Source organism: Sinomonas soli, from assembly GCF_054782415.1.
The window spans coordinates 260,921-315,811 of the sequence record NZ_BAAGSN010000015.1; the positions used below are offsets into that span (position 1 = coordinate 260,921).

Sequence of the window (54,891 nt, forward strand, 5' to 3'; positions counted from 1 at the left end):
TCCATGCGCAGCAGCAGCGCGACGACGCCCTCCGCCAACTCGCGCTCGCAGCCGACGCCCCGGGCGCGGTAATGGGCCGGATCCTCGCCGCCCCGGACGCCAAAGTCCAGGAGGTCAGGGTGCCCGGCGGCGGGACCCTGGTCCTCGCCCACTCGCGCCAGGACGCGGTGGCCGGCGTGGTGACGCTGGGCCTGCCTCAGCCGTCACAGGGGCACGTCTACGAGCTGTGGCTTGGGGACTCGTCCGGCAGCATGAAGCCGGCGGGCCTCGTGCAGGGCACCGGGACCACGTGGAACGAACTGGCAGGCGGAATCGGGTCCGCCACGGTGCTCGGCGTGACGGTCGAGCCGGCGGGCGGCTCGAAGCAGCCCACCACCGCGCCGATCGTCGTCCAGCAGTTCTCCTAGCCCCGGCCGCCCCCTTCTGGAGGGCCCGCGCAGATTGGTCCAATCCGTCTGCGCGGGCCCTCCGAACTATAGGTGCGGGAACACCGCACCGGCGCGTCAGACGGCACGCCGGGGACCTTCACAAGGAGACATCATGTCCACCTCAGTCGTCTCGAACCGCCGTACCGCAGTCCAGGTCGCCGCGACCGTCGTCGGCGCCGTCTTCCTCCTCGTCGGAGTGCTCGGCTTCATCCCGGGCATTACCTCCGGCCCCGGCCTCGCCTTCGCGGGCCAGCATTCGGAGGCGTACCTGCTCGGCCTGTTCCAGGTCTCGGTGCTGCACAACGTGGTCCACCTGCTCTTCGGCATCGCGGGCCTCGCGCTCGGCCGTTCCGCGGCCGGCTCGAAGGGCTTCCTCGTCTGGGGCGGCGCGATCTACCTCATCCTCTTCGTCTACGGCCTGGTGTTCGGCGGGGAGTCCGCCGGCAACTTCGTCCCGCTCAACGCCGCGGACAACGGGCTGCACCTCCTGCTCGGCGTGGGCATGCTCGTGATCGGCCTGATCCTCGGACGCACGCTTGCTCCGTCCCGCCAGGCCGCGGCCGGCCGCCGCTGACGCGGGCCGCCACGACCGTGGCGAGCCATCAGGGCCCCAGCCGCCCGCCCCTCCATCTGAAGGTCACCTCCTGAAGGTCATTGTCCTGACTTTGACCTCCTTGGGGTGACCTTCAGGACGTGACTCGCCCTGGGGCGCCCCCTGCTCACCGGCCTGCTGGTCGGGCGGGGCCGCACAACGGCCTTCGAGATCACGGCCGTCGATGCCTACGACGACGAGACCGCCTTGTGAGTAGCGGGCACCCCATGCGAACGGAGAGACATGACCGAGTCCGGGCAGCATCCGGCTCACGCGTGCTGGACGCATTGAGGAGGCCTCCGCCGCTGTGGCGGCGGAGGCCTCCTCAATGGTGGGTTCGGTTACCCGGGGGCTTTATCTGCGACTCGAAGTGACCGTGGAGTCCCGGTGTCAGTGGGAGAAGTTCTCTGAGATTTCGGCGAGGGTTCGCCCCTTCGTCTCAGGGGCGAGCCATTGCGAGAGGACTGCGCCGAGTAATGCGACGGCGGCGGCTGCGACCATGCTTGGGCCCATGCCGATGTTGCTGATCGCCCAGGGCAATGCGAAGGTGCCGAGTGCGGCTCCGATGCGGCTGAAGGCCGCGGCGAAGCCCATGCCGATCCCGCGCAGGTGGCCGGGGAAGACCTCGGCCGGATAGACCTGGGTCAGCGTGGTGTAGCCGGCATTGAAGTAGGAGAAGGCGAGGAACAGGACAAGCACGAGGATTGCCGGTGCGTTCCCCCACACTCCGATGATCAGCAGGATGCCTGCGCAGAGCCACTGCCCGGGCACGGTGAGGATTCGGCGGCCGAGCTTGTCAATCAGAAGCACAGTGGTGACAACGCCCGCGGTCGCAAGTGCGGACAGGCCGACTCCACCGGCCCAGCCGCCGCCGAAGCCGAAATGGGTGAGCACGTCGTCGGCGAAGGTCGCGATCGCGAAGTACGGAGTGACCGCGCAGAACCAGAAACCTGAGGTGAAGAGGGTGGCGCGCCAGTGCTGCCTCGAGAACAGCATTCCGACGGAGGCGCTCTTGATCTTTGTCCTGCCCTGCGCGGCCTGGGCCTCTTGGATCCTCCTCAGATCGATCTCTTCGGTGATGCTGTGGTGCATCTGGGGCGATTCGACGTATCTGCGTGCGATCGCGAGCGCTTCCTCGCGCCGTCCCTTTGTGATGAGCCAGCTCGGCGATTCGGGGAGGCCGAAGCGGGCGAGGAACAGGACCAGGGCGAGGATCGTACTCGTGCCGATGACGAGGCGCCAGGGGGTTCCGGCGTCGTGCAGGAGGGTGCCGATGATGAATGCCATCATGAAGCCGACGTACCAGGCGATCAGAGTCAGCCCGAGCAAGCGCCCGCGGAGCTTTGGAGGGGAGAACTCTGACAGCAGGGGTCCACCGATCGAGTACTCGCCGCCGATCGCGACGCCCATCAAGAACCGGATGACGGCCAGCTGGACCACGGCCCCGTCTCCGGAGGCTACAAAGAACTGGGCCGCTGAGGCGAGCAGGAACAGGCCCATGTCCACGAGGAACATGGGCTTGCGCCCGAACTTGTCAGTGGCCCAGCCAGCCAGCGGCGCGCCGACGAAGATACCTGCCAGCGGGCCTGCAGCGATCATCCCCAGGGACAGCGAGTCGAGCTGGAGATCTGACCGCATGGGTCCGGTGACGGGGCCGATGATTCCGAGGATGTAACCGTCGAGGAACATCCCGCCGATGAACACAGCGACAAGCCGCACCATGAAGCGGCGTTTGAACGTGGAGCTGGTCTCTTTTGAAATGGAGGCGTCGGCGGAGGCCGCCGTCCTGCTCGAATTGATCACTGAGATTCGTTCCCTTCTGGCTTCAGCGCAAAGCGCTGCCGGCACCCGAGCGCCGTTTCCTGGACGCATGGACAGCCGCAGCAGCCCTGAGCGACCGGCGGACGAGGCCGACTGGCTCGCTGCCAGCCGATATGGCCGGGCAGGACCCGGGAGATGACGTCGGCGTCGTCCCCAGGTTCCGGTGCTCCGCACTGCTTTGATCGACGGTGCTGCCACCTTTGATGGTCATAGACAGTTTCCTTTAGTGATTGGAGCTGCCGCATGGACGCTGACAACGCTGTGCGGTCCATGCGCGAGACGGGGCTCCCCTTTGATCGGGCGGAGTCCCGGGAGGGGGCACATCCGAGCAAGCTTCGTTCCGCCATGATCAACAACGTTCGCTCTGTGCAACAGATCGTGCGCTAGCTCACACTCGATGTCAAGGGTGTCGCTTGTGAAAGACGGAGTATGTACGCGTTCTTGCTTCTAGTTCCGGGGCATGCCGAAGCCCCACGTCAGGTGAAGCTCGGAATCGACGACGTCGAACGCCTGCCCGCCGTCCGGCCACCATGCCGATGGGAGGGCCCCGTCTTCCGAAAGCGGTGCTTCGATGGGGAATGCCTCCCCAGGTCTAAGTCCCACCGAAGCACCTTTCACGGAAGACGGGACGCCCGCTGCGAACGCTGAGCCCTAGAACATCGGCTCCTGGAACGCAGGCCTGCAGCGGCAGGTGGCTATGGCAGCTTGCCGATGGTCCCGGTGCCGACCGACCCGGCGTCGGACGGCGCCGCCCCGTTCGCGTGCTGTTCCGTCATGCTCAGCCGCGCAGCCGGGACATGGTGGGGTCGTACAGGGGATCCTGGGCCACTGTGGCCACGATGCGGCGGCCGAAGTACTCGATCTCCACCGAATCGCCGACTGAAACTTCGGCGGGCAGGTAGGAGTAGGCAATGGGCTTGCGGACGGAGTAGCCGTAGGCGGCGCTGGTGACGTAACCCACCGCCTGGCCCTTGTAGAACACCGGTTCCTTGCCCAGCACGAGGCTGCGGCCGTCGTCGACAGTGAGGCAGCGCAGGCGCCGCGCGGAGTTCTCCTCGGTGCGGCCCTCCAAGGCTGCTTTGCCCACGAAGTCGGCCTTGGCCATCTTCACTGCGAAACCGAGGCCAGCCTCGAAGGGGTCGTGCTCGGTGGTCATGTCGGAGCCCCAGGAACGGTAGCCCTTCTCCAGGCGGAGCGAGCTGAAAGCTGCGCGGCCTGCAGCGATGATGCCGAAGGGCTGGCCGGCCTTCCACAGCGCATCCCAGAGACGCTGGCCGTTGTCGGCGCTGGTGTACAGCTCCCAGCCCAGTTCACCGACGTAGGACAGGCGCATGGCTGTGACCGGGATGCCGCCGATGACAGCCCTCTTGGACCGGAAGTACTTCAGGCCGTCGTTGGAGAAGTCGTCGCTGCTGACCGCGCCGACCACCTCCCGGGCGAGCGGACCCCAGAGGCCGATGCAGCAGGTGCCGCCGGTGGTATCGCGCACCTGGACCCAGTCCCCGGCGCTGCCGCTTTCGGTCTGGTGGCGGGCTGCCCGCTCGAAGTAGGCGGTGTCGATGTTGCCGTTGGCGCCGAGCTGGAAGGTCTGCTCATCCAGACGGGCCACGGTGATGTCGCTTCGGACGCCGCCCTGGTCATCCAGCAGGAGCGTGTAGGTGACGGCTCCGGGCTTCTTGTTCAGGTCCCCCGTAGTCAGTTCCTGCAGCAGCTTCAGTGCGCCGGGTCCGGAGATCTCCAGGCGCTTGAGCGGGGTCATGTCGTACATGGCGACGGCAGTTCGCGTCTTCCATGCCTCGGCCGCGGCAATGGGGGAGCTGAACATGCCGGACCAAGAATCGCGAGCCGGCGGCTGCCAGTCCGCGGGCAGTTCCTTGAGCAGTTCGGCATTGGCCTCGAACCAGTAGGGCCGCTCCCAGCCGCCGCCTTCGAGGAAGAAGCCGCCCAGCTGCTGGTGGCGGGCGTGGAAGGGGCTGACGCGCAGGTTGCGCGGGGAAAGCTTGGGCTGCAGCGGGTGCAGGACGTCGTAGATTTCCACGAAGTTCTGCTGCGAGGTTTCGCTGACGTACTCGGGGGTCAGCTGCACTTCCTCGAAGCGGTGGATGTCGCAGTCGCCCAGGTCGATGGAGGACTTGCCGTCCACCAGCAGTTCGGCCACGGCCCGGGCGATACCGGCGGAGTGGGTGACCCAGACCGCCTCGGCCACGAAGAAGCCGTCCAATTCCTTGGACTCGCCCACCAGCGAGCCGCCGTCGGGGGTGAAGGAGAAGATGCCGTTGAAGCCGTCCTCGATCTCGCTCTCGCACAGGGCGGGCAGGATCTGCTTGGTGGCTTCCCAGGCCGGGAGGAAGTCCTCGAGGGTGAAGTCCAGACGGGAGGGCATGTTGTGTTCGCTGATTTCGGTCGGGTTGAAGCTGCCGAGCTCGTCCAGGTCCACGGGCATGGGTTTGTGGGCGTAGGAGCCGATGCCGTAGCGGTCGCCGTGTTCGCGGTAGTAGAGGTCCTGGTCTTGGTGGCGGAGGATGGGCAGCCGCGCGCCGTTGGGCAGCTCGTTCTTGCCCTGCTGTGCCGGAACCGGGGTGGTCTTGACGTACTGGTGGGCCAGGGGCAGCAGCGGCACCGACATGCCGATCAGCTCGCCGACCTTTGCGCCCCAGAAGCCGGCGCAGGAGACGACGATGTCAGCCGGGATCACGCCGTCGGGCGTCCGGACACCGGTGACGCGGCGGCCGGACTGCTCGATGCCAGTCACTTCGGTGTTGCCGACGTACTTTACGCCGGCCGCCTCGGTGCGCTTGATCAGCAGTTGGACCGCGCGGGCGGCGCTGGCCAGGCCGTCGCTGGGAACGTGGAGGCCGCCGAGGATCGCGTCCTCATTGATCAGGGGGTAGAGCTCCTTGCATTCAGCGGGGGAGAGGATGGAGCCCTCAATGCCCCATGAGGAGGCGTAGCCAAGCTTGCGCTTCAGGTCCGCGAGGCGGGTTTCGGTGGTGGCGACTTCCAGCCCTCCCACCTGGTTGAAGCAGCTGACGCCGTCCTCGGTGAGGGACAGGAGTTTCTGCACGGTGTACTTGGCGAACAGTGCCATGGACTTGGAGGGGTTGGTCTGGAAGACCAGGCCGGGGGCGTGGGACGTTGAACCGCCCGGCATGTTGAGGGGGCCTTGGTCCAGGACCGTGATGTTGGTCCACCCCTTCGTGACGAGTTCGTCCGCGAGGTTGGTGCCGACGATGCCGGCTCCGATGATGACAATGCGGGGCGTCGATTCCATAAGGTTCTCCTGCTGCTCTACGAATTAATGGGCGTGCCGGCGGTGCCCGCTACCGGAACACCACGGTGCTGGTCTCGTCCAGCAGGACGCGGTGCTGGCAGTGCCAGCGGACGGCGCGGGACAGGGCGAGTGCCTCGGCGTCCTGCCCGACGGTGGACAGGGCGGAGGGGCCGTAGCTGTGGTCTACCCGGATGACTTCCTGCTCAATGATCGGCCCCTCGTCCAGGTCGGCGGTGACGTAGTGCGCGGTGGCACCGATGAGCTTCACGCCGCGTGCGTGGGCCTGGTGGTAGGGCTTGGCACCCTTGAAGCCGGGGAGGAAGGAGTGGTGGATGTTGATCGCACGGCCTTCCAGCGAACGGCAGAGATCGTTTGAGAGCACCTGCATGTATCGGGCAAGGACAACCAGATCGACGTCGTATTCATCCACGAGCTCCAGAAGGCGGCGTTCGGCGTCAGCCTTGGTGTCCGGGGTGACCGGGATGTGGATGAATGGCAGGCCCGCAGCCTCGGCCATGGCACGGTGGGTCTCGTGGTTGGAGACCACGAGGACCAGCTCGCCGCCCAGGCTGCCGCCGCGCCAGCGGAAGATGAGGTCGTTGAGGCAGTGTCCGAACTTGGAGACCATGACCAGGACACGCTGCTGGGTCTGGTCGTGGAAGCTGAACTTCATGTCGAACCGCCGCGCGATGCCGCCGAACTCTTCTTCGAGCATGGCGGGGGTGTAGCTGGGGGATCCGGAGAAGGCGGTGCGCAGATGCAGCGTCTCGCGCAGGCTGTCGTCGAACTGCTGGTGTTCGTCGATGTTGAAGCCGCGCTCGAAGAGGAACGTGGTCACTGCCTGCACGATTCCGGCCTGCTCCCGGCACGACAGGGTCAGCACGAACTTCTGGGCGTGCTCGTCCTTGAGCTCCGGCCGGACAGCCGTGGCAGGTGCTGTTTCCATGAGGGGCATGTCCCTCCTCCTTCTAGACATATTCAAAGTCGAAGACTGATATATCAGATTGATGGCCAGCCATACTCGTCCGCAGGCAAGGCCTCCCTCAGGCCTTCTGCGTGCGGGGCGGAGGCACCGCTCCAGGGGAGCGTCTAGGCGTCGATGACCATGTCGGTGTGCGCTGTGGAACAGCAGGGGAGGAATTTGCCTGCGTCGATCTCCCGTTTGCGGATCCCGCCTTGGTGGTTCATCTCGACCTCCCCGGAAAGCTTGACGACCTTGCAGGAGCCGCACATGCCCTCCTTGCAGTTGGCGCCGATCCTGACGCCCGCCCGCTGCGCCACCTCGAGGATGTGCTGGTCGGGATCGATCCGCACATTGATGCCGGTGCGCATGAAGGACAGGGTGAGACTTCCCGTTCCGACCGTGTCGAAGCTCGAGGCATCGGGGGTTCCCGCCTCGGGCTCCGCGTCCGAACTGCCTTCGGGGGTTCGCCCGTCCGGGTCGGCGGTCTCGAGCGGCAGCCCCGTGGCCGGCAGGGTTCCATCCTCGTCGTAACCGGGCTCATAGAGCCCGAACGGGCTGGGCTGGCTTTCGTAGTAGTCCTCAGCGGAAGTGGCGATCTCCTCCGCGATCTCCTCCGCGATGTCCGCCGCGAGGGCGAGCTCAGCCTGGTACTCGAGGATGGTCTGGCGATCACCCGAGAAGAACTCCATGTAGATGGAGGTGTCGTCGACGCCCACCTTCTTGAGGAGTTCGGTGGCCCTGTTCAGGTAACCCTCGGGGCCGCAGGCATAGACCTGGCGGCCGTTTGCGTCCGGAGCAACCTGATCGATCATGGCGGCCGTCAGCCTTCCGCTGAGCCCTTCCCACCCGTCGGGTCTGCTGCGGTCGCCCAGGGAGTAGAAGACCTTGACGCGCGAGTCCACGGACGCGATGTAGGCCAGCTCCTGGTGGAAGGCGAAGCCGCCGGCTTCCGCGCCGTGGTAGAGCACCACGACATCGGCATGACCCGGCAGGGAGTGGATGGTCCGCACCATGGACATGATGGGGGTGATGCCCGCGCCGGCGGCCAGGAACAGATACCGTGCCCGCCGATCGGCGTCCGGCAGATGGAACGCCCCGACCGGGCCGAGCATGTCCAGGACGGTGCCGGGCCTGACGTTCTCATGCACCCACGGTGAAACGAGTCCCGTATTGTCGCGTTTCACGCTGATGCTGAAGGTCCACGGCTGGGTGGGCGAACTGGACAGCGAGTAGCTGCGGTCTACCGGCTCCTCGTCCTGGCCGTTGACGGGAAACGCGACGTTTACGTACTGGCCCGCACGGAATGCCAGGGGCGCACCGTCGCGGCGGCGGAACACGAAGGTCATCATGCCGCCTGCCTCGGGAACGGTCTCCACACATTCGGCCATGAACTCCTGCGGATGCCACGGGCCTAGGGCCCGCGCAGCGCTGGCAGGTCCTTCGATGCTGCCCATCACCCTGTTCCACGGCATTTCAAGGCCGCGGATGCGCTGTGGCTCCTGGATGTGTGTCTCAGCGAGGACGTCCGTCATGCCAAGTGCTCCTGCACACGCTGGACGTACCAGTTGATGAATGCCTCTACCTGGTATTCGCTCTTCATGTAGGGGCCGGGCTCGTACGCGGGGCTGGTAGCACCCTGCTGGCACAGCTCCACGAACGCCTTGTCCTGCAGGTTGGTCTGCTTCCAGGTGTAGGTGAGCTTGTCGAGGTCGTAGTCCACGCCCTCCTCGGCGTCGTCGGCCACCAGCCAGGTGGTGCGGACCAGCGACTGGTGTTCGTTGATGGGGAAGACGCCGAACGTGATGACGTGGTCGCCAAGGAAGTGGAACCAGCTGTTGGGCTGAAGGTGCATGGAGCAGCGGCCCAGGCGGAAGTCCGGGAGGTCACCGAGCAGCTTCTTGGAAAGCCGGCGCCCATCGGCCGAGAACGACTCGCCTTCGCCGTCCAGGGATTCGCGTGAGATGCGGATGCCGGCTATGCGGGTGTCAAGCTCCTCGACCACCCCGTAGGGCAGGCCGTAGCGGCGGCACCGCTCCTCGAGGGACGACTGGGCCTCCTTGTTGCGTTCCCACACTTCCTCGAGGTGGGCCGGGATAAGGCCCTCGGTCAGGCCCCAGGTGGGGAAGAGCGAGCATGCGAGTTCCGGGTGCCCGTCGCAGTGGTAGCACTCACGGTTGTTCTCCATGACGAGCTTCCAGTTGCCCTCTTCGATGATGTTCTGCTGGTAGGCGATCTTCGTCTTGGACAGGTCGTGGGGTGCGAGGTACGGCTCGAAGATCTTCGCGGTCTCGTCGAAGTCTGCGGGCGGCTCGTCAGCAATGCAGACGAAGATGAGTCCGGCAACCTCGCGGCTGTGGGCACGCTTGAGGGCGAAGCAGTTCTTGTCGAACTTCGCTTCACCGGGAGCGGAGGCGTGGATCAGGTTGCCCTCGGGGGAGTAGGTCCATGAGTGATAGCCGCAGACGAGGTTTCCGGTGGAACCGGCAGCCTCGGTCAGGACTCGGGCACCGCGGTGGCGGCATACGTTGTGCAGGACGTTGACGTCGCCGTCGTCATTGCGCAGGACGATCAGGGAGTAGGGGCCGTAGTCGACCGTGATGTAGTCGCCAGGCTCCGGCAGTTCGGCAATGCTGCCGGCAAAGATCCAGTGCTGGCCGAAAATTGCCTCCATGTCGATCTTGAAGAGCGTCGGATCGGTGTAGAAGGGGGCATCGAGTGAATATCCCTTACGCCGGAACTCAAACAGTGCAGCGATTTCCGCCAGCTTCTCTTCAGGCAAGGTCGAAGCGAGTTTTCCGCGTGAATTGAGGGGCGCGTTCACTGGAGCAGTCATTTATTCCTCCCGGGAGGGCTGGGTAAGTGTGGCTTCTGGGCGACTACGGCGGTGGGTGGAGGCAGCCGGCATCGTCGGGGAATGAAGTTGCGCGTTCAGGAGGAACGGCGAGGCGCGAGAAGGGGTCCCGCGGGCGGTGCTTGGAGCGAATCCATATCTGGCCCTTCGACGAACGTGCGTCCTACGCAACAACAATCAGCATGTGCAACAGCGTGACGTAGGCCACCCTCGCTGTCAAGGTATGACGGATGCGTTCTGAGACTCCGCAGGCGGGAGGCGACGGCCGGGCTCCGCCGGGGGGCGCCGAATTCTGGTCGTGCCTGCAATCGGCGGTTGACAGCGGCAAGGACGTCTCTGCGTCCTTGCCGCCGTTCCACCGGGTCAGCATGCAGGACCTCGACGCGTCCAGCGCTCCCCGCTGGGCATGGCCTCCAAGAACTAGGACACGAGCGGTGTCCTGGTTCCCACAGAGCACCAGGCCGGTGCGTTCCAGGGCTGGTAGAGGAAAAGGTTGGCGATGTCCCGCGCGCGGTAGAGTCCGGCTGGGCGACAGCGCCGACACCCCGAAGCTGGGCAGCGCCCACTGACCATCGAACGCAAGGAACCGGTCCCGGCCCCAGGGACACCCAAGGGCAACTGCAGACAGCTGATGGCCTTCGAAAACAGGCAATGGGCCCGAGTCATTGTGGCTTTGGGGCGATTGATGGTCCTAGCGCCGGGTGTAGCCCATGTTGGCGCTGACCTTGAGTCCGGCTTCCGTGAGCGTTTCCAGCAGGCCGGGGATCTTCTCGGGGTCGAACCGGAACGCGGGCCCCGAAATGCTGATGGCGCCCGTTACTTCGCCCTGGTGGTTGTAGACGGGCACCGCCACTGCATTCAGGCCGATCTCGAACTCCTCCCGCACTACCGCGTACCCTTTGGCGCCCACCTCGAGCAGCTGTGCATCCAGTTCTTTCCGGCTGGTGATGGTCTTGGCCGTGCGGGCTTTCAGTCCGGTCTCTTTCAGGATGCGGTCCCGGTCATCAGCACCCAGGGCAGCCAGGAGCACCTTCCCGCTGGAGGTGGCGTGCAGCGGCGTCAGGCTTCCCACCCAGTCATACGTTGCCAGTGTTGAGGGGCCCATGGCCTGGTCCACGTTGACGGCATAGTTGGACCGCAAGACGGCGAGGTTGACCGTTTCCTTGAACTCTTCGGCGAGGCTCTCCAGCACAGGCCGTGCCTCGTGGACCAGACTCAGCCGCCCCGGAATGGAGCTGGCCAGGCGGAGGATCCCAAACCCGAGCTCGTACTTGCCGCGGTCGCTGTTCTGGTGGACCATCCCACGGCTTACCAGCGACCCCATCAGCCGAGAGACGGTGGACTTGTGGATGCCCATCTCCTCGGCGATCTCACTGACGCCCGCGTGCCCTTCCCGCGCCAGGATCTCCAGGACAGTCAGCGCACGCTCCACGGACTGCACGCCGCCGGACTGGCCGCCCTCGACGTCGGTGTCTGATTCCGGTTCATTTTTAGGAGCCATACTTGATGATCCTATGCGGGGAATCGTGACGGCGGTGACAGCGCGCATAGGACTAGGCCGCAGAGGCGACCGGAACACTCGCTACCGCATTACTGCGGCCACCCAACAGTAAAACCTAGTTCAATACGAGCCTCTAAATCACGGTCCTCGTTGTGGCCCAAAGCCGGCCAGCCCCGGAGGTTTCCGGCGGACGCGTCAACTTCTTGACGGTGCCGGAATGCCCTTTGCCTGATCGAGCTCGCGCGCGATCGCTGAGCCGCGTCTCGGTTCAGCTCATCGTCGTTGGCGCCAAGCCAGGAGCGGCGCCCGGGGCGCCGCGGGAGGCCCGGCGCTAGAGGACGGTGCGGGCGGCCTGGATGAAGGCGCGGATGAGGCCGAGGTCCTTCACGCCGCGCGAGGACTCCACCCCGCTCGAGACGTCCACGCCGCCGGGTCGCAGCGCGGCGACCGCGTCGCCCACGTTGTGCGGGGACAGGCCGCCGGCCAGGGCCCAGAACCCGGCAGGCGCGGCGCCCAGCTCTTCCTCGGAGAACCGCTCGCCGGATCCCGGGACGGCGGCGTCGAGCAGGAGCCGGTCCGGTGAGGACCAGCCTGCGGCGGTGCGCCGCGTGTACTCGCCTGCGGAGAGGGCGCGGATCACGCGGAAGCCGGCCTCGCGGAGGGCATCGGCGGTCGCGTCGGGCTCGTCCCCGTGGAGCTGGACGGTGTCGACGCCGGCCTCCTGGGCGAGTGCGGCGACCTCCTCGAGCGTCTGGTCCCGGACCACCGCCACGGTCTCGACCTCGCGTCCCGCGCGGGCGGCGGCGTCCCGGGCGGCGGCCACGAGCCCGGCGGCCAGCCCGGCCCCGACCGTCCGGGGGCTCCCCGGCGCGAGGACGAACCCCACCGCGTCGGCCCCGGACTCGACCGCAGCCTCGACGGCCTCGGGCGTGGACAGCCCGCAGATCTTCACCCAGAGCATCAGGCGGCGCCCCCGCCCGCCGGGGCGCCCTCGGCGTGCTCGGCCTCGTAGCGGACCTTGATGGCCCCGCGCTTGACCTTCACCTCGAGGATGCGCACCCCTGCCAAGTCGGACAGCGACCGCACGTGCGTGCCGCCGCACGGCTCCGCGTTGACGCCCTCGATCGTCACCGTGCGGTGCCCGGTGGCGTCCACCGACGCCGAGACCGCCCCGCCCCGGGCGAGCACGGCGTCCATCTGCGCCTGGAGCTCGGTGCGCACTGCCTCCCGCAGCTCCGGGGTCGAGAGCTCGTCCTCGTGGCCCGCGGGATCGAAGTCCAGCCTCGCCTGCCCGGGGAAGTGCGAATGCCCCGAATGCTGCCAGCCGCGCGCCTCACCGAGATGGCCGAGGATGTGGCCGGCCGTGTGCAGCGCGGCGTGCCGGCGGCGCAGCCCCGCATCGATGCGGCAGACGACGGCGGCCCCCACCTCGGGCGCGGACGGCACGCCCGTGAGGACCACGAGTCCAGCATCGTCGCGCGCCGGGGCGACCGCCGCGCCGTCGAGCGTCCCCTCGTCCGAGGGCTGGCCGCCGCCCTTCGGGTGGAAGATGTTGGGGGACACGGCCGCCCACGCGCCGTCTTCGCCCGCCCCCGCGGCGATCACGGTCGCCGTCGCCTCGGTGAGGTAGGTGTCGTCGAAGTACGCGTTGGTCTGCTGGTCTACCGCCGTGCTCATCCTTCCAGTCTAGGCGGGGCCGTCCGGCGCGGGCCGGGGCCTCTGTCTCACCGGGAGCGCGGATGGGTAGTGTCGGGGCATGGGAGATCCGCACAGGACCGATCCGTGCCCGGCCGTGCCCGGCGGCGGCACGGCGACCGCCACCGCCTACTGGACCACCGGCCCTCGCCGCGGCGAACTGCGGCCCGAGCCCGTCCCGGAGCGGGGCGAGGGGGAGGCCCTGGTCCGCACCCTGTACTCGGGCCATTCGCGCGGTACCGAGAACCTCGTCCACGCGTGCAAGGTGCCGGAACGGGTCGCGGACCTCATGGAGGCCCCCCATCAGGAAGGCAGCTTCCCGGCCCCCGTGAAGTACGGCTACCTCTCGGTGGGCATCGTCGAGCGCGGCCCGGCCGACCTCGAGGGCCGCACCGTCTTCTGCCTGTACCCGCACCAGGACCGCTACGTGGTTCCGGTCGCGGACCTGACACCGGTGCCCGAAGGTGTGCCGCCGCGGCGCGCGCTCCTCGCCGGGGCCGTGGAGACGGCGGTCAATGCCCTCTGGGAGGCCGGTCCCCGCATCGGCGATCGGATCGCGGTGGTCGGCTGCGGGCTCATCGGGTCCTCCGCGGCCGCGCTCCTGCGCCGCTTCCCGCTGGACCGGCTCGAGGCCGTGGATCCCGATCCTGCCCGGGAAGGGCTCATGGACGCGCTCGGGGTCCGGCTCGTCGCACCCGAGGACGCCGCCGAGGACTGCGACATCGTCTTCCACGCCTCCGCGACGCCGGAGGGGCTCGCCCGCTGCCTCGAGATCGTGGGCGACGACGGCGAGGTGATCGAGCTGTCCTGGTACGGCGACCGCAGCGTGCAGGTCCCGCTCGGCGCCGACTTCCACGCCCGCCGCCTCTCGCTGCGCGCGAGCCAGGTGGGCCAGGTCGCCCAGCCCCGCCGCGTCCGGCGCACGACGGCGGAGCGCCTCGCCCTCGCGCTGCGCCTCCTCGAGGACCCGGCGTTCGACGCGTTCCTCGGCGAGCCCTCCGACTTCGCCGACCTGCCCGCCACCATGGACCGGCTCGCCCGGGGCGGCGACGTGGGCGGCGCCTGGCCCGGGCTGTGCCACGTGATCCGCTACCCGGGCGCCCCGTGACGCCGCCCGGTGGCCGAGACCAGCCGAAACCCAGCCCGTGACCGAAGGAGAGCCATGTTCAGCCTCACCGTCCGCGACCATGTGATGATCGCCCACAGCCTCCCGCGCCCCGCCTTCGGGCCCGCGCAGGGGCTGCACGGCGCCACCTTCGTGGTCGAGCTGACCGTGCGCGCCGAGGCGCTCGACGCGAACTCGACCGTGATGGACATCGGGGAGGCCTCCGAGCTCCTCTCGGCGGTCCTCGACGGACTGCGCTACCGCAACCTCGACGAGCACCCCGACTTCGCCGGCCGCCTCACCACCACCGAGGTCCTCGCCCAGCACATCGCCGTGGGCTCCGCAGAGCATCTGCGCCGCCTCGGGCACCTCACGGAGACCGAGGTCACCCTGCGCGAGAACCCGGACGCCTGGGCCTCGTACACCCTCGCGCTCGCCGGGGCGCCGGGCTCGGACCGCTGAGATGGGACGCCCCGGCGTCCCGGCGCCTTCCCCGGTCCGGATCCGACTCGTGGTGCCCGACGGCCTCGGCTACACCTCGGGCGGCACGGTCTACAACACCCGCCTCGCCGAGGCGCTGTCCGCGCTCGACGCCGACCTCGAGGTCGTCGCCGTGCCGGGAGCGTGGCCGGTGGGCTCCGCCGAGGACCGCCGCCGGCTCGCCGCCGCGCTCGTTCCCGGCAGCGGACCGGCCCATGTGCTGGTCGACGGGCTCCTCGCGCTGGGCGCCCCGGACGAGGTCGCCCCGGCCGCGGCCGCCGTGCGGGACGGCGGCGGCCGCCTCGGCATCCTCGTGCACCTGCTCCTCGCCGACGCCGCGGGGCTGTCCCGGGAGGAGGCCGAACGGCTCGCCGACCTGGAACGGCGCGCGCTCGCCGCGGCGGACGTGGCGATGGTCCCGAGCGACTTCTCCGCCCGGCGCCTCGCCGAACGCTACGGGATGGTGCCGCGGGTGGTGAGGCCCGGCGTCGTGGGCTCCCCGCCGTCGCCGGGCAGCCTCGCCCGCGGCGGGGCCCCGCACGTGCTGTGCCTCGCCGCGCTGCTGCCGGGGAAGGGGCAGCTGCGGCTCGTGCGCGCGCTCGCCGCGCTCCGGGACCGGCCCTGGACGCTGACGCTCGCCGGGTACGACGCCGCCGACCCCACCTACGCGCGCGCGGTGCGGGACGCGGCGGCGGACCTCGGCATCGCCGAGCGGGTGCTGGTCCCCGGCGAGCTGCGCGGCGACGCGCTCGAGGCCGAGTGGTCCGGCACGGACCTCACGGTGCTGGCATCACACCCGGAGACCTACGGGCTCGCGGTGGTGGAGTCGCTCGCGCGCGGCGTCCCCGCCATCGTCGCAGCGGGCACCGGGGCGGTCGAGGCGCTAGGGCTCTCCCTCGAGGGGGGCCTGGGAACGGCCGGGGCCGCGGTGGAGCCGCCCGGAGACGGGGACGCCGACGCCGACCCGCTCACCCGTGAGCTCGCGGGATGGCTCGACGACGCCTCGGTGCGGGCACGCTGGCGGGCCGCCGCGCTCGCGGCGAGGCCGCTGCTGCCCGGGTGGGAATCGACGGGGCGCGCGGTGCTCCGGGCGCTCAGCCCCGCCAGCGCAGGGTCATGAGGAACCCCACGATCGCGAGGCCGAAGCCGGCGAGGATGTTCCAGTTGCCGAGCTCGGGGAAGGGGAACAGGCCCTGGGTCACGTAGAACGTGATGATCCAGAGCAGGCCCACCACCATGAGGCCGAACATGACGTACTTGTACCACTGCGGCGTCGGGCCGGTCCCGCGCTGGGCGCGGCGCTGCCGCTTGGCCTTCTTCGCCGCCCTGCGCTCGGCCGCCTTGCGGTCGGCCGACCGGCGGTCAGCGGCCTTGGGCTCCGCTGCCTTCTTCGGCGCGGCCGCAGCCGGGTCCTGCTGGGGCTTGTCCGTCGACTCGGGCACTCGTCCTCCTCGGGGCCCGCCCGCCACGCAGCGGGGCCCGCTTGATATTCTGCTAAGCACCAACACGCTGCACCGCGGGTGCGGGCCGTGCGCTTCTGAGGCTCCAGTCTAGCCGCAGGGGGCGGCCGTTCCCGCGCCGGCCCGGACGGAACGGCTTCTTCACGCATGACCACCCGCATCCTCGTCATCGACAACTACGATTCGTTCGTCTACACGCTCGTCGGCTACCTCCAGCAGCTCGGTGCCGAGACGACCGTGGTGAGGAACGACGACGTCTCCCTCGCCGAGGCGATCGAGCTCGCCGCGGCCCGCGACGGCGTCCTCGTCTCGCCCGGGCCCGGCAACCCTGCCGAGGCCGGGGTGTGCATCGAGCTGATCAGGTGGTGCGGGGAGAGCAGCAAGCCGATGCTCGGGGTGTGCCTGGGCCACCAGGCCCTCGCCGAGGCCTATGGCGGCACGGTGACGCACGCGCCGGAGCTCATGCACGGGAAGACCTCTCTCGTCGAGCATGAGGGCAGGAGCGTGTTCGCCGGCCTTCCCTCGCCGTTCACCGCGACCCGCTACCACTCCCTCGCCGCGGTCGCGGACACCATCCCCGAGGTCCTCGAGGTCACCGCCCACACGCACTCCGGCGTGGTCATGGGCCTCGCGCACCGGACGGCGCCCCTGTGCGGCGTGCAGTTCCACCCCGAGAGCGTGCTCACCGAGGGCGGCTACCAGATGCTCGGCACGTGGCTCGAGTCCCTCGGCCTGGCCGGGGCCGCCGAGAAGGCCTCGCACCTGAGCCCCCTCATCACCGCCGGCTGACGGCGCCCGGATGATGCCGGACGGCTGAGCCGAGCCGGGGCTCAGCCGTTCCCGCCGCCCCGATGGCCCGGCGGGTTGCCGCTGTTGCCCGGGTTCGTGTCCGTCGGCGTCGGGCTCGGGGTGTCGCTGGGCGACGGCGAGGGGCTCGGCGCCGGGGGCGGCGGCGGGGCCTTCGCCACGATCAGGGTGACGGTCCCGCCCTGGTCCACGCTGCCGTCCGCGGCCGGGTCCTGGTACGTGACCGTCCCCGGCGCGGCGTTCGCGTTCTCCTGCTCCTGCACGGCGGCCTTGAGGCCGCGGTCCGCCAGGGCCTTCTGGGCGTCGGCGACGGCCATGCCGCGCAGGTTCGGCACGCTGACCTTGCCCGTGGAGACGGTCAGCTCCACCTCGGTGCCCAGGCCCACGGTCTGGCCGGCACCCGGGTTGGTGGCGATGACGGTACCGTACGGGGCCTTGGGATCGTTCGCGAGGATCGAGCGCGGCTTGATCTGGAGCCCCAGCGCCTGGAGCGTCGAGCGGGCGCCCGATTCGGTGGCGCCGATGATCGAGGTGGGGATCGTCGCGTTGGCCGGCCCGTCCGAGACCTCGAGCGAGATCGAGGCGCCCTTCGCGAGCTGGGTGCCCGCGTCGGGCACCGTGCGGATCGCTGTGCCCTTGGGCACCTTCGGGTCCTTGGGGTGGGAGATGTTCGGCTGCAGGCCCAGCGACTGGAGCTTGAGCGCGGCCTCGGTCTCGGACATGTTGGACACGGACGGTACGGTGATCATCTGCACCGCCGAGGGCTGGTTCATGTACTGGTACAGGAGCAGGCCACCGCCGGTCGCCACGAGCAGCGCCATGACCAGCAGCACCACGATCCACGTGCGCCGGCGGCCGCGTCCGCGGCGGGCGCGCTCCTCGTCGCGGGCGTCGTCGAACTCGATGAGGTCGGCTGCCGTCGGTGCGAACGCCGGGAACTCGCCCGTGTCCCCGAGGTGGGCCGAGGACTCGTCGGCGGCGCCGTCGGTGCCGCGGCTGTCGCGGCCTGCGCCCTCCTGGCCGTCCTCCGCGCCGACGAGGCCGACGGCGGCGGTCGGGATCCCGGCGTCGTCCGCCGGCCTGCGCACAGCGGCGGCAGCGGCGGCGGCCCCCGCCGCGGCCGCGGCCCCAGCGGTGCCCCGGCCGGGACGGCCCGGCACCACGACGCCTGCGCGCGCGCCCCGGAGCGCGCGCTGGAAGGCGGCGGCGCTCTGGAAGCGGTCGTCGGGGTCCTTCTCGAGGGCGCGGTCCAGCACGCTCTGCAGCGCGGGAGAGACGTCCGGGTTGAAGTCGGCGGCGGGCCGGGGCGCGGACTGGACGTGCTGGTAGGCCACGGACACGGCGGACTCGCCCACGAAGGGAGGCCGGCCGGTCAGGAGCTCGTAGAGGAGGCAGCCGGCGGAGTAGAGGTCGCTGCGGGCGTCCACGACCTTGCCCTGCGCCTGCTCGGGGGAGAGGTACTGCGCGGTGCCCACCACAGCCTGGGTCTGCGTGACGGTCGCGGAGGTGTCCGCGGTGGCCCTGGCGATCCCGAAGTCCATGACCTTCACGGTCCCGGGCTCGTTGCAGGCCATGACGTTGGCGGGCTTGATGTCCCGGTGGATGATGCCGTGCCGGTGGCTGTACTCGAGGGCGGAGAGCACGCCGAGCAGGGCATCGATGGAGTCGTCGACACTCGGGGTGCCCTCGCGGATCACGTCGCGCAGGGTCCGGCCCTCGACGTACTCCATGACGATGTACGGCACCGCGACGCTGTGCGGCGAGAGGGGGTCCGCGTTGTGCTCGCCGGTGTCGTACACGCCCACGATCGAGGGGTGGTTGAGCCCGGCGACCGCGCGCGCCTCCCGTTCGAAGCGGGCCCGGAACTGGCCGTCGCGGGCCATGTCCGGGCGCAGCATCTTCACCGCGACCCGGCGCCCCAGCCGCAGGTCGAGGCCCTCGTAGACGTCCGCCATCCCGCCCCGGCCGATCAGCTCGCCGAGCTCGTATCTGCCCGAGAGGACGACGGGAGCGGGCATGGGCTCGTCCTCTCGTTCCAGGGGCGGGTGGGCGGAATGGGTCACAGGGTCAGCTGCTCGGGGTGATCGGCAGCGTGGACGGCAGCGCGCCCGAGGTCTGCGACGGCGCCTGCGACTGCGCCGGGCTGCTCTTGGGCGGCGCGGAGGACTTCGGCGGCGCGGACGGAACCGTGACCGGCGGCTGGACGGAGAGGTAGGTGACGGTGACGGTCGAGCCGACCGTGACCTGCCCCGCGGGCGTGACGTCGGTGACCTGGCCCATCGTTCCAGTCTGCGACTGGACGGCGTTGAGTGCCACGTTCATGCCGAGCTCCTCGAGCTGTGACTTCACCTGAGTGTAGTTCTGCCCGATGTAGTTCGACGGGACGATCGTGACCGTGGCGGGCGCCGGCGGCGCCGTCGAGCTCGGTGGCTCGCTCGTGGGCGGGGCCGAGGTCGTGCTCGGGGCGGCGCTCGAACTGCTCGGTGCGCTCGAGGGCAGCGGGGACGGGCTGAACAGCCCCGCGTTCGAGAGCCACACGCCGATCACCACGAACAGGAGCAGGAGCAGCAGGGCCACGAGCGGCCAGGTGAGCGGGCTGCGCTTGCGCTGCTTGCGGGCGGCGGGGGGCTCGGGCTGCTCGTCGTCGTCCGGGGCGTAGAGCGGCTGGTGGGCGTCCTCGCTCGCCGAGACGCCGGCATCCGCGCCGCGGCCGCCCTCGCCCATGAGGGGCAGGGCCGACGTCGCGGGCGCGCCGCGCGAGGCCGAGGCACCCGCCGCTGCGGCGGCGGCGGCGGCCCCGGCGGCCAGGCCGGCGCCGCCGACCACGGCGGTCGGGGCCGTCTGGCGCTGCAGCTTCCCGGTCGAGACGGCGTTCATCGCCTCGGTCGAGTCGTCCTGGAGGAGCATGCCCGGCACGGCGGCCTGCGCGGCCCGGATATCGCCCCGGCGGATGGCCTCGGCCGCCTCCGCGAGCTTGATCGCGTTCGCGGGCCGGTTCCGCGGATCCTTGGACAGCATCGACATCAGCAGGGCGCGGACGGGCGCCGGGAGGTGCTCGGGCAGCGGCGGCGGGGCGTCGTTGACCTGGGCGAGCGCGATCGCGATCTGGCTCTCGCCCGAGAACGGGCGGTGGCCGGTCAGGCACTCGTAGCCGATCACGCCGAGAGAGTAGATGTCGCTCGAGCCGGTGGCCTGCTGGCCGGTGGCCTGCTCGGGCGCGAGGTACTGCGCCGTGCCCATGACCTGGCCGGTCTGCGTCAGCGGGACCTGGTCGGCGAGGCGGGCGATGCCGAAGTCCGTGACCTTGACCCGGTGGTCCGGGGTGATGAGCAGGTTTCCGGGCTTGACGTCCCGGTGCACGAGGCCCTGCCCGTGCGCGACGGCGAGGGCGCGGGCGGTCTGCGCGATGATGTTCAGGGTCCGGTCGGGGGACAGGACGCGCTCGCGCTCGAGGATGGCGCTGAGCGGCTCGCCCGGGACGAGCTCCATGACGAGGTATGCGGAGCCCTCGGCCTCGCCGTAGTCGAAGACATTGGCGATCCCGCTGTGGTTCAGCAGCGCGGTGTGGCGGGCCTCGGCACGGAACCGCTCGAGGAAGCTCGGGTCGCCGGCGTACTCCTCCTTGAGGATCTTGATCGCGACGACGCGTCCGAGCACCTCGTCCCGGGCACGCCACACCTCGCCCATGCCGCCGATGGCGATCCGGCTCTGCAGCTGGTACCTGCCGCCCAAGGTGATGCCTGACGTCGGTCTCACTTATTCAACACCGCCTCAAAGATCTTTCTCGCTGTCGGACTGGTCAGCGCGGCGCCCTGGTAGATGTCCACACCTTCCATCACCACGGTCACCTGAACCTGGGGGTTGTCTGCCGGGGCGAAGCCGGTGAACCAGGAGTTGTTCAGCATCTGGCCCTTGCTGTCGGTCACACCGAGCTCAGCCGTGCCGGTCTTGCCGGCCACCTTGACACCGGGGACCGCGGCCGCGCCGGCGATGCCCTGCGAGACCACGTCGGTCATCCACTCGGTGATCTGGCGGGCGATGTCCGGCGTCGTGGACGTGCGCAGCACCTCGGGCTTGGGCTCCGAGACGACATGGAGGTCCGGGGCCGTGATGCTCTTGACGAGCGAGGGCTTCATCTGGACGCCGCCGTTCGCGATCGCGCTCGTCACGAGGGCGATCTGCAGCGGGGAGGCCTTCACATCGAACTGGCCGATCGCGGACTGGGCGAGCTGCGCCTGGTTGAGCTTCTGCGGCCAGACCCCGGGGGAGTAGTCGAGATGCAGCTGGTCCCCGGCGTCCTGCCCGTAGCCGAATGCCGCCGCCTGCTTGCCGATCGCGTCCTGGCCCAGGTCGAGGGCGATCGACGCGAACGGCGTGTTGCAGGACTGCTCGAGCGCGAAGGCGAAGTCCGCCTTGTCCCGCGTGTAGCAGTTGCCGCCGGCGTAGTTGGGCAGCTGCGTGCTGGTCCCCGGCAGCGTCATCTGGGCCGGGTTGGGCAGGACCGAGTCCTTGTTGTACTTCCCCGAGGCCAGCGCCGCGGCCGTGTCCACGAGCTTGAACACCGAGCCCGGGGCCAGCAGCGCGCCGGTGGGCCCGCTGACGCCCTGGTTGAGGTTGATGCCCTGCTCGGACTGGATCTTCTGCATCGCCGCCGACGCCGCCGCCTGGTCCTGCGTGGCGATGAGGTTCGGGTCGTAGCTGGGCTTGGAGACCATGGCGATGATCGCCCCGGTCTTCGGGTTCGTCACCACGATCGAGCCGCGCTGGCCGTCGGGGATGAGATCGTAGGCGAGCTTCTGGATGGCCGGGTCGATCGTGAGCTCGACCGAGGCCCCCTGCGGCTGCTCGCCGAGGAAGAGCTGCCGGATCCGGTCCATGAGCAGCTCGTCGGAGCGGCCGGTGAGGGTCGAGTTCATCGTGTTCTCGAGGCCCGAGGAGCCGTACACGTTCGAGTAGAAGCCCGTGATGCCCGCGTAGAGGTCCTTGCCCGGGAAGGTGCGCTGGAACTTGCAGGTGTCGTTGCCGCTGGCCACGGACTGTGCGATCGGCTTTCCGGCCACGAGGATCGGCCCGCGTTCCTGGCAGAACGTCTGCAGGATCGCCCGGTTGTTCCAGGAGTTCTTGTTGAGGTCGTCCGCCCCGATCACCTGCACGTAGCTGATGGCACCGAGGATGAGGGCGAACATGACCGCGATCGCGATCCACGCATTCCTGATCGCCTGGTTCATCGGGTCCTCACCGCCTGCGTCGTCATGGTGTCTCCGGGCTGGGCCGGCTCGGTGTGCCGCGGGCCGCCGTCGGCCATCAGAGGTCCTTGGGCCACCGGCCTGCGGGCCGCGTTCGAGATCACGAGCAGCAGGGCCACGATGATCCAGTTCGCGAGCAGCGACGAGCCGCCCGCGGCGAGGAACGGCGTCGTCAGGCCCGTCAGCGGGATGAGCCGGGTGACGCCGCCGATGATCACGAAGACCTGCAGCCCGACCGCGGCCGAGAGCGCCGAGGCGAGGAGCTTGCCGAAGGAGTCGCGGGCGCCGAGGGCGGCGCGGAAGCCCCTCGTGACGAGCATGGCGTACAGCAGGACGATCGCGAACAGGCCCACGAGGCCCAGCTCCTCGCCGAACGAGGCCACGATCATGTCCGAGTGGGAGAACGGCACGAGGTCCGGGCGCCCCTGGCCGAGGCCGGTGCCGAGCAGGCCGCCGTTGGCCATGCCGAAGAGGCCCTGGACGATCTGGTAGCTGCTGCCCGAGGTGCGCCCGTAGACGTCAGGGGAGAATGCGTTGAGCCAGCCGTCGATGCGCAGACGGATGTGCGGCAGCGCGAGGCTCGCGGCCATCGCGCCCGCGAACATGAGCAGCACGCCCAGGATCGCCCAGCTCACGCGGCTCGTGGCGATGTAGATCGTCGAGATGAAGATGCCGAAGAACAGGATCGACATGCCGAGGTCGTGCTGGAAGATCAGGATGCCGATCGCGGCGAGCCAGGCCACCACCATCGGGCCGAGGTCCTTGAAGCGCGGCAGCTGGAGCTTCCCGATCCGGCGTCCCGCGAGCAGGATGAGGTCCCGGTTCGTGGAGAGGTAGCCGGCGAAGAACACGGCGATGGTGATCTTCGCGACCTCGCCGGGCTGGAACGTGGAGCCGGCCACGCGGATCCACACCTGGGCGCCGTTGATCTCGCCGGCGGTGATGCCGGGGACGAGGGGCAGCAGCAGCAGGACCGCGCTGACGATCAGGGAGATATAGGTGAACCGGCGCAGGACGCGGTGGTCGCGCAGGAACCACACGACGGCGATGGCCAGGACCATGCCCACCACCGTCCAGCGCGCCTGCGTGTTGCCGTAGTCGGTCTGCGGGGTGTCGAGCCGGTGGATCATCGCGAGGCCGAGCCCGTTGAGGGTGACCACGATCGGAAGGATGAGCGGATCGGCATACTTCGCGCGGAAGCGCAGCACCGCATGGATCGCCAGGGCCGGCCCGGCCAGGAGGGCCTCCTGGAGCCAGAAGTCACTGCCGAAGGCCGTGCCGTCCTGCAGGCCCTTCATGGTGTTCGCGCCGATGGACACGGCGAAGGCCAGGAGCAGGAGCAGGAGCTCCACGTTGCGCCGCGGCTTCTCCACGGTCTCGACGCCGCTCATCGGGTGCCTCCCAGGCAGGGGTCGGGGGTGGTGGTCGGGCTCGCGCTCGGGCTGCCGCTGGGCGCGGCGGAGCCGGACGCCGAGGGTTTCGCGCTGGCCGACGGCGACGCGCCGTGCGCCGCCGTGCTGGACGGCGCCGCGCTCGCGGTGGCACCCGAGCCGGGCAGGCAGCCCCTCGGGTCGGCCTGGATCGCATGCACGATGTCCTCGGCCGCCTCGAGGCCGTCCGCCGGCACGCCGGAATGGAGCCGCTGCTGCGTGTACGGGCTCAGCGAGTCGAGCGGGATGTTCGTGGCCGAGTGGACGTGCGAGAGGGAGATCGGGCCCAGCTGCTGCGAGACGCCGTTGTAGATGGCCACGCGGTTGTCGTACGCGCCGACGTAGTAGCGGGTCTGCGTCCAGGCGTACCCGAACCAGACGCCGAGGATGAGGGCCAGGGCGGCGATCGCGCCGAGGCCGATCCGGAACCAGCGCCGCACCGGGCGGGCCGGCGGGGTGGGCTCGTCCGCGTCCTCCTCGGGCTCCGGGCTGCGGTGTGTCAGGATCGCGGCGGCGCGGCGCGCGGCCGTGCGGCTCGCGACCGAGGGCAGCGAGCCCGTCTCGGCCGCCGAGGCGGCGGCGCCCACGAGTTCGTGCGGGCGGGAGTCGAGCTCCCGGCGCAGGACCTCCGCGGAGAGGTGGGCGCCGAGGTTGGGGTCCGTCTCCGGCTCCTCGCGGCCGGCGTCCTCGCCGCCGCCCTCGGGGGCGGGCGCCGCTCCGGCCTCTGCGGCGGCAGGCTCGGGGGACGCGGCCGGGGCCGGCTCCGTGGCGGGTGCCTCCTCGGCGGCGGGCTGCTCGCTTGCCTTGGCCCGGGGCGGGTTCGCGGCGGCCGCCGAGGTCACCGGGGTGCGGGCCGCGGCTGCTGCGGTGAGGCTCGCCGCGGCCGGCGCCTGCGCGGGAGGGGCGGCCTCGCCGTCGTCCTCGCCGGCGACGACGTCGGCGACGATGACGGTCACGTTGTCCGGCGCGCCCGCGGCGAGCGTGAGCTCGACGAGGCGGTCGGCGCACTCGGCCGGGTCCTCGATCTCCCGCAGGGTGCGGTGCACGAGTGGCAGGGGGACGTAGTTGAGCCCGTCGGAGCACAGGAGCCAGCGCTCGCCCTCGACCGCGGGGAACGTGGCGAGGTCCAGCTCGGGGCTCGCGTCCACGTCGCCGAGGACCCGCATGAGCACGTTCTTGTGCGGGTGGGTCTCCGCCTCCTCGGGCCGGAGGCGGCCCTCGTTGATGAGGCGCTGGACGAAGGTGTGGTCGGTGGAGACCTGCTCGATGTCGTTGCCGCGCAGCCGGTAGGCGCGCGAATCGCCGATGTGGGCGAACGCGAACGTCCCCTCGGACAGTAGGAGCGCCGTCACTGTGGTCCCCATCCCGGCCAGGAGCGGGTTGGCGCTGACGAGCTCGGACAGGAGCGAGTTCGCGGTCTGGATCTCGTCCGCGAGCTGGGTCGCCGCCTCGCCCTCCTCGTACCCGCCGTGGTCGAGGTGGATGAGGTCCAGGACCGTCGAGGCGCTGGCCACGTCGCCGCCGGCGTGGCCGCCCATGCCGTCGGCGACCACCATGAGATGACGACCCGCGTAGGCGGAGTCGTCGTTCTTGGAGCGCAGCCGGCCCACGTCGGAGCGGGCCGCGTAGCGCAGGATCAGCGGGGCCTCTGGCAAGGTCAGGGCCTCAGCTCGATCACAGTCTTGCCGATGCGGATCGGCACGTTCAGCTCGACGGGCTGGGCGCGGGTGAGCTGCTGGTCGGCGAGGTAGGTGCCGTTCGTGGACCCGAGGTCCTCGATGAACCAGCGGCTGCCCTGCGGGAACAGGCGCGCATGGCGGCCGGAGGCGTAGTCGTCCTCGAGGACGAGCGTGGCCTCCTGGGCGCGCCCGAGCAGCACGGGGCTGCCCTCGAGCGGAAGGCTCGTCCCGGCGAGGGGCCCCTCGACGACGACGAGGCGGTGGGCCTGCTGGCGCGCGGGCGGCTCGGCGAGCTCGGGGTTCCGCCGCACCTGGCGGGCCGTGGGTGCGCCGGTCTTGTTCCGCCGGCCGACGGCGAGGTCACGGCGCATGGCGCCCACGACGCTGAAGACGAGCAGCCACAGCAGCAGGAGGAACCCGAGCCGCAGCGCGGTGAGCGTCAGCTCGTTCACGCGTTCCCTCCCCGGGGTGCCGGAAGCATGCGGAAGACGATCTTGGTGCGTCCCATGGTGATGGTGGTCCCGTCGTGGAGAACGGCGCTGCCCTCGATGCGGTGGCCGTTGATGTAGCTGCCGTTGGTCGAGCCGAGGTCCACCGCGTAGGCCGTGCCGCCGTCGGTGCGGATCTCGAGGTGCCGGCGGGACACCCCCGTGTCGTCGACGACGATGTCCGCCTCGTTCGAGCGGCCCAGCACCACCGAGTCCGCGTTGACGGAGTACCGCTGACCGTCGATCTCCAGCACGGGCGAGAGCCGCACGGGCTGGCGGGTCGGGGCGGCGGGGAGGTTCGGCCGGGAGTCGTTCCGCTCGGTGCGGGAGTCGACCTCGAACTGGCCGGGCTTGAGCGCCGCATCGTGCCGGAACGTGAAGCGGACCGGGCCCTGCAGCGTGTAGCCCTGCGAGCGGGCGTGCCTGACGGCCACGTCGCACAGCTCCTCCGCGAGCGGCTGGCCCCAGCCGCGGGCCCGCTCGAAGTCCGCGTCCGAGAGGTGCGCCTCGAAGACGTTGGGAGCGAGCGTGCGCCCCTGGTCGATCGAGAAGGCCTGGCGGTCCATCTCGCGGCGCAGCCTGCTGGCGATCTCCACCGGCTGCACCTGGCCCTTCGAACCCGTCGAGAAGACGCCGTGGACGGCCTTCTCAATGCCGCGCTCAAGCCTGTCGAGCAGTCCCATGGCCCCTCCTTCCAGGTCCAGGGCCCGCGGGTGCGGGCGCAGTGCCACAGCTTCACGGAGCTGCGCACGCTGCGTGCACAGTCCTCATCCGATACTACTGGGCGCCTCTGGGTGCCGTCTGAACCGCGGTGTACCGACCGCGTAACGGCGCTTCCCCCGGCGCGCCGTCCCCTATCCTCGCCCATGCCGACGGCCTCCGCGGGCAATTTCGCAATCCGCGGACCGCTCGGCTATGCTGGTTCTCGCTGCTTTCGCAGGGTCGGGTGTGACGCCCGGACGGCGGGAGTGCTGCGCGCGAGTGGCGGAACGGCAGACGCGCTGGCTTCAGGTGCCAGTGTCCGAAAGGGCGTGCGGGTTCAAATCCCGCCTCGCGCACACAAGAAGAAGGCCCCGGTCGGTGACCGGGGCCTTCTGCGTTGCTCCCCGCCCGCTGGCGGCCGCCTCCAGGGGGAGCGGGCCGATCAGTGCCCGGCCTCCTCACCCTCGCGCAGGGTGAGCGGGCGGATGAGGACCCGCAGCGGCGTGATGACCCAGCGCTCGTGGGTCTCGCGGAACTCGGCGTGCGTCGAGAACTCGTACAGCGCCGACCGCGCCCGCACCCAGCGCGGCCGCTCGCCGTGGAACGGGTCCTCGCGCAGGAGCCGGAGCGTGGCCGGGTCCGCCGCGAGGAGCTTGACGAGGAACGCATAGAACCAGTCCTCGTGCACGGTGCGCAGCGGCAGGAACCACATGAGCCAGTCGAGCCGCAGGTGGTACGGCGCCCACTGCCGCGGGATGCGCTCGGGCTCGCCGGGCTTGCCGCGGAACCTGTACTCGCGCCAGTCGGCGTCCTCGGCGGGCACCGTGTCCAGCGTGCCCTCGACCACGATCTCGACCCGGTTCCTCGTCACCGACCCGAACGCGCCGTACGCGTTGGCGAGCTGCCACCGGTTGAAGGCCGCGTTCATGAGCTGGCGGCTGGAGACGAGGTTCTTCGCCGGCCACCACGAGAGCCCGAGCAGCAGCAGGGATGCGGTGAGCACGACGCCGACCCACACCCAGGCGACCCAGTCGCCCGAGGCGGGCCACGCCGTCGTGCGCCCGGCGCCCGCGGTGACGTTCCAAGAGGCGGAGGAGAGCCGCTCAGGGACGGCCGGGAGCAGCCAGTGCACCGCCCCGTCGCCCACGGCGGCGAACGCGAGGACGATCGCGGACCAGTTCAGCCACGCGAAGTTCCCTGAGAGCACGAGCCAGAGCTGCGTCACGACCACCACCGCCGCGGCGGCGGTGCCCACCGGCTGCGGGAAGAACAGGAAGAACGGCACCACGAGCTGCGCGGCATGGTTCCCGAGCACCTCGGAGCGGTGCATCCACTTCGGCAGGAGGTGGAACTGCCGGCTCAGGGGCCCGGGCATCGGCTGGGTCTCGTGGTGGTAGTACAGCGCGGTGAGGTCGCGCCACTCCGGGCCCCCGCGGATCTTGATCATGCCCGCCCCGAACTCGAGCCGGAACACGAGCCAGACCACCAGGAGGAGGATCGGGCGCGGCGGCGGGACCTGGTCCGAGCCGAGGAACGCGACCGTGAACCCCGCCTCGAGCAGGAGCATCTCCCAGCCGAACCCGTAGAACGTCTGCCCCACGTTCACGATCGACATGTACAGCCCCCACAGCACCAGGAACGCGGCCAGCGGAACCCACCACGGCCCCGCCTGCGGGACGCCCAGCACGAGCAGCGCCGAGACCACGAGCCCCACGGCGGCCGCCCAGCGGAACAGCCGGTCCGAGTACCGGTACCGGAACAGGCTGGGGCGGCGCAGGCGGTGGAAGCCTTCGAGGTACTGCGGGACCGGCAGGAGGCCCCGCTCGCCCACGAGCGCGGGGAACTGGTTGAGGCTCGAGAGGAACGCCACGAAGAACAGGGCCGCTACGCCGCGCTGCAGCACCCAGCGGGCCACCTCGGAATCGGTGGCCGCGAACCACGCCATGACGCCCGATGCCGCGTCCACGCCTCCACGCTACGCCCGGCCCCGCGGGCACAGGGAGGGGCGGTAGGCTCTACCCGCCGTGACTTCTGACCCCCGCCTCCCCGTCCCGGGCCCCGCGCGCGACGCCGGCCCCGCGCCGCTCGCTGCGCACGCCCCGTCCCGCCTGCCCGCCCCGGCCCGGCTCGCACACCCGTTCTCCCCGGGGGTGCTCGCCCTCGTGTTCGTCGGCGGCGTGCTCGGCGCGCTGTCCCGGTGGGCGCTCGGCGCCGCGATCCCCGCCCCGGGCGGCTGGCCCCTCGGGACCCTGGCCATCAACCTCGTGGGGGCGCTGGGCCTCGGGGCGCTCCTCGAATCGCTCGCGCGGCGCGGCCCGGACAGGGGCGCCCGCCGCCTCGTCCGCCTCACCGTGGGCACGGGCTTCCTCGGGGCCTTCACCACCTATTCGACCCTCGCCGTGGACGCCTCCCGCCTCCTCACTGCCGGCCGCGCGGCCGACGGCGTGTGGTACCTCGCGCTGAGCCTGCTCGGCGGCGCGGCGGCGACCCTCCTCGGGGTCGGCGGGTCGGCGTGGCTGCACCGCGAGGACCGGCGCGGGCTGGCCGCGGAGGCGCACGTCGCGGCGCACCCCCACGGCGGCCGCCCCCACCCCGCCGGCCGTGAAAACACCCCCGCTTTCGGTCAGGACCACGGTCTCCAGCGCGGGGCAATGACCGAAACCGGGGGCGAATCCGGTGACGGCGGCGCGGCCTCCGCTCAGGACAGCCCGGGGGAGCCCCGATGAGCCCGCTCGTGGCCCTGCTGCTGGGGGCGGCCGGCGGCCTGGGCGCGGTGGCCCGCTACGTGCTCGACACCGCCGTGAGCCGCCGCATCAAGGGCCGGCTGCCCTTCGCGACCATCGGCATCAACGTCACCGGGTCCTTCGCGCTGGGCCTGGTCACAGGCGCGGTGCTCGCCGGGGCCGACCCGGCGCTGCAGGCCGTCCTCGGCACCGGCTTCCTCGGCGGGTACACGACCTTCTCCACCGCGAGCTACCAGAGCGTGAGCCTCGCCCTCAGCGGCCGGTGGGCCGCCGCAATCGTCAACGGGGTGGGCACGATGGCGCTGTGCCTGGCCGCCGCGCTGCTGGGGCTCGCGGCGGCCGCGGCGCTCGCCGGCTGAGGCCCCGGACGCCGCGCGGCCGCGGCCGCCGGGTTGCCCCGGGCAGACGCGGCCGCCACCGCACCGCAGCCGGCTCCTGGGTGACTAGTCGATCTTCCCCGTGACGACCAGGCCCGCCCGCCCGAGCGTGTGGAAGAAGATGTTGAAGCCGAGGAAGGCCGGCGACGAGTCCCCGTTGACGCCGATGTCCTCGACGTCGAGCGCGTGGACCGTGATGAAGTACCGGTGCGTCCCGTGCCCCGCCGGCGGGGCGGCGCCGACGAACTGGGCCGTGCCGCCGTCGTTCTTCAGCTGGATCGCGCCGTCCGGCATGTCCTCGCCGGTGGCGGTCCCCGCGCCCTCGGCCAGCTCGGTCACCGAGGCCGGGATGTTCGCCACGGCCCAGTGCCAGAAGCCCGACTGGGTCGGAGCATCCGGATCGTAGACCGTGACCGCGTAGCTCTTGGTGCCCTCGGGCGCGCCGGACCAGGACAGCTGGGGCGAGACATCCTCGCCGCCCGGTACGCCGAACGCGCCCGAATACTGCCGGGCCGGCCACGGCTGGCCGTCCGCGACGGTCGTGCTCGTGACGGTGAAGCTCGCCGTCTCCGGGATCCGGTCAAAGGGATCGTTGCCACTCATGTGCAGCTCCTCTCTCGCGGGGAGCGGGGCGTGCGCCCACGCGCTTTCGATCCTAGGGCGCGCAGTGCCGAGATGAGCAGGGTGCACGGCGCGCCGGTGGGCCCGGCTCAGCCCTTCCGCCGCGGCTGCGGCGCCCGGAGGACCGCCAGGACGACGACGGCGGCCCCGGCCATGAGCACGGCGCCGATCGCTGCCGTGTACGCCACCCCGGAGTCGAAGGCCCGGTGCGCCGAGGCCAGGAGCGCCGCCGCCGCGTCGGCGGGCAGGAGCCCGGCAGCCTCCACCGCCCCGCCGAGCGTCTCGCGCGCCCGGGCAGCCTCCTCGGCGGGCAGCCCGGTCGGCACCTGCACCCCGGCCCGGTACGCCGCGCCGAGGATGCTCCCGAGGACCGCCGTGCCCAGGACCGCCCCGAGCTCGTACGCGGTCTCGGAGATGGCCGACGCCGCACCGGCCTTGGCGGGCGGGACCGCGCTGAGGATGAGGTCGTTGGAGAGCGTCTCGGCCAGGCCGACCCCCGCGCCGGTCACCGCGAAGCCCGTCAGCAGCCCCGCGAGCGAGCCGTCGCGCCCGAAGCCGAGCACCACCGCGTACCCGAGGCCGTTCACCAGCAGCCCGGCCGCCATGACCGACCTGACCGAGAACCGGGCGGCGAGCCGCACCGCCGCCAGCCCGGCGACCACGGAGAGGGCCATGCCCGGGAGCATGAGCAGCCCGGCCACGAAGGGTTGCTTCCCGGCCACGAGCTGGAGGTGCTGGGAGAGGAAGAACATGAACCCGACGAGCGAGAAGATGCTCAGCAGGTTGGCCGCGAGGCCCGCGCTGAACGCCGGGCGGGCGAAGAGGCGGACATCGAGCATGGGGCCCCTGCCGCTCGCGGCGCGGTCGAGCTGGCGCCGGACGAAGGCTGCGCCCAGCCCGAGCCCGAGGAGGACCGCCGCGGCGGGGGCCGGGCCGGCGTCGTGCGCGAGCTCCTTGATGCCGCCCACGAGGGCGACGGCGGCGCCCATCACGAGCGCGATGCCCACCGGGTCGACGGGCGACGGCGAGGGGTCGCGGGAGTCGGGCACGAGGACCGGGGCGAGGGCCAGGGCAGGGACGAGCATGGGCACGGCGAGGAGGAAGACGGCGCCCCAGCCGAAGTGCTCGAGCAGCGCCCCGCCCACGAGGGGTCCCAAGGCCGCCCCGCCGGAGAAGACCGAGGCCCAGATGGCCACGGCGAGCCGGCGCTCGCGGGCGTCGTCGAAGATGTTGCGGATCAGGGAGAGCGTCGCGGGCATGATCATCGAGCCGAACACGCCGATGAGCGCCCGCGCCGCGATGAGCTGGCCCGGGGTGGCGGCGAAGGCGGCGGCGGCCGAGACGGCGGCGAATCCGGTGGCCCCGGCCAGGAGGATCCGGCGCCGGCCGATCCTGTCCCCGATCGAGCCCATGGGCACGAGCAGGCCCGCGAGGACGAGGGAGTAGACGTCGACGATCCAGAGCATCTCGGTGCCGGTGGGCGTGAGCGCGAGCGAGATCGCGGGGACGGCGAAGCTGAGCACCGTGTTGTCCACGGCGATGAGCAGCACGGGGAACATGAGCGCGGCGAGGGCGAGCCAGCGGCGCGCGGGGGTGAGGGCGGCGAGGCGGGGTGATGCCTGGGCCTGGACAGCCTGGTTCATCGGGGGCTCCTGAGATGGGGGACGCAATAACTGTACCGTCTGGACGGTATGGCTGCAATCCCACGTACAGTGTCCGTATGCCCAGACCCCCCAAGGCGCGCGCGGCGATCCTCGACGCCTACCGCGACCTCCTTGTCTCCGACGGCGAGCGGGCGGCGACCATGGACGCCGTCGCCGCGGCGGCCGGCGTCTCCAAGGGCGGGCTGCTGTACCACTTCCGGAGCAAGGACGCGCTCGCCGAGGGCCTGCTCGGACGGCTGTCCGAGGCCGCCGCCGAGGACCGCGAGCAGATGGCCTCGGCCGCCGAGGGGCCGTCGCGGTACTTCGTGCGCACCTCGGTGAGCACGGGCTCTGACCTGGACCTGCTCTTCGTAGCCACCGTGCGGCTGGCCCAGGCGGGGCACGGCGGGGCGCTGGCGGCGCTCGAGGACCTCGACGCCGCGTGGCTCGAGATCATCCGGCGCGAGGTGCCGGACCCGGACGCTTCGGCGGCGATCATGCTCGTGGGGGAGGGGCTTTACCACTACTCCACGCTCGCCGGGGGCTGGCCCGAGGCGGCGTTCGGGACCAGCCTCGACGGGCTGCTGGCCGTGGTGGACCGCCTGCGCGGGCCGGCGCCGGAGTCCGACCGGCTTTAGGGCCCGGTGCCCGCGTGTCCGGCGCGGCACGCCGCTGCCGCGCCGGCGCGCTGCGGGAAAGCCGGTCGGAATCGCCCGGCTGCAGCCCCGCACCACCCCAGCACCGGGCCCCTTGACCTTGACGCAGCGTCAACTCCTACCGTGGAACCACGAAAGGAGGACGCGCATGGACTGGGGTATCCAGGAGGTCGCCCGGCTTGCCGGGACCACGAGCCGCACGCTGCGGCACTACGGCAGCATCGGGCTGCTCGAGCCGAGCCGGGTGGGCCCCAACGGCTACCGCTACTACGACCGCGACGCCCTCGTCCGGCTCCAGCGCATCCTCCTGCTCCGCCAGCTCGGCCTCGGGCTCGGGGACATCGCGGACGCCCTCGCGCACGACGGCGACGCGGCCCCCGCGCTGCGCCGCCACCTCGCGTGGCTCGGCGCCGAGCAGGACCGGCTCGCGCGCCAGGCACGGGCGGTGGAGCAGACCATCACCGCATTGGAGACAGGAGGGCCACTCATGGCCGAGGACATGCTCGACGGGTTCGACCACACGCAGTACAAGGACGAGGTCGAGGCCCGCTGGGGCGCGAAGGCCTACGCGGACTCGGACGCCTGGTGGCGCGGGCTCGGCACCGCGGGCCAGGACGAGTGGCGGGGGCGCGTGGCCCAGCTGAACGCGGACTGGCAGCAGGCAGCCGCCTCCGGCGACGGGCCCGGCGGCGAGGCCGCCCAGGCGCTCGCGGGCCGCCACGTGCGGTGGCTCGCCGGCATCCCGGGCACGCCCGGCCATCCCGACGGACCCGCGAAGGAGTACGTGCTCGGTCTGGCCGAGATGTACGTGTCCGATCCGCGCTTCGCCGAGAACTATGGCGGCCCGGAGGGGGCGGCCTTCGTCCGCGACGCCCTGCGCGCCTACGCGGAGCGGGAGCTGTAGCAGACAGCCGGCGGCTCAGGCGGTGGCCGGAGGCCGCCGACTGGTCAGGCGCTGCGGCCGGCCGCGAAGGAGCGCGCCGCCCGGGCCTGCTCGCGCGTGAGCTCCTCGATCCGGCCGCAGGCCAGGCAGAAGAGGGTGAACGTCCGGTGGCGCAGGGCCGCGCCGAAGGGGTGAGCACCGCCGGCCGAGGGGGCGATGGCGTGGTCCGCCAGCGTGTCGCAGGCCGGGCAGTGCAGGGCCGCGATGGTCAGGGCGTCCCGATGCGGGGCCCCCGATGGGTTGTGGAGCATGTGTCCCCCTGCCGGTCCGCCGCCCGGGGCCTCGGGCGGAGTCGTCCGGGCTGAGCAAGGCGTCGAAATTGACAGAATTTTACTCGCCTTGTCATGCCCTCCGCAAGAGGTCTTTGGGCACGCCGCCGAGGCGGGCGCGGCGCCGGCCACGCACCCGCCGTGGCCCCCCGCCTGCCCGCTGGCCGCGGCCCCGGCTACCTGTTCCGCCCCCGCGCGGCGACCCGCCACCGGTCCACGACCTCCCCGCCGCTGACCACGGCGACCTCGTCGACGAGGTTCACCGCCACGCAGACGTGGTTCGGTATCACCCGCAGGCGCTCGCCGAGCGCGGGCAGCTCGGCGCCGTCGGGGAAGACCACCGTGGCGTGGTGCTCGGAGAGCCCGGTGATCCGCGCGTCGGCGACGTCCGCGAGCCGGCCGAACCCCGTGGCCCAGCCCGGGCGGTCCCCGCCCAGGACCTTGCTGCCGGCGTCGAGCACCACCCGGCGCGGAACGCCGCCCGAGCCGTCGTGGCGGCTCACGACGGTCGCGGCGACCGTGAGGGCCACGTCCTCGGGCGCGCAGCGGCCCAGCTCGAGCTGCTGCGCGTCGCCGAACACGTAGACGCCGGGACGGACCTCGGTGGTGGGCCCCGCCTCGGTGAGGAGGGCGCTCGGGGTGGACCCGCCGCTCACCCGGGTGACCTCGAATCCCGCGTCGGTGAGCAGCCGCGCGGCCTCGGCGAGGGCGCGCCGCTCCTCCTCGGCCGCCTCGGCCGGCATGCCGGGAGCATACGAGTGGCCCGGGAACGTGAAGACGCCGGCCACGCGCAGTCCGGAGTCCGCCGCGGCGCGCGCCACCTCGACGGCCTGCTGGGGCGCGACCCCGCTGCGGTGGTGTCCGCTGTCGATCTCCACGAGGACCTCGACGTCTGCCCCGGCAAGGTGGGCGCCCATGGCCCGGGCCGCCTCAACCGAGTCCGTGCCCACCGCGATCCTCGCCCGGCGCGCGAGCCGTCCGAGCCGCTGCCCGCTCCGCTCCGTGACCCACAGCGGGTACGCGATGAACAGGTCTGCCGCGCCGTGCTCGGCGAACACCTCGGCCTCGCCGATGGTGGCCACGGTGAGCCCCACGGCCCCAGCGGCGAGCTGCAGGGCGGCGATCTGCGGGATCTTGTGGGTCTTGGCATGCGGACGCAGCGCGAGGCCCTTCGCCGCGACGCCCGCGGCCATCCGCTCGACGTTCCGCCGCAGGACGTCGGCGTCCACCATGATCTCGGGGGTGTCGATCTCGGGGGGAACAGGGTTCACGGGTGCTCCTGGGCTCGGGGGCAGGTGGAAGCCCCAGCTTAGGCGGGCCGGCGGCGCGCGGCGTCCCGCCCGGCGTCGTGCGCGCTGGCCGGGCCCTAGGCCGGCGTCGCGGGGCGTGCCTAGGCTGTGCCCATGAGGATCAAGATGTGCTCCATCCACGTGACCGACCCCGCCTCGGCCTTCGACTTCTACACCACGGTCCTCGGCTTCGAGTCCCTGCTCGCGATGCCGGAGGCGAACCTGTTCATCGTCACCACCCCGGACTCGGGGGGCGTGGGCCTGCTGCTGGAGCCGAGCGACAACCCGGTCGCGGAGGCGTACCGCCGGGGCGTGTACGACGCCGGGCTGCCGGCGATCGTCTTCGGCTCGCCGGACGTCGTGGCGGACTACGAGCGGCTCCGCGACGCCGGCCTCGAGTTCCGCGGCGAGCCGGCAGAGGACCCCTCGGGCATCTCCGCCGTGTTCGACGACCGGCACGGCAACTGGATCCAGCTCCACCAGGACTGACCCGGCCGCAGGACCGGGTCCGCACATCCCCAGCACAGCTTGGCGCTGGCGGCCTCACAGCGCGGCGGCCGAGGCTGGAGGGCATGGAATCCTCGCACGGCCGGCTCAGTCCCCGCCGCGGCGCGCGCCTCGCCTCCGCGCTCCTCGCTGCTCTGGGCGTGGCCGTGTTCGGCCTGGGCGCGCTCCCGGCCCAGGAGGCGCGGGCCGCGGGCATCGCCGCGGGGGTCCGGCACGTCTCCGCGGTGGGCGGCCAGCACGGCCAGGAGGGCGAGGCCTCGACCGGCGAGGCTGTGGTCGGCCAGACCGCAGCCGGCAGCGCCCCGGCGGCACGCCGCGACGGCCGGCAGGCCTAGGAGGGCGCCGGCATGGTCACCAGCAGGGGCAGGGCCCCGGCTGCGCGCGCCTCAGCCGTGGCGTCCGCCGCGCAGCGAGCGCTCCGCCGCCGCGCCGTGGGCGCCGGACGCCGCCCGCGCGGCCTTTTCCTCGGCCGCGGCCTTGACGCGGCGCGCCTCCTCGCGGACCGCGGCCATGTTGGCGCGCTCCTCCTGGAGCCACTGCGGCCGGTTGTTGAGCAGTTCGGTGATCTCCACGGTCGTGAGCGGCTCGGTGATGCCGCCGCGCGCGAGGCCCGAGATGGTCACGTTGAGCTTCTGCGCCACGATCGGGCGCGGGTGCGGGCCGTGCTCGCGCAGCTCGGTGAGCCACGCGGGCGGGTTTTCGCGCAGCTGGTCGAACTCTTCGCGGGAGATGGTGCCCTCCTGGAACTCCGCGGGCGCGGCGGGCAGGAAGATCCCGAGCTTCTTGGCGGCGGTGGCAGGCTTCATGGACTGGGACGCGCTGCCCTGGGGGTTCGAGCTCATGGATCAAGGCTACCGTTGACGCATGCAGTCGGAGAGTGCCCAGCCCCTGAAGGTTGCCTTCGTCGCGGGCGTCGCGCCGGGAAAGTGGTTCCACCGATGGGAGGAGCGCTTCCCGGACGTCCCGCTGGCCTCGCAGATGGTCGACGACGCCGACCAGCTCGCCGTGCTCCGGGACGGCCGGGCGGACGTGGCCTTCGTCCGGCTCCCGGTCGACCGGGACCGCGAGCAGCTCCACGTGATCCCGCTCTACGAGGAGCTGCCGGTGGTGGTGGCGCCGAAGGGCCACGAGATCGCGGCCTTCGAGGAGATCCCCCTCGCCGAGGTCGAGGGCGAGCTCTTCGAGTACGACGGCGGCCCCTCCGAACTCCTCGACCTCGTCGAGGGCGGGGCTGGCCTCGCGATCATGCCCATGTCCGTGGTGCGGCACTTCAACCGCAAGGAGCTGCGCTACCGCCCGGTGACCGGAGTGGAGCCCTATGGGGTGGGGGTGGCGTGGCGGCGCGAGGACGAGTCCGAGCACATCCAGGAGTTCATCGGGGTGGTCCGGGGACGGGGCGCGAACAGCTCGCGGCAGGCATCGGTGCAGCGGGACCAGGCCGAGGCCGCCAAGAAGCGCCGCGAGGACCGGGCCGCGTCCCAGTCCAAGGAGGCCAGGGCCCGGAACGAGGCGAGCCGAACGGCGAAGGCCGCCCGTGCCGGCGGACGCGGGCGCCCCGGGGGCAAGCGCGGGCCGGCGGCGGGCGGGCGGCCGGGCACAGGGAAGCGCCGGGGCCGCTGACGGGGCGAGGGCCCTCCCGGCGCGGTGCAGGCACGGCTAGCCTGAGCAGGATGGAACACTCTGCGGCGGCGACCGGCCACGGCCCGGCCTGCACGGTGGGTGCCCGGCGCGGGCCCCTCCGTGCCGGGGGGCTGTAGGGGTGGCCGCCATGGAGCAGGCCGACCGCACCAACCCGTTCGAGGGGCTGCCGTCCTTCAGGCTCGGATCCGGGCCACCGCTCCTGGTGATCCCGGGGCTGACCCCCCGCCACGAGGTGCCGCGGGGGCCGGCCTTCCTCGCCGAGTCCCAGCCGCTGGGGCCCCTCGCCCGGCACCGCGAGGTCTGGTGGGTCAACCGGCGCTCGGGCCTCGGCCCGGAGACCACCATGGCGGACATCGCCGCGGATTACGCAGAACGGCTGCCGCGGCTGGGCGCGCCGGTGGACGTCCTCGGCATCTCCACCGGGGCGGCCGTGGCGCTCCAGCTCGCGCACGACAGGCCCGAGCTCGTCCGCCGCCTCGTCCTCGTGGCCGGCGGCTGCCGGCTCGGGCCGGTGGGCAAGGCGGGGCAGCGGGCGCTCCTGCACCGGCTCGAGGCCGGCGACCTCCGCGGCGCCGGCGTGGAGATGGTCCGGCTCGGGGGGCTCCGCCCCGCCGCGCGCAGCCTCGAGAGCTGGGCCGGGTGGGTCATGGGCCCACTCATGTACCGCGGCTCGACCGCGGACGTCATGGCAGTGCTGCGTGCCGAGGACCGCTTCGACCTCACCTCGCGGCTCGCCGCCATCGACGTGCCGACCCTCGTGCTCGGCGGCGACGAGGACGCCCCGTACGGCGCCGCCGTGTTCCGGGAGACGGCCCGTGGGCTGCCCCGGGGGCGCCTGATCATCTACTACGGCCGCGGCCACGTCGGGGTCCCGCTCGTGCCCAGCTTCGCCGGCGACGTCCTCAGGTTCCTCGACGTGCCCTGAGCCGGACGCACAGGAGCCTGTCCCCCCCCAGGGGGGGGCTCAGTCGAGGCGCGCCAGGAGCGCGTCGAGGATGGGGATCTGGCCCTTGACGAGCTTGAGTCGGGCGGCGCGCTCGCTGACCCACTCGGCCCGGTCCACCTCGGGGTACTCCTGGATCCGGCCCGAGCCCTTGGGCCACTCAAGGGCGAACGTGTTGCTGACCACCTCGGCTGGCTCGAACTCCGCCTCGGCGGCGAACGCCGTGATCACCTTGCCGGAAGGCTGCCGGAACTCGCCCAGGTGCACATAGTCTGCGGCCGGCGGCGGGCTGCCCATCTCCTCGGCGAACTCGCGCCACGCAGCGGCCAGCGGATCCTCGTCCCCCTCGCAGAGTCCCTTGGGCAGGGACCAGCCGTGCTCGTCCTTGCGGGCCCAGAACGGGCCGCCCATGTGCGCGATCCAGACCTCGAGCCCGTCCGGGGACCCGGCGGGGCGGCGGTACAGCAGGATGCCGGCGCTCTTCATCGGCATGGCAGCTCCATGGGCCCAGCCTACGAGACGCCCAGCCTACGAGACGCCCAGCCTACGAGACGCCCAGCCTACGAGACGCTCAGCCACGAGACGCCGCCGGGGGCCGAGGAAGTCCTCGGCCCCCGGCGGCGCGCGGTGCTGCGGCCCTCAGCGGGGCTCAGTGGCCGCGGTGGGACGTGCTGTGCTCGCCCGAACCCTGCTGGCCCTGCTCGGACTCGTGCTGCTGGGACGTGCTGCGGCTGCCGGAGCCCTGCTCGTCCTGGCCCTGCTGGTCCTGCTCCGACTCGTGCTGCGACGAACCCGGCACGTACTGGTGCACCCACTGGGACACCCAGCGCGGAGCCGGGGACGCGGGCCGAGAGTGGGCCGCGATGTAGGCCTGCTTGCCCACCTCCGAAGCGTGCTCTGCAGGGCCACTCCCGTCCTCGCTGGGCGCGGCAGCGGGCTGGGTAGGCTCGGCTGTCTCGCTGGGCTCGGCGGTCTCGCTCGGCTCCGGAGCGTCGGTCTTCGTCGGCTCAGCGGACTCGCTGGGCTCAGGGGTCTCGGTCGGCGCGGCGGTCTGGGTCGGCTCGGCGCTCTCGGTGGGCTCGGCGGTCTCGCTCGGCTCCGGCGAATCGGTCTCCGTCGGCTGTGCCGTCGACGTCGCGGTGGGCTGGTCGGCCGCCGGCTGGACACCGGGGGCGGCGATGGCGGCCGCTGCGGCGCCGCCGAGGCTGATAGCCCCGGCGGCCACGGCTGCGACCACCAGCTTGTGTGAGGCGAGCATGGTGAATCTGGACATGAAGTCTCTCCTGTTCGGGTGAGGTTCCCCGGGTGGATGTGAGATGGCATGTCTATGATTCGTGACTGAACCTGTTCATGTCACTACTTCACATGACTATTTCAGAAAAGTTCATGTCGAACACGTGGCTGCCGGCTCCCTCGCAGGCGCGAGGACCCTAGGTGGTGCTCACAGGTGGAGTCGGAGGACGAAGAGGAAGTAGCACCAGACGGGCAGCGTCACCACCGACACGACGGCCATGCCGGTCCGTACCAGGGATTGCTCCCGCAGGGTCGCGGAAAGCAGCCTGAACGTGAAGACTCCCAGCATTCCTCCGACGCAGTTCAGGATCACGTCGTCGATGTCCGATGCTCCGACCGCAAGAACACCCTGGATGACCTCCGCAGCGGCGCTGACCACGGCGACCACGAGCATCGTCGTCCATGCCCCCGCCCGCTGTCGCAACCACGATACGTAGAACCCGAGCGGGATGAAGATCAGGATGTTCCCGACGATGTTGGCGAACGCCAATCTTCCGGTTCCGGAAGAGTGGCGGGACAAGAATTCCGCGATACTCGCGAACGGAATGAGATTGATCGATCTCTCCGAACCCGGTGCGCGGGAAAAGAGGAGCAGCCTCAAGAGGAAGGCCGTGTAGAGAGCGAAGACGGCGAAGATGATCCCGGTCTCCGCTTTCGCCCGTTGCGTGGCGGATCGCCACCTCGGGTCATCCTCCCCAGCGGAAGCGGGTTGCGGTCGCACGTCCATCGAGTGGGACGTTACCGAGGGAACCTGTCGTGCTCCTGTGAGATATGGGCTCGACAACCGCCGAAACGCCACCAGGTCACGAAGGCCTCCCGGGGCGCGCAGGCCTCCGCCTGCGAGCCCCGGGAGGCCGCCCGATGCACCGCTGTCGAGTCAGAGCTTCACGGCCATTGACGTCGGGTTCGGATTCCCGAAGCGATGCGCCGTCACCGAGACGGCCTGCTCGTGCAGGAACGGCAGGAGCTCCACCCGGCCGGCCGACACGACCGGGTGCGCGTACACCGCCACGTCCGGGGTGCCGCCGACGGCCTCGGCGAGGGCGCGCGCGGAGGAGGCCGCGTCGTCGTCCGTGCCGGCGACGAGCCGCACGCGTCCCGCCCCGAGCGCCGCCGCGCGCCCCAGCCACGCGGCGGAGTCCTCGACCGCCACCGTCACGCCGTGGCGGCGCAGGACGTCCGCGGCGGAGCCGGGAAGGCCGACGGAGGTGCTCACCGTCACGGCAGACCCGGCCACGAGCCCGGCCCCCGCAACCCGCAGCACTTCGGCGAGTCCGTGTCCAGAGGTCGGCGCCTCGAATCGGACCGTCACCGGGACGGGGCGGTAGCGGAACACGTTGCGCTCGCAGGCCAGGGCCGAGACGTCCTTCGAGACGCCGAACTCCTCGGTCCATGCCGCAGCGTCCGAGCCGAGGGCAGCGGTCAGCCACGCGGCGTCGTCCGCGGTGAGCGCGCCCCGGGCGGACGCGAGCAGGTCCGCGGCAGCCCGGCCGAGGCTCCGCTCTGCCGCTGGCGCGGTCCCGCCGGGTGCGTCCGCCCAGGAACCGAGCCCCACGAGGTAGTTGGGACCGCCCGCCTTGGCGCCGGCGCCGACGGCGGACTTCTTCCAGCCGCCGAACGGCTGCCGCTGGACGATCGCGCCGGTGATGCCGCGGTTGACGTACAGGTTGCCGGCGGCGATGTGCTCGGCCCAGTAGTCGATCTCACCGGCGTCGAGGGAATGGAGCCCGGAGGTCAGGCCGTAGTCCACCCGGTTGACGAGTTCCACGGCCGCCTCGAGCGTCCGCGCGGTCATGACCCCGAGGACCGGTCCGAAGTACTCGGTCAGGTGGTACTCGCTGCCGGGCCGCACGCCCGCGCGCACCCCGGGGCTCCAGAGCTTGCCGGAGTCGTCGAGCTGGCGCGGTTCGAGCACCCAGTGCTCGCCGGGACCGAGCTCGGTGAGGCCGCGGCGCAGCTTGTCCCCCGGGGGCTCGACCACGGGCCCCATCTGGCTGCGCGGGTCCCAGGGGTAGCCGACATGGAGCGACTCGACCGCGTCGACGAGCTGGTTGCGGAACCGCCGGGACCGGGCGACCGAGCCCACGAGGACCACGAGCGAGGCCGCCGAGCACTTCTGGCCGGCGTGCCCGAACGCGGAGTAGGCCACGTCCTTCGCTGCGAGGTCCAGGTCCGCGCTCGGGGTCACAATGATGGCGTTCTTGCCGCTGGTCTCGGCGAGCAGGGGGAGGTCGGGCCGGAATGAGCGGAACAGCTGCGCCGTCTCGTAGCCGCCGGTGAGGATCACGCGGTCCACCTCGGGGTGCGCGATGAGGCGCTGGCCGAGCCCGCGCTCGGGCAGCTGCACGAGCTGGAGCACCTCGGGGCCGACCCCGGTCTGCGCGCGGGTCGCCTCGAGCGCCTCCCACAGCGCCGTGACCATCACCGCGCCGCTGCGGCGCGCCTGCTGGGCCGGCTTGATCACCACGCCGGAGCCGGCAGCGAGCGCCGCCAGCGTGGACCCCGCGGGGATCGCCACCGGGAAGTTCCACGGCGGCGTCACGACGGTGAGACGGCTGGGCACGAACCGGGCGCCCTGCACAGCGTCGAGCTCGCGGGCGAGGGTCGCGTAGTAGTGGGCGAAGTCGACGGCCTCGGAAACCTCGGGGTCACCCTGGTCGAGCGTCTTGCCCGTCTCCGAGGCCATGGCCTCCAGGAGGTCCGCGCGGTGCCGCTCGAGCGAGCGGCCCATCTCGTCCAGGACCGCGGCGCGCTGCACGCCCGTGAGCGCCCCCCAGGCCTCGCCGGCTGACGCCGCCGCGCGGACGACGCCGTCCAGCTCGCCTTCCGTGCCGACCGTCGCCTTCTCGACCGCGTCCATGCCGATCCGGCTATATTCCGATCTGGCGATGATCTCTCGGCCCCACGCCCGATTGGCGGGAAGGTCCGGGTCGGTGTCCGGCGTGTTGGCGAACCCGGCTCCCGCCCTCCATCTGGGAGTCACTTCCTGGGAGCCAGCTGAGGTGACCTCCAGAAGGTCACTCCCAGAAGGGGCGGCCAGGTCGGTGGTTCGATCCTGGATCCGGTTCGGGGCCGGGACGGCCGGGGCGCCGTCGGGCCCCACGAAGGGAGCGGAGCCGAGGGCCGCGAGGGAGGCGAGGAAGCGCTCCTTCTCGCGCTCGAAGAGGGCAGCACCACGGGGGTCGTCCGAGCCCAGTTCGAAGACTGCGGACATGAAGTTGTCCTGGCTCGCGCCCTCCTCGAGGCGGCGGATCAGATAGGCGATCGCGACGTCGAACTCGTCCGGGTGAACCACGGGCGTGTACAGCAGCAGGTGGCCCACGTCGGCCAGGACGGCCTGCGCCTGCGCGGACGCCATGCCGAGGAGCATCTCGAACTCGATGAGCCCGGAGCCTCCGCTTACCCCGGTGTCCACCCCGCGGGCCTTCGCGAGCAGCCATGCGAGGGCGATGTCGAACAGGTTGTGCCCGGCGACGCCCACGCGCACGTTGGCCAGGCGCTCGGGCGTGAGCGCGTAGTCGAGGATCGCCTTGTAGGACGTGTCCGTCTCCCGCTTGGAGCCCCACGTCGCCGCAGGCCAGCCGTGGATCTCCGCGTCCACGTGCTCCATCGGCAGGTTGGCGCCCTTGACCACGCGGACCTTGATCGGCGCGCCGCCCCCGGCCACGCGCTGCGCGGCCCACTCCTGGAGGTGGACCATGGCGCCGAGCGCATCCGGCAGGTAGGCCTGCAGGACGATCCCGGCCTCGAGCCCGCGGAACTCCTCGAGCTCGAGCATCCGCGTGAACACGGCGATCGTCAGGTCGAGGTCCTTGTACTCCTCCATGTCGAGGTTGATGAACTTGCGGGTGGGGGCCGAGGCCGCCAGGCGGTACAGCGGCGTGAGCGACTCGACGATGTGCGCCACGGCCTCCTCGAAGGCCCAGTGGTTGTGCGGCGCCACGGTCGCGGAGACCTTGATGGAGGCGTAGTCCACGTCGTCCCTGGCGAGCAGCCGGCGCGTGCCCTCGAGCCGCCGGGCGGCTTCGCCCCGGCCGAGGATCGCCTCGCCCAGCAGGTTCATGTTCAGTCGGATCCCGGGCTTGCGGATCTTGGCGATGGCAGGGCCCAGTCGGGAGTCCGAGGCATCGACGATCAGGTGGCCCACCATCTCGCGCAGGACCCGCCGGGCCACCGGCACCACCACGCCCGGGGCCGCCGGGGCGAGCGCGCCGCCCGCGGCGAGCGCTGCCCTCAGCGGCCAGGGGAGGAAGCGGGGGGCCTTGGCCGAGAGCGCCTTGAGGTTCTGCGCGGCGACGCCGAAATCTTCCGGGCGCACCACGCCGTCCACGAACCCCACGGTGAAGGGCAGGCCGTCCGGGTCCTGGAGGACGCCCGCCAGCTGCGCTGCGGCTGCGTCGACCGGCAGCGCGGCGGCGGCGTCGAGCCAGGTGCGGACCTGCGCGACGGCGTCGTCGGCGAGGTCCTGGGGACGGATCGGATGCGGCGCGCCCACGGCGCGCGGGCCGGCTGCCGGAGCCGACGGGGCGGGGATGCTGCCCGCGGAGCTCGGGGCATCGATGTGCGTGGTCATGGAGCCAGTATGTGACGCACAATACGAAAGGAGAAGCGATGATTTCCGATGGATACCCATGAGGAAATCCGATGAATTAAGGAGTCGCCGTGCTGGAGATCCGCCGCCTCAGGCTACTGCGCGAGCTGAGCATCCGGGGGACGCTGGCAGGGGTCGCCGAGGCCCTCGCGTACAGCCCCTCCTCCGTGTCGCAGCAGCTGGCCCTGCTCGAGGGAGAGGCAGGGGTGCCGCTGACGCGGAAGTCCGGCCGCGGCGTCGTCCTCACCCCCGAGGCGGAGGTGCTCGTGGCGCACACCGAGAACCTCCTCGCCGAGCTCGAGCGCACCGAGGCGGCCCTCGCAGCTAGTGCGAGCGAGGTGCAGGGCACCGTGCGGCTCGCGGTCTTCCAGACCGCAGCGCTCGCGCTCATGCCCGCGGCCCTGCGCGCCCTCGGCGAGAGGCACCCGCTCCTGCGCGTGGAGATGGTCCAGCACGAGCCCGAGACGGCGCTGCGCGAGACCTGGGCGCGCAGCTTCGACATCGTCGTGGCGGAGCAGTACCCGCACCACGCGGCGCCCCACTACCCCGGACTCGACCGGCAGCGGCTCACCCAGGACGCGATCCGGCTGGCCCTCCCGCCCGCGGGCTCCGGAGGCGCGTTCGACGCCGTGGACGGCCTCCCCGCGGCGGCGGCCCTGCCCTGGGTCATGGAGCCCCGCGGCGCGGCCTCCCGGCACTGGGCCGAGCAGAGCTGCCGGGCCGCCGGCTTCGAGCCGGATGTCCGCTACGAGACCGCGGACCTGCAGGCGCACGTCCGGCTCGTCGAGTCTGGCAACGCCGTGGCCTTCCTGCCGGACCTCGTGTGGGTGGGGCGGACCCCGTCGGCGCGGCTCGTGGAGCTCGAGGCCGCCCCCCACCGGACCGTCTTCACCTCGATGCGCTCTGCCGCGGCGCAGAACCCGGTCATGCTGGCCGTGCGGGGGGCACTCGAGCAGGCCGCGCAGGCTGTCCTGCCGGCCTAGCCAGGCGCCCTACGGCGCGGTGGGCTTGGCGATGGTGGCGGTCCGGCCGTGCGGCACCAGTTCGGGCTCCTGCACCGGGCGGCGCGCGAGCCAGGCCGCGACCACCGCGCCGGAGACGTTGTGCCACACCGAGAACACGGCCGAGGGCAGGGCCGCGAGGGGCGTGAAGTGCGCGGCGGCAAGGGTCGCGGCGAGCCCGGAGTTCTGCATCCCCACCTCGAAGGCGAGCGCGCGCCGGGCCCCGCGGTCGAGGCGCCCGGCCTTGCCGGCGAGGTAGCCGAGGCCCAGCCCGAAGCCGTTGTGGAGCACCACCGCGAGCAGCACGATCCCGCCCGCCGCCACGAGCTTGCTGGCCGAGCCGGCCACGACGATCGCCACGATCGCCGCGATGACGACGGCCGAGATCCACGGCAGCGCCGGGAGGAGCCCCGCCACGGCCTTCTTCAGGAACACGCGGACCACGAGGCCGAGGACCACCGGGATGAGGACGGTCTTGACGATGTCCAGGATCATGCCGCCGGCGTCCACGTGCAGGAACGAGCCGGCGAGGAAGAGGGTGAGGGCCGGGGTCACGAGGGGCGCCACGAGGGTGGAGACGGTCGCGACGGCGACGGACAGCGCCACGTCGCCCTTGGCGAGGTAGGCCATGACGTTCGACGCCGTGCCCGAGGGCGCGCAGCCCACGAGGATCACGCCGACGGCCAGCTCGGGGGGCAGCTGCAGGGCCGTCGCGATGGCCCACCCTGCCCCCGGCATGATCACGTAGTGGGCCACGAGCCCGAGGGCCACCGCCGACGGGCGCCTAGCCACGGACGCGAAGTCCGGGGGCGTGAGCGTGAGCCCCATGCAGAACATGATGACGCCGAGGAGGTACGGCACGGCCGGGGCGCCGGCCTTGATCGGTCCTGGGACCAGGAAGCCGATGAGGCCTGCGACGAGCACGAGGACGGGGAAGACGGTGACAGCGAGCTTCGCGTCGCGGTCGGCCTTCGAGGGCGCGGGGGCAGGGGCAGTCTGCTGCGGGGGAGCGGGGGTCACCCCCCTATCGTTGCATCGGGCACCTAAATGGGCGAGCCGCGCCCGTCATCCGGACCGCGAATCGCCGACGCCGGGCATGGCCCGCGTGCCGCCGGGGTCGTATCGTCGCCCGTACCGGATCGCACCCTCCTCAGCAACGGGCCCCGGCTGGGCCCACGAATGGAGAACGCCATGACCGACCAGCCCACACCCGGGCCCTCCGCCGAGGAGCCCAGCGTCACCCTCGAGGGGTCGGAGCGCGCCCCCGCCCCCGGCCTCGCGGCACGCGAAGCCGCCGACCCCGCCGAGCGCATCCAGGTCACCGTGGTGCTGCGCCGCAAGGCCCCGCTCCCCGAGGAGCCCGGGCAGGCCCCGCTCTCCCCGGAGGAGCTGGCCGCGCGCCACGGCGCCTCGGACGAGGACCTCCGGCTCGCCACCGAGACCTTCACCCGCCTCGGGGCCGAGGTAGTCGAGGCCGACGCCGCCTCGCGCAGGATCCGCCTGGCCGGCACGGTCGAACAGCTCAGCCGGATCTTCGGCACGAGCCTCGAGAGGGTCACGAGCTCCGGGCCGCACGGTCAGTCCGTCGCGCACCGCCACCGCACCGGGACCCTGCAGATTCCCGCCTCGCTGGACGGCGTGGTCACGGCCGTGCTGGGCCTGGACGACCGCCCCCAGGCGCGGGCCCAGTTCCGGGCCATCCCCCGCGCCGCCGCGGGCACGAGCTACAGCCCGCCGGACCTCGGACGCATCTACGGTTTCCCGGCCGGGACCGACGGCGCGGGCCAGACCGTGGCGATCCTCGAGCTCGGCGGCGGGTTCGGCCAGGCGGATCTCGACGCCTACTTCGGCGGCCTCGGACTGGCCACGCCCACGGTCACGGCGGTCGGCGTCGACGGCGCCCAGAACCAGCCGGGCCAGGACCCCCAGGGCGCGGACGGGGAGGTGCTGCTCGACGTCGAGGTGGTCGGCGCCCTCGCCCCCGGGGCCGACATCGTGGTCTACTTCGGGCCCAACACCGACGCGGGCTTCCTCGACGCCCTCGTCCAGGCCTCGCACGCCAGCCCGGCCCCGTGTGCCCTGAGCATCAGCTGGGGCCAGAGCGAAGACGCCTGGACCGCCCAGGCCCGCAACGCCATGGACCAGGCGCTCGCCGACGCGGCGGCCCTCGGCGTCACCGTCACCGCCGCGGCCGGCGACCGCGGCAGCACCGACGGCGTGGGCGACGGCAAGGACCACGCCGACTTCCCCGCCTCGAGCCCGCACGCCCTCGCGTGCGGCGGCACCCGCCTGGTCGCCGACGCGGCGTCGGGCACCATCACCTCCGAGACCGTCTGGAACGACTCGCCCACCACGTCCGCGACCGGCGGCGGGTACAGCGACGTCTTCCCCACCCCGCCCTGGCAGAACTCGTCGGCGGCCGCCCAGCACAGGAAGCCCGCACCCCACCCGGCCAAGCACGGCCGCGGCGTCCCCGACGTGAGCGCGGTCGCCGACCCGCAGACCGGCTACCGGGTCCGGGTGGACGGCACCGACATGGTGATCGGCGGGACGAGCGCGGTGGCACCTCTCTGGGCGGCGCTCGTCGCCCGGCTGGCCCAGGCCGCGGGCCGGCGCTTCGGCCTGCTCCAGCCCGCGCTGTATGCGCAGGCGTCCGCGTTCCGGGACATCACCTCGGGCACCAACGGCACCTACCGCGCCGGCCCGGGGTGGGACCCGTGCACGGGCCTGGGCTCCCCGAACGGCGCAGCGCTCCTGGCGGCCCTGGGCGGCCAGTCCTCCTCAGGCGGCCAGACCTCCTCAGGCAGCCAGACCTCCTGAGCCGCGCGGGTGCGGCACCGCGGACGACGCCGGGCGTCCCCCTTCGTGCGGGCGGGGGGCCCGGCGCCGTGGTCGCGGCCTACCGGCCCGTGAGCCGGTAGCGCTCGATCTGCTTGAGCCGCCGCTGGAGCGAGTCCCGCCGCGGGTGCGGCTCGACGTCGGCCGGTTCGGCGGTGAGCTCGATGTGCTCGCGGCCGTAGCGCCACAGCAGGAGGTCGTCGAGGAGCCGGTCGGGGCCGGGCGAGTACCGGTGGTCGAGGGCCTTGCGGACGTCGGTGACCCGCTCGGCGTCGAGCAGCTCGACGAGCTGGCGCGTTTCGGCGAGCCCGTGTGCGGCCACGAGCTCGGCGGCCCAGCCCCAGTCGTCGTCGATCTTGCGGTCCACGTGCGGCAGGAGGGTCTGCCAGACCTCGCGGATGCGCTCGGGGGTCAGGGGGGCGGCGCCCTCGCCGGCCTCGTTCCAGAAGCTCACCACGGTCTCGTAGCGCTCGTGGAGCTCGGCGAACTCCTTCTCCACGACCTCGAGCATGGCCGCGGTGGCGGTGAACTGGCGGTCGAACTGGGGGCTCCAGGCCCTCGGATCCTCGCCCTTGAAGCGGATGTCGTGCTCGATCTCGCTCCACGCGTGGGCGAAGACGGTGCGGATCTGGCACTCGAAGAAGTAGGAGCCGTTGGCCGGCAGCTCCGGGTTGAAGACGGCCTGGTAGGCGCGCACGGTGTCGTTCTGGAGGGTCCGCAGGATCAGGTGCCGGCTCGAGTAGCCGTACGTGCCCGACTCGATCGAGCCGATGGCCTTCTCCCGGTCCCCGCGGCAGTCGAAGATCTGCCGCTGGCGCTTGATGAGGTTGGCCACCACCGCGTTCTCCGCCGGCAGCTTGGTGATGACCCGGACCCCGACCATGTCGTTCAGCGTCCGGAACGGGTCGGGGAACTTGAGGGTGGGCTCCCCTCCCGGCACGGCCGGCGGGTCGAGGCGGGAGATCTTCTCCCGGAAGGACTCGACCGTCTTGGTGCGCCCCGTGACGAACAGCGGCGTCACCTCGGCGTCCTTGAACATGGAGATGAGGGTCTGGATCATGTCCCTCGTGACGCTCTTGAGCATGGGCCGGACGCGCTCGTACGTCGCGACGGACGCGTCCACGATGGCGCGCTGCCCGGCGTCGAGGTGGTCATAGGTGGAGGCCATGCAAGAACCGTAGCAACCGGCGCCGACACCCGGCCCGGGCGGGAGCGGACTCCCGCCCGGGCCGGCCGGGGCTACTTCTTGTGCACGAGGTAGATCGCGCCGGTGGTGACGTCCTCCTCGAGGGCCTCGAGGGTCCGCCCGCGGCTCTCGGGCACCTGGGTGACGACGAAGACCAGGGCGAGGGCGCCGACCACGGCGAACAGGAAGAACGTCCCGGTGATCCCCATCGCGGCCACCATCGAGGGGAAGTAGAGCGAGAGGAACCCGTTGACGACCCAGAGGGCGAACACCGCGACGCCGATGCCGAAGCCGCGCATGTGCAGCGGGAAGATCTCCGAGAGGTAGACCCAGACGGCGATGTTGAGGAAGGTCTGCATCGAGCCGACGAACGCCACCACGAGGAAGAGGATCACGAAGGGCCGGATCGGGTTGCCGACGGGCAGCGCCATCGAGGCGATGCCGATGAGCACGTGGCAGGCCGTGGTGAGCGAGAGGCCGGTGATGAACGTGGTGCGGCGGTCGAGGCGGTCCATCATCTTCAGGGCGATGATGCCGCCGACCACGGCGATGACGCCGGGGGCGATGTTGGCGATCAGCGCGCCGTCCTTGCTGAAGCCGGACTCCGTGAGCACCGTCTGGCCGTAGTACATGATCGAGTTGATGCCGGTGAGCTGCTGGGCCACCCCGAGGCCGATCGCGACCAGGAGGATGCGCAGGAGGTTCTTGTTCGAGAAGATGGCGCGCCAGCCGATCTGGTGGGTCTCGAGCTCCTCCTTGGCGACGAGCTCGACGTCGGCCAGCTCGGCGACGGCCCGGTCGCTGGCACGGACGGTCTGGAGCACGGCCAGCGCCTCGGCACGGCGGCCCTTCTCGACGAGCCAGCGCGGCGACTCGGGCATCCGGAGCATCCCGAAGAACAGCGCGATGGCGGGCAGCGCGCAGATGGCGAACATGATGCGCCAGACGCCGGGGATGGTGCCGAAGACGTTGCCGATCACGGCGTTGATGACGAAGGCCGCGAGCTGGCCGACCACGATCGCGAGCTCGTTGCGGCCGGCGACGGAGCCGCGGATCTCGTAGGGTGCCAGCTCGGCGAGGAAGACCGGAACCACGGTCGAGGCGCCGCCGACCGCGAGGCCGAGGAGGATGCGGCCCAGGACGAGGACCTCGAAGTTCGGGGTGGCCACGACGGCGACGGTGCCGGCGAAGAACAGGACCGCGAGCATGATGATCGTGGTCCGCCGCCCCCAGGTGTCCGAGAGGCGGCCGCCGAAGATCGCGCCGATCGCGGCCGCGAACACGAGCGACGCGGTGACGACGCCCTCGGTGATCGGGGTCAGGCCCAGTTCCGCGGACATCGGGTTCAGCGCGCCGTTGATGACGCCGGTGTCGTAGCCGAAGAGCAGGCCGCCGAAGGTCGCGACGAGAGCGATGAGGCCGAGGCGCTTGGTGTGGGGGCCGGGGACGAGCGCGGGAAGCTTCGTCGCCGACGGTTGGTTGTGTGGTGCTGCCGTAGCGGACATCGGGGGACTCCTTTGTCTGAAGACTGCCGGGCCTGTGACCCGTCTCACTCCAGCCTAACGCGCGAAAGATGACTTTGTAAGGTCATATGGACAACATTTCAAAAAATCTCGGGTGCCTCCAGAGTGGAACGATAGGGCACGTGCCCGCGCCGTCCTCCCCGCAGCCCCCGCGCCCCGCGACACAGGCCGACGTCGCCAGGGAGGTCGGCGTGTCCCGCACCCTGGTCTCCTTCGCCTTCCGCAACGCGCCCGGGGTAAGCGAGGAGACCCGGCATGCGATCTTCGAGGCCGCCCGCCGCCTCGGGTACCGGCCCAACCGGATCGCCGCGGACCTCGCCCGCAAGCACGCCACGACCATCGGCCTCCACCTCCTCGACCTGCACAACGAGGTCTACGCCGACATCTTCGCCGGCGTCCGCGAGGCGCTCGAGGGCTCGGGTGTCCGGGTCATCCTGAGCGTCGGGGACGTGCGGGGCCGGGGAGGGGCCGATCCCGGCGACGAGGTGGGCTCCCTGCTCGAGGCGCGGGTCGGCGTCGTCATCGCCGCGACCCTGACGGGGACGGATGCGAGCGTGCGGGAGGCGGCCGCTGCCGTTCCCATCGTCAGCGTGGCCCGCCGGATCGAGGGCGTGGACAGCGTCTACTCCGACGACGCCGCCGGGGCCCGCGCCGCCACCGGGCACCTGCTGGACCTCGGCCACACGAGGATCGTGCACCTCACCGGGCCGCACTGGGAAGGGCACACCGAGCGGCAGCGCGCCTACCGCGAGAGGATGCACGACGCCGGCCTGCCGCCCCGCGTCCTCGCCGCACCGGAGTTCACCTTCGAGGCGGCGCAGGCCGCCGCGGCCCGGATCCTGGACAGCCCGGACAGGCCGACGGCGGTGTTCGCGCACAACGACCAGCTGGCCCTCGGCGTGCGCGAGGCCGCCGCGGACCTCGGGCTGAGGGTGCCGGAGGACCTCTCCGTGGTGGGCTACGACGATTCCCGCATCGCGCGGCTGGCGGGGATCCGGCTCACGAGCGTGGACCTCGACGCCCACGAGCTCGGAGCCGCCGCGGGGGCCGCGGCGCTCGCGCGGCTCGCGGACCCCTCGGCTCCTGCCGTGGACCGGTGCAGCGCCCCCCGCCTGGTGGTGCGCACCTCGACCGCGCCCCCGCCCGGGTCCGCGCGCGAGATCGAGCACGGCAGGCCCGTCCCGCACCCCTGACTGCTACCGTGAATGCCATGCTGACAGTCATCGGCGAGGGACTCATCGACGTGGTCCGCCGCCCCTCCGGCACCGAGTCGCACCCCGGCGGGAGCCCGCTCAACGTGGCCGTCGGCCTCGCACGCCTGGACCACCCCGTCCAGTTCATCGGACGCTACGGCGACGACGCCAACGGGCGGCTGCTCACCGATCACCTCCACGGCGCCAACGTGCTCGTGGCCCTGCCCGCGGACGGGAGCCCGACCTCTGTCGCGATGGCCGAGCTCGACCACCACGGCGCCGCGAGCTACCACTTCGAGCTCGAATGGCACCTGCCCAGCCTCCGCGACCGGCTCGACGAGCTCCTGGGCCCCACGACCCTCGTGCACACGGGCTCGATCGCCGCGGTCCTCGAGCCCGGCGCCGACCAGGTGCTGCACGCCGTGGAGCGTGCCCGGCCCCGGGCCACCATCTCCTTCGATCCGAACTGCCGCCCGACGATCACGACCGATGCCGACGTGGTGCGCGGCCGGGTCGAGCGGCTCGTGGCCCTCGCCGACGTGGTCAAGGCCTCCGACGAGGACCTCGTCTGGCTCTACCCCGGGGTGGATCCCCTGGACTCCGCCCGCCGTTGGCTCAGCCTGGGCGCCCCCGAGGGGCCCGCGTTCGTGGTCGTCACCCGGGGTGCGCAGGGGCCGTGGGCCGTGTGCCGCGGCGGCGAGGCCTCCGCGCCGGCTCCGAAGGTGCGCGTGGCGGACACGGTCGGAGCCGGGGACTCGTTCATGGCGGCGCTGCTCTCCGCCATCGTGGACCGCGAGCTCGACGGGGCCCAGCGCCGGCCCGAGCTGCGCCGCCTCGACGCCACCGAGCTCGGCCGCATCCTCGACTTCGCCGCGCGCGCCGCCGCGGTGACCGTCTCGCGCCCGGGCGCCAACCCGCCCTCGCGCGCCGAGCTCCGTCCGGGAGGAACGCCATGAGCCAGGAGCCGTTCGTGCTGACCAGCCAGGACCTCGTAGACGGCGCGGAGCTGCCGCGCCCGCAGACCAGCGCCTACTTCGGGCTCGACGGGCAGGACCTCTCCCCCCAGCTGGCATGGAGCGGGGCGCCCGAGGGGACCCGCAGCTTCGCCGTGACCGTCATGGATCCGGACGCTCCCCGCGCGGGCAGCTTCTGCCACTGGGCTGTGGTGGACATCCCCGCCGAGGTCGAGGGGCTGCCCGAGGGGGCCGGCGGGGCACCCGACGGCATGGGTCCGGCCGATTCCGACGCAGGCCTCCCCAACGGCTGCCTCGAACTCCTCAACGACGCCGGCTTCACGGGGTTCGTCGGGGCCGCGCCGCCGCGCGGCTCGGGGCCCCACCGGTACGTGTTCACCGTCCACGCCCTCGACGTGGGCACCGTGCCCGGCACTCCCCGCAGCAAGGGCTCGCGGGTCCTGCGGGACATCGCGGCCCATGAGATCGCGGCCGCGACCATCACCTGCACGTACGAGGTGCGCTGAATGTCCGGCACGGAGGGCGCCCGGGGCGCCGCCGAGCGGCTCATGCGGCTCGTGGCCAGCGACATCGACGGCACCATCCTGCGCCGGGACGGGCGGATCACCGAGCGCACCGTGCAGGCGCTGCACGCGTGCGAGGAGGCCGGCGTCGAGCTCGTCTTCGTCACCGGGCGCCCGGCGCGGTGGCTCACGCCGCTGAGCGAGCAGCTCGGGCATGCCGGTCGGGTGATCTGCTCCAACGGCGCCCTCGTCTACGACCTCGAGACGATGTCCGTGGTCTCCTCGGAGGCCATCCGGCGCGAGACCATGCTGGAGGTCCGCGGCATCATCCAGGGGCTGTTCCCCGAGACGGCGTTCGCGGCGGAGACCCCCGCCGAGTTCGTCATGGAGACCGCGTTCGCGGAGCCCCGGCACCGGTCCCTGCTGGAGCAGGTCCGCCACGGCGACCTCGCCGAGCTGGTTCCGGGGGACGACGTTGTGAAGTTCATGGCGAAGATCGAGGGCATTACCGCCGAGGAGTACCTGCGCGTCGTGGCGCCCCACGTCTCCCACCTCGTCTCCATCACGCACTCGGCCGTGGACCTGACGATGCTCGAGATGGCCCCGCTCGGGGTGAACAAGGCGGTGACGCTCGCCGAGTACGCGCACGCGCTCGGGATAGCGCCTGCCGAGGTGGTCGCGTTCGGGGACATGCCGAACGACGTCGAGATGCTCGCCTGGGCGGGCGAAGGCTACGCGATGTCCTCGGGCCACCCGGAGGCGCTGGCCGCGACGGAGCTGCACGCTCCCGGCATCGAGGACGACGGAGTGGCCCAGGTCCTCGAGCGCAAGCTCGCCTCGGCTGCGGGCGCCCGGCTCCCGCGCTCCGGCACCCTGGCACGGTAGAGGGCGCTCGGCAGAAGGACCGGAGACGCCAGGCCCGGAAACGCCAGGGAGGGCCATGGGCGGGTTGTCCCGCCCATGGCCCTCTCCGCAGGCCTCATCCTGGACCCGGCCGGGGGCCGGGAGGCTGCCCTGCCCTCCGCTAGCGCATCACGCGCGCCGGTGGGACAGCTTCATCGAGCCGATGATGATCAGTACGAGGGCGGCCCACAGAAACATGTAGACGCCGCCGCCGATGTCCACCAGCAGGCCCAGGATGAAGATGGCCAGCATCACGATGCCCCAGATCAACAGTTTCATCGACTACTCCCTTTGATCGCCCAGCATTCTGTCCGAATGCCTCCATTATGGCGGGAGCGGGGGCCGTGGGTGCAGGCGCGCCCGGTCAGACTGCCCTGCGGCCCCTGACGAAGTGCACGATCAGGGCGATGACGGCGAGCACGATGAGAATGTGGACAATGCCTCCGAGGCTCGGAAGCGCGATGAATCCGAGGAGCCAGAGGACGAACAGAATGAGTGCAATCCAGAGCAGCACGGTGATCTCCTAAGGTCGGTTGTACAACGTCTGGTTGTACAGCGATCCATCTCTTTCCCTGCACGTGCGTCATCCAAACAACCTCCTTTCCGCAGTTCTGCGCCCGGCTCCGTTCGCCCCGCGCGATACGCGGCATGCGCGGGACCCCAGCGGCGTTGGGAGAGCATGAGCGAGAACAGCGACGTCGGCGGGCCGGCCGGGGGAATCCCCGCCGGAGGA

General features: G+C 71.7%; 52 protein-coding genes and 1 tRNA gene (1 of these 53 running past the window's edge). 22 read left to right on the forward strand and 31 right to left on the reverse strand.

Features of this window, described 5'->3' with window-relative positions; genetic code table 11:
• Nucleotides 1-407, forward strand: a 407-nt coding sequence (locus ACYVKZ_RS14690) for an anti-sigma factor (RefSeq protein ID WP_460992978.1), incomplete at its 5' end; no start/stop codon positions are given.
• A gap of 133 nt (nucleotides 408-540) precedes the next feature.
• Complete coding sequence (locus tag ACYVKZ_RS14695; protein ID WP_460992979.1) at nucleotides 541-1,002, forward strand: DUF4383 domain-containing protein; 462 nt, start codon at nucleotides 541-543, stop codon at nucleotides 1,000-1,002.
• A gap of 408 nt (nucleotides 1,003-1,410) precedes the next feature.
• Here the strand turns inward: ACYVKZ_RS14695 and ACYVKZ_RS14700 are convergent, their stop codons facing one another.
• The 8 genes from ACYVKZ_RS14700 to ACYVKZ_RS14735 all read right to left on the reverse strand — a co-directional run bounded on the left by ACYVKZ_RS14700 (nucleotide 1,411) and on the right by ACYVKZ_RS14735 (nucleotide 13,105).
• Nucleotides 1,411-2,823 (reverse strand): MFS transporter, encoded by a 1,413-nt coding sequence (locus ACYVKZ_RS14700; protein ID WP_460992980.1) that lies wholly within the window; start codon nucleotides 2,821-2,823, stop codon nucleotides 1,411-1,413.
• Nucleotides 2,824-3,619: 796 nt separating this feature from the next.
• On the reverse strand, nucleotides 3,620-6,112 hold the full coding sequence (locus ACYVKZ_RS14705) for a GcvT family protein (protein WP_460992981.1): 2,493 nt from the start codon (nucleotides 6,110-6,112) through the stop codon (nucleotides 3,620-3,622).
• A gap of 49 nt (nucleotides 6,113-6,161) precedes the next feature.
• On the reverse strand, nucleotides 6,162-7,067 hold the full coding sequence (gene purU / locus ACYVKZ_RS14710) for a formyltetrahydrofolate deformylase (RefSeq protein ID WP_460992982.1): 906 nt from the start codon (nucleotides 7,065-7,067) through the stop codon (nucleotides 6,162-6,164).
• Nucleotides 7,068-7,201: 134 nt separating this feature from the next.
• Nucleotides 7,202-8,608 carry a ferredoxin reductase gene (locus ACYVKZ_RS14715; protein WP_460992983.1) on the reverse strand — a complete coding sequence of 469 codons (1,407 nt, stop codon included), beginning with the start codon at nucleotides 8,606-8,608 and terminating at the stop codon, nucleotides 7,202-7,204.
• Entirely contained in the window at nucleotides 8,605-9,909 is a 1,305-nt protein-coding gene (locus tag ACYVKZ_RS14720; protein ID WP_460992984.1) for an aromatic ring-hydroxylating oxygenase subunit alpha, read from the reverse strand. The genes ACYVKZ_RS14715 and ACYVKZ_RS14720 overlap by 4 nt, the downstream gene beginning before the upstream one ends.
• 709 nt (nucleotides 9,910-10,618) lie before the next feature.
• Entirely contained in the window at nucleotides 10,619-11,428 is an 810-nt protein-coding gene (locus tag ACYVKZ_RS14725; RefSeq protein ID WP_460992985.1) for an IclR family transcriptional regulator, read from the reverse strand.
• A 331-nt stretch (nucleotides 11,429-11,759) separates the two neighbouring features.
• Nucleotides 11,760-12,389, reverse strand: coding sequence for a phosphoribosylanthranilate isomerase (locus ACYVKZ_RS14730; protein WP_460992986.1), 630 nt, complete (start codon nucleotides 12,387-12,389; stop codon nucleotides 11,760-11,762).
• On the reverse strand, nucleotides 12,389-13,105 hold the full coding sequence (locus ACYVKZ_RS14735; RefSeq protein WP_460992987.1) for an alanyl-tRNA editing protein: 717 nt from the start codon (nucleotides 13,103-13,105) through the stop codon (nucleotides 12,389-12,391). Before ACYVKZ_RS14735 ends, ACYVKZ_RS14730 begins: the two co-directional genes overlap by 1 nt.
• Before the next feature lie 79 nt (nucleotides 13,106-13,184).
• On the opposite strand from ACYVKZ_RS14735, the gene ACYVKZ_RS14740 reads away from it, so the two are divergent.
• From ACYVKZ_RS14740 to ACYVKZ_RS14750, 3 genes are read left to right on the forward strand one after another with little or no spacing between them, the layout of a single operon-like run.
• Entirely contained in the window at nucleotides 13,185-14,231 is a 1,047-nt protein-coding gene (locus ACYVKZ_RS14740; protein ID WP_460992989.1) for a zinc-dependent alcohol dehydrogenase, read from the forward strand.
• A gap of 54 nt (nucleotides 14,232-14,285) precedes the next feature.
• Nucleotides 14,286-14,690, forward strand: coding sequence for a 6-pyruvoyl trahydropterin synthase family protein (locus ACYVKZ_RS14745; RefSeq protein ID WP_460992990.1), 405 nt, complete (start codon nucleotides 14,286-14,288; stop codon nucleotides 14,688-14,690).
• Between the two features lies 1 nt (nucleotide 14,691).
• A complete protein-coding gene (locus ACYVKZ_RS14750) occupies nucleotides 14,692-15,828 on the forward strand; it encodes a glycosyltransferase family 4 protein (RefSeq protein ID WP_460992991.1) in 1,137 nt (378 codons plus the stop codon).
• Here the strand turns inward: ACYVKZ_RS14750 and ACYVKZ_RS14755 are convergent.
• A complete protein-coding gene (locus tag ACYVKZ_RS14755) occupies nucleotides 15,803-16,150 on the reverse strand; it encodes a cell division protein CrgA (protein ID WP_460992992.1) in 348 nt (115 codons plus the stop codon). The two genes, ACYVKZ_RS14750 and ACYVKZ_RS14755, sit on opposite strands and share 26 nt — an antisense overlap.
• Nucleotides 16,151-16,315: 165 nt before the next feature.
• Between ACYVKZ_RS14755 and ACYVKZ_RS14760 the strand changes: the two genes are divergently transcribed.
• Complete coding sequence (locus ACYVKZ_RS14760; RefSeq protein WP_460992993.1) at nucleotides 16,316-16,957, forward strand: aminodeoxychorismate/anthranilate synthase component II; 642 nt, start codon at nucleotides 16,316-16,318, stop codon at nucleotides 16,955-16,957.
• 41 nt (nucleotides 16,958-16,998) lie between these two features.
• Here ACYVKZ_RS14760 and pknB read toward each other — a convergent pair whose 3' ends face one another.
• Genes pknB through ACYVKZ_RS14795 form a run of 7 tightly spaced genes read right to left on the reverse strand, consistent with a single transcriptional unit; the run spans nucleotide 16,999 to nucleotide 26,501 of the window.
• Nucleotides 16,999-18,993, reverse strand: coding sequence for a Stk1 family PASTA domain-containing Ser/Thr kinase (gene pknB / locus ACYVKZ_RS14765; protein ID WP_460992994.1), 1,995 nt, complete (start codon nucleotides 18,991-18,993; stop codon nucleotides 16,999-17,001).
• 49 nt (nucleotides 18,994-19,042) lie between these two features.
• Nucleotides 19,043-20,731 carry a serine/threonine protein kinase gene (locus ACYVKZ_RS14770; protein ID WP_460992995.1) on the reverse strand — a complete coding sequence of 563 codons (1,689 nt, stop codon included), beginning with the start codon at nucleotides 20,729-20,731 and terminating at the stop codon, nucleotides 19,043-19,045.
• Nucleotides 20,728-22,203 (reverse strand): peptidoglycan D,D-transpeptidase FtsI family protein, encoded by a 1,476-nt coding sequence (locus ACYVKZ_RS14775; protein WP_460992996.1) that lies wholly within the window; start codon nucleotides 22,201-22,203, stop codon nucleotides 20,728-20,730. Before ACYVKZ_RS14775 ends, ACYVKZ_RS14770 begins: the two co-directional genes overlap by 4 nt.
• Nucleotides 22,200-23,612: an FtsW/RodA/SpoVE family cell cycle protein gene (locus ACYVKZ_RS14780; protein WP_460992997.1), complete on the reverse strand. Its 1,413-nt coding sequence runs from the start codon at nucleotides 23,610-23,612 to the stop codon at nucleotides 22,200-22,202. The genes ACYVKZ_RS14775 and ACYVKZ_RS14780 overlap by 4 nt, the downstream gene beginning before the upstream one ends.
• Nucleotides 23,609-25,306, reverse strand: a complete 1,698-nt coding sequence (locus ACYVKZ_RS14785) for a PP2C family protein-serine/threonine phosphatase (RefSeq protein ID WP_460992998.1) — start codon at nucleotides 25,304-25,306, stop codon at nucleotides 23,609-23,611. The genes ACYVKZ_RS14780 and ACYVKZ_RS14785 overlap by 4 nt, the downstream gene beginning before the upstream one ends.
• Before the next feature lie 2 nt (nucleotides 25,307-25,308).
• Complete coding sequence (locus tag ACYVKZ_RS14790; RefSeq protein WP_307114013.1) at nucleotides 25,309-25,782, reverse strand: FHA domain-containing protein FhaB/FipA; 474 nt, start codon at nucleotides 25,780-25,782, stop codon at nucleotides 25,309-25,311.
• Nucleotides 25,779-26,501, reverse strand: a complete 723-nt coding sequence (locus ACYVKZ_RS14795) for an FhaA domain-containing protein (protein WP_460992999.1) — start codon at nucleotides 26,499-26,501, stop codon at nucleotides 25,779-25,781. Before ACYVKZ_RS14795 ends, ACYVKZ_RS14790 begins: the two co-directional genes overlap by 4 nt.
• A 292-nt stretch (nucleotides 26,502-26,793) precedes the next feature.
• On the opposite strand from ACYVKZ_RS14795, the gene ACYVKZ_RS14800 reads away from it, so the two are divergent.
• Nucleotides 26,794-26,876 (forward strand) — tRNA-Leu (locus tag ACYVKZ_RS14800).
• Nucleotides 26,877-26,962: 86 nt separating this feature from the next.
• On the opposite strand, the gene ACYVKZ_RS14805 is transcribed toward ACYVKZ_RS14800, so the two are convergent.
• Nucleotides 26,963-28,465, reverse strand: a complete 1,503-nt coding sequence (locus tag ACYVKZ_RS14805; protein ID WP_460993189.1) for a lipase maturation factor family protein — start codon at nucleotides 28,463-28,465, stop codon at nucleotides 26,963-26,965.
• A 79-nt stretch (nucleotides 28,466-28,544) separates the two neighbouring features.
• Here ACYVKZ_RS14805 and ACYVKZ_RS14810 point away from each other — a divergent pair, with 79 nt between their 5' ends.
• Nucleotides 28,545-29,246 (forward strand): fluoride efflux transporter FluC, encoded by a 702-nt coding sequence (locus ACYVKZ_RS14810; RefSeq protein ID WP_460993000.1) that lies wholly within the window; start codon nucleotides 28,545-28,547, stop codon nucleotides 29,244-29,246.
• Nucleotides 29,243-29,623, forward strand: coding sequence for a fluoride efflux transporter FluC (locus ACYVKZ_RS14815; RefSeq protein ID WP_460993001.1), 381 nt, complete (start codon nucleotides 29,243-29,245; stop codon nucleotides 29,621-29,623). Before ACYVKZ_RS14810 ends, ACYVKZ_RS14815 begins: the two co-directional genes overlap by 4 nt.
• Before the next feature lie 84 nt (nucleotides 29,624-29,707).
• On the opposite strand, the gene ACYVKZ_RS14820 is transcribed toward ACYVKZ_RS14815, so the two are convergent.
• Complete coding sequence (locus tag ACYVKZ_RS14820; RefSeq protein ID WP_460993002.1) at nucleotides 29,708-30,244, reverse strand: YbhB/YbcL family Raf kinase inhibitor-like protein; 537 nt, start codon at nucleotides 30,242-30,244, stop codon at nucleotides 29,708-29,710.
• Between the two features lie 107 nt (nucleotides 30,245-30,351).
• A complete protein-coding gene (locus tag ACYVKZ_RS14825) occupies nucleotides 30,352-31,905 on the reverse strand; it encodes an MFS transporter (protein WP_460993003.1) in 1,554 nt (517 codons plus the stop codon).
• Between the two features lie 77 nt (nucleotides 31,906-31,982).
• Here ACYVKZ_RS14825 and ACYVKZ_RS14830 point away from each other — a divergent pair, with 77 nt between their 5' ends.
• On the forward strand, nucleotides 31,983-32,543 hold the full coding sequence (locus tag ACYVKZ_RS14830) for a TetR/AcrR family transcriptional regulator (RefSeq protein WP_460993004.1): 561 nt from the start codon (nucleotides 31,983-31,985) through the stop codon (nucleotides 32,541-32,543).
• Nucleotides 32,544-32,709: 166 nt separating this feature from the next.
• Nucleotides 32,710-33,465 (forward strand): MerR family transcriptional regulator, encoded by a 756-nt coding sequence (locus ACYVKZ_RS14835; RefSeq protein WP_460993005.1) that lies wholly within the window; start codon nucleotides 32,710-32,712, stop codon nucleotides 33,463-33,465.
• A gap of 44 nt (nucleotides 33,466-33,509) precedes the next feature.
• Here the strand turns inward: ACYVKZ_RS14835 and ACYVKZ_RS14840 are convergent, their stop codons facing one another.
• The gene (locus tag ACYVKZ_RS14840; protein WP_460993006.1) at nucleotides 33,510-33,755 is read right to left on the reverse strand and encodes a hypothetical protein; all 246 of its coding nucleotides are present in this window, start codon (nucleotides 33,753-33,755) and stop codon (nucleotides 33,510-33,512) included.
• A 194-nt stretch (nucleotides 33,756-33,949) separates the two neighbouring features.
• The gene (locus tag ACYVKZ_RS14845; RefSeq protein WP_460993007.1) at nucleotides 33,950-35,044 is read right to left on the reverse strand and encodes an alanine racemase; all 1,095 of its coding nucleotides are present in this window, start codon (nucleotides 35,042-35,044) and stop codon (nucleotides 33,950-33,952) included.
• 132 nt (nucleotides 35,045-35,176) lie between these two features.
• Between ACYVKZ_RS14845 and ACYVKZ_RS14850 the strand changes: the two genes are divergently transcribed.
• Nucleotides 35,177-35,551 carry a VOC family protein gene (locus ACYVKZ_RS14850; RefSeq protein ID WP_460993008.1) on the forward strand — a complete coding sequence of 125 codons (375 nt, stop codon included), beginning with the start codon at nucleotides 35,177-35,179 and terminating at the stop codon, nucleotides 35,549-35,551.
• A gap of 83 nt (nucleotides 35,552-35,634) precedes the next feature.
• Complete coding sequence (locus ACYVKZ_RS14855; RefSeq protein WP_460993009.1) at nucleotides 35,635-35,904, forward strand: hypothetical protein; 270 nt, start codon at nucleotides 35,635-35,637, stop codon at nucleotides 35,902-35,904.
• A 51-nt stretch (nucleotides 35,905-35,955) separates the two neighbouring features.
• Here ACYVKZ_RS14855 and ACYVKZ_RS14860 read toward each other — a convergent pair whose 3' ends face one another.
• Nucleotides 35,956-36,375, reverse strand: coding sequence for a DUF5997 family protein (locus ACYVKZ_RS14860; RefSeq protein ID WP_460993190.1), 420 nt, complete (start codon nucleotides 36,373-36,375; stop codon nucleotides 35,956-35,958).
• A gap of 58 nt (nucleotides 36,376-36,433) precedes the next feature.
• On the opposite strand from ACYVKZ_RS14860, the gene ACYVKZ_RS14865 reads away from it, so the two are divergent.
• Together ACYVKZ_RS14865 and ACYVKZ_RS14870 are read left to right on the forward strand one after the other, a co-directional pair.
• Complete coding sequence (locus ACYVKZ_RS14865) at nucleotides 36,434-37,189, forward strand: LysR family substrate-binding domain-containing protein (protein WP_460993010.1); 756 nt, start codon at nucleotides 36,434-36,436, stop codon at nucleotides 37,187-37,189.
• Nucleotides 37,190-37,337: 148 nt separating this feature from the next.
• Nucleotides 37,338-38,135 carry an alpha/beta fold hydrolase gene (locus tag ACYVKZ_RS14870; protein ID WP_460993011.1) on the forward strand — a complete coding sequence of 266 codons (798 nt, stop codon included), beginning with the start codon at nucleotides 37,338-37,340 and terminating at the stop codon, nucleotides 38,133-38,135.
• Nucleotides 38,136-38,174: 39 nt separating this feature from the next.
• On the opposite strand, the gene ACYVKZ_RS14875 is transcribed toward ACYVKZ_RS14870, so the two are convergent.
• From ACYVKZ_RS14875 to ACYVKZ_RS14890, 4 genes are all read right to left on the reverse strand, one after another.
• Nucleotides 38,175-38,645 (reverse strand): NUDIX domain-containing protein, encoded by a 471-nt coding sequence (locus ACYVKZ_RS14875; RefSeq protein WP_460993012.1) that lies wholly within the window; start codon nucleotides 38,643-38,645, stop codon nucleotides 38,175-38,177.
• A gap of 157 nt (nucleotides 38,646-38,802) precedes the next feature.
• The gene (locus ACYVKZ_RS14880) at nucleotides 38,803-39,426 is read right to left on the reverse strand and encodes a hypothetical protein (RefSeq protein WP_460993013.1); all 624 of its coding nucleotides are present in this window, start codon (nucleotides 39,424-39,426) and stop codon (nucleotides 38,803-38,805) included.
• 168 nt (nucleotides 39,427-39,594) lie between these two features.
• Entirely contained in the window at nucleotides 39,595-40,173 is a 579-nt protein-coding gene (locus tag ACYVKZ_RS14885; RefSeq protein ID WP_460993014.1) for a VanZ family protein, read from the reverse strand.
• A gap of 150 nt (nucleotides 40,174-40,323) precedes the next feature.
• The gene (locus ACYVKZ_RS14890; RefSeq protein ID WP_460993015.1) at nucleotides 40,324-44,019 is read right to left on the reverse strand and encodes a proline dehydrogenase family protein; all 3,696 of its coding nucleotides are present in this window, start codon (nucleotides 44,017-44,019) and stop codon (nucleotides 40,324-40,326) included.
• A gap of 89 nt (nucleotides 44,020-44,108) precedes the next feature.
• On the opposite strand from ACYVKZ_RS14890, the gene ACYVKZ_RS14895 reads away from it, so the two are divergent.
• A complete protein-coding gene (locus ACYVKZ_RS14895; protein ID WP_460993016.1) occupies nucleotides 44,109-45,020 on the forward strand; it encodes a LysR family transcriptional regulator in 912 nt (303 codons plus the stop codon).
• A 9-nt stretch (nucleotides 45,021-45,029) separates the two neighbouring features.
• Here ACYVKZ_RS14895 and ACYVKZ_RS14900 read toward each other — a convergent pair whose 3' ends face one another.
• Nucleotides 45,030-46,058, reverse strand: a complete 1,029-nt coding sequence (locus ACYVKZ_RS14900; protein ID WP_460993017.1) for a bile acid:sodium symporter family protein — start codon at nucleotides 46,056-46,058, stop codon at nucleotides 45,030-45,032.
• Nucleotides 46,059-46,229: 171 nt separating this feature from the next.
• On the opposite strand from ACYVKZ_RS14900, the gene ACYVKZ_RS14905 reads away from it, so the two are divergent.
• Entirely contained in the window at nucleotides 46,230-47,858 is a 1,629-nt protein-coding gene (locus ACYVKZ_RS14905) for a S53 family peptidase (RefSeq protein WP_460993018.1), read from the forward strand.
• 79 nt (nucleotides 47,859-47,937) lie between these two features.
• Here the strand turns inward: ACYVKZ_RS14905 and ACYVKZ_RS14910 are convergent, their stop codons facing one another.
• Nucleotides 47,938-49,044 (reverse strand): GTP pyrophosphokinase, encoded by a 1,107-nt coding sequence (locus ACYVKZ_RS14910; RefSeq protein WP_307006848.1) that lies wholly within the window; start codon nucleotides 49,042-49,044, stop codon nucleotides 47,938-47,940.
• Nucleotides 49,045-49,115: 71 nt separating this feature from the next.
• Nucleotides 49,116-50,567 (reverse strand): sugar porter family MFS transporter, encoded by a 1,452-nt coding sequence (locus tag ACYVKZ_RS14915; RefSeq protein WP_460993019.1) that lies wholly within the window; start codon nucleotides 50,565-50,567, stop codon nucleotides 49,116-49,118.
• Between the two features lie 140 nt (nucleotides 50,568-50,707).
• On the opposite strand from ACYVKZ_RS14915, the gene ACYVKZ_RS14920 reads away from it, so the two are divergent.
• Genes ACYVKZ_RS14920 through ACYVKZ_RS14935 form a run of 4 tightly spaced genes read left to right on the forward strand, consistent with a single transcriptional unit; the run spans nucleotide 50,708 to nucleotide 54,140 of the window.
• Nucleotides 50,708-51,778 (forward strand): LacI family DNA-binding transcriptional regulator, encoded by a 1,071-nt coding sequence (locus tag ACYVKZ_RS14920; protein WP_460993020.1) that lies wholly within the window; start codon nucleotides 50,708-50,710, stop codon nucleotides 51,776-51,778.
• Between the two features lie 17 nt (nucleotides 51,779-51,795).
• Nucleotides 51,796-52,734, forward strand: a complete 939-nt coding sequence (locus ACYVKZ_RS14925; RefSeq protein ID WP_460993021.1) for a carbohydrate kinase family protein — start codon at nucleotides 51,796-51,798, stop codon at nucleotides 52,732-52,734.
• On the forward strand, nucleotides 52,731-53,258 hold the full coding sequence (locus tag ACYVKZ_RS14930) for a YbhB/YbcL family Raf kinase inhibitor-like protein (RefSeq protein WP_460993022.1): 528 nt from the start codon (nucleotides 52,731-52,733) through the stop codon (nucleotides 53,256-53,258). The genes ACYVKZ_RS14925 and ACYVKZ_RS14930 overlap by 4 nt, the downstream gene beginning before the upstream one ends.
• A gap of 42 nt (nucleotides 53,259-53,300) precedes the next feature.
• A complete protein-coding gene (locus ACYVKZ_RS14935) occupies nucleotides 53,301-54,140 on the forward strand; it encodes an HAD-IIB family hydrolase (RefSeq protein WP_460993191.1) in 840 nt (279 codons plus the stop codon).
• Nucleotides 54,141-54,287: 147 nt separating this feature from the next.
• On the opposite strand, the gene ACYVKZ_RS14940 is transcribed toward ACYVKZ_RS14935, so the two are convergent.
• Together ACYVKZ_RS14940 and ACYVKZ_RS14945 are read right to left on the reverse strand one after the other, a co-directional pair.
• Nucleotides 54,288-54,437, reverse strand: a complete 150-nt coding sequence (locus tag ACYVKZ_RS14940; protein WP_460993023.1) for a hypothetical protein — start codon at nucleotides 54,435-54,437, stop codon at nucleotides 54,288-54,290.
• An 85-nt stretch (nucleotides 54,438-54,522) separates the two neighbouring features.
• Nucleotides 54,523-54,672 carry a lmo0937 family membrane protein gene (locus ACYVKZ_RS14945; protein ID WP_307006853.1) on the reverse strand — a complete coding sequence of 50 codons (150 nt, stop codon included), beginning with the start codon at nucleotides 54,670-54,672 and terminating at the stop codon, nucleotides 54,523-54,525.
• Between the two features lie 165 nt (nucleotides 54,673-54,837).
• Here ACYVKZ_RS14945 and ACYVKZ_RS14950 point away from each other — a divergent pair, with 165 nt between their 5' ends.
• Nucleotides 54,838-54,891 carry the start of a S1C family serine protease gene (locus tag ACYVKZ_RS14950; protein WP_460993024.1) on the forward strand. The gene runs 906 nt beyond the window's last position, so the window shows 54 of its 960 coding nt (coding positions 1-54); its start codon is at nucleotides 54,838-54,840; its stop codon lies off the right edge, out of view.

Bases quoted from the DNA above. Each gene is read 5' to 3' on its own strand.
- ACYVKZ_RS14695 (WP_460992979.1), top strand. From the start codon at position 541: ATGTCCACCTCAGTCGTCTCGAACCGCCGTACCGCAGTCCAGGTCGCC.
- ACYVKZ_RS14705 (WP_460992981.1), bottom strand. From the start codon at position 6,112: ATGGAATCGACGCCCCGCATTGTCATCATCGGAGCCGGCATCGTCGGC.
- purU (WP_460992982.1), bottom strand. From the start codon at position 7,067: ATGCCCCTCATGGAAACAGCACCTGCCACGGCTGTCCGGCCGGAGCTC.
- ACYVKZ_RS14715 (WP_460992983.1), bottom strand. From the start codon at position 8,608: ATGACGGACGTCCTCGCTGAGACACACATCCAGGAGCCACAGCGCATC.
- ACYVKZ_RS14720 (WP_460992984.1), bottom strand. From the start codon at position 9,909: ATGACTGCTCCAGTGAACGCGCCCCTCAATTCACGCGGAAAACTCGCT.
- ACYVKZ_RS14725 (WP_460992985.1), bottom strand. From the start codon at position 11,428: ATGGCTCCTAAAAATGAACCGGAATCAGACACCGACGTCGAGGGCGGC.
- ACYVKZ_RS14730 (WP_460992986.1), bottom strand. From the start codon at position 12,389: ATGCTCTGGGTGAAGATCTGCGGGCTGTCCACGCCCGAGGCCGTCGAG.
- ACYVKZ_RS14735 (WP_460992987.1), bottom strand. From the start codon at position 13,105: ATGAGCACGGCGGTAGACCAGCAGACCAACGCGTACTTCGACGACACC.
- ACYVKZ_RS14740 (WP_460992989.1), top strand. From the start codon at position 13,185: ATGGGAGATCCGCACAGGACCGATCCGTGCCCGGCCGTGCCCGGCGGC.
- ACYVKZ_RS14745 (WP_460992990.1), top strand. From the start codon at position 14,286: ATGTTCAGCCTCACCGTCCGCGACCATGTGATGATCGCCCACAGCCTC.
- ACYVKZ_RS14750 (WP_460992991.1), top strand. From the start codon at position 14,692: ATGGGACGCCCCGGCGTCCCGGCGCCTTCCCCGGTCCGGATCCGACTC.
- ACYVKZ_RS14760 (WP_460992993.1), top strand. From the start codon at position 16,316: ATGACCACCCGCATCCTCGTCATCGACAACTACGATTCGTTCGTCTAC.
- pknB (WP_460992994.1), bottom strand. From the start codon at position 18,993: ATGCCCGCTCCCGTCGTCCTCTCGGGCAGATACGAGCTCGGCGAGCTG.
- ACYVKZ_RS14775 (WP_460992996.1), bottom strand. From the start codon at position 22,203: ATGAACCAGGCGATCAGGAATGCGTGGATCGCGATCGCGGTCATGTTC.
- ACYVKZ_RS14780 (WP_460992997.1), bottom strand. From the start codon at position 23,612: ATGAGCGGCGTCGAGACCGTGGAGAAGCCGCGGCGCAACGTGGAGCTC.
- ACYVKZ_RS14795 (WP_460992999.1), bottom strand. From the start codon at position 26,501: ATGGGACTGCTCGACAGGCTTGAGCGCGGCATTGAGAAGGCCGTCCAC.
- ACYVKZ_RS14805 (WP_460993189.1), bottom strand. From the start codon at position 28,465: ATGGCGTGGTTCGCGGCCACCGATTCCGAGGTGGCCCGCTGGGTGCTG.
- ACYVKZ_RS14815 (WP_460993001.1), top strand. From the start codon at position 29,243: ATGAGCCCGCTCGTGGCCCTGCTGCTGGGGGCGGCCGGCGGCCTGGGC.
- ACYVKZ_RS14820 (WP_460993002.1), bottom strand. From the start codon at position 30,244: ATGAGTGGCAACGATCCCTTTGACCGGATCCCGGAGACGGCGAGCTTC.
- ACYVKZ_RS14825 (WP_460993003.1), bottom strand. From the start codon at position 31,905: ATGAACCAGGCTGTCCAGGCCCAGGCATCACCCCGCCTCGCCGCCCTC.
- ACYVKZ_RS14830 (WP_460993004.1), top strand. From the start codon at position 31,983: ATGCCCAGACCCCCCAAGGCGCGCGCGGCGATCCTCGACGCCTACCGC.
- ACYVKZ_RS14835 (WP_460993005.1), top strand. From the start codon at position 32,710: ATGGACTGGGGTATCCAGGAGGTCGCCCGGCTTGCCGGGACCACGAGC.
- ACYVKZ_RS14840 (WP_460993006.1), bottom strand. From the start codon at position 33,755: ATGCTCCACAACCCATCGGGGGCCCCGCATCGGGACGCCCTGACCATC.
- ACYVKZ_RS14850 (WP_460993008.1), top strand. From the start codon at position 35,177: ATGAGGATCAAGATGTGCTCCATCCACGTGACCGACCCCGCCTCGGCC.
- ACYVKZ_RS14855 (WP_460993009.1), top strand. From the start codon at position 35,635: ATGGAATCCTCGCACGGCCGGCTCAGTCCCCGCCGCGGCGCGCGCCTC.
- ACYVKZ_RS14860 (WP_460993190.1), bottom strand. From the start codon at position 36,375: ATGAAGCCTGCCACCGCCGCCAAGAAGCTCGGGATCTTCCTGCCCGCC.
- ACYVKZ_RS14865 (WP_460993010.1), top strand. From the start codon at position 36,434: ATGCAGTCGGAGAGTGCCCAGCCCCTGAAGGTTGCCTTCGTCGCGGGC.
- ACYVKZ_RS14870 (WP_460993011.1), top strand. From the start codon at position 37,338: ATGGAGCAGGCCGACCGCACCAACCCGTTCGAGGGGCTGCCGTCCTTC.
- ACYVKZ_RS14875 (WP_460993012.1), bottom strand. From the start codon at position 38,645: ATGCCGATGAAGAGCGCCGGCATCCTGCTGTACCGCCGCCCCGCCGGG.
- ACYVKZ_RS14880 (WP_460993013.1), bottom strand. From the start codon at position 39,426: ATGTCCAGATTCACCATGCTCGCCTCACACAAGCTGGTGGTCGCAGCC.
- ACYVKZ_RS14885 (WP_460993014.1), bottom strand. From the start codon at position 40,173: ATGGACGTGCGACCGCAACCCGCTTCCGCTGGGGAGGATGACCCGAGG.
- ACYVKZ_RS14890 (WP_460993015.1), bottom strand. From the start codon at position 44,019: ATGACCACGCACATCGATGCCCCGAGCTCCGCGGGCAGCATCCCCGCC.
- ACYVKZ_RS14905 (WP_460993018.1), top strand. From the start codon at position 46,230: ATGACCGACCAGCCCACACCCGGGCCCTCCGCCGAGGAGCCCAGCGTC.
- ACYVKZ_RS14910 (WP_307006848.1), bottom strand. From the start codon at position 49,044: ATGGCCTCCACCTATGACCACCTCGACGCCGGGCAGCGCGCCATCGTG.
- ACYVKZ_RS14915 (WP_460993019.1), bottom strand. From the start codon at position 50,567: ATGTCCGCTACGGCAGCACCACACAACCAACCGTCGGCGACGAAGCTT.
- ACYVKZ_RS14925 (WP_460993021.1), top strand. From the start codon at position 51,796: ATGCTGACAGTCATCGGCGAGGGACTCATCGACGTGGTCCGCCGCCCC.
- ACYVKZ_RS14930 (WP_460993022.1), top strand. From the start codon at position 52,731: ATGAGCCAGGAGCCGTTCGTGCTGACCAGCCAGGACCTCGTAGACGGC.
- ACYVKZ_RS14935 (WP_460993191.1), top strand. From the start codon at position 53,301: ATGCGGCTCGTGGCCAGCGACATCGACGGCACCATCCTGCGCCGGGAC.
- ACYVKZ_RS14940 (WP_460993023.1), bottom strand. From the start codon at position 54,437: ATGAAACTGTTGATCTGGGGCATCGTGATGCTGGCCATCTTCATCCTG.